Source organism: Rhodococcus sp. GQ147 (assembly GCF_059759155.1).
This window is the reverse complement of sequence record NZ_JCAXDU010000004.1, coordinates 229,262-285,408: the sequence shown is the minus strand read 5'-3', so window position 1 is coordinate 285,408 and position 56,147 is coordinate 229,262. Positions and strand designations below refer to the sequence as shown.

The 56,147-nt window shown below is 68.5% G+C and carries 56 protein-coding genes, 2 tRNA genes and 2 pseudogenes (2 of these 60 running past the window's edge); 35 read left to right on the top strand and 25 right to left on the bottom strand.

All coding sequences use genetic code 11. The features are described 5' to 3' along the window. Positions 1-927, top strand: the 3' portion of a protein-coding gene (locus AC6CID_RS07365; RefSeq protein ID WP_498353732.1) for a DNA internalization-related competence protein ComEC/Rec2. Its footprint begins 1,434 nt before the window's first position; the window shows 927 of its 2,361 coding nt (coding positions 1,435-2,361); the start codon falls outside the window, past its left edge; the stop codon is at positions 925-927. Then, a complete protein-coding gene (gene holA / locus AC6CID_RS07360) occupies positions 924-1,895 on the top strand; it encodes a DNA polymerase III subunit delta (RefSeq protein ID WP_006554506.1) in 972 nt (323 codons plus the stop codon). The genes AC6CID_RS07365 and holA overlap by 4 nt, the downstream gene beginning before the upstream one ends. Positions 1,896-2,031: 136 nt before the next feature. Here holA and rpsT read toward each other — a convergent pair whose 3' ends face one another. After that, the gene (rpsT, locus tag AC6CID_RS07355) at positions 2,032-2,292 is read right to left on the bottom strand and encodes a 30S ribosomal protein S20 (RefSeq protein ID WP_006554505.1); all 261 of its coding nucleotides are present in this window, start codon (positions 2,290-2,292) and stop codon (positions 2,032-2,034) included. A gap of 363 nt (positions 2,293-2,655) precedes the next feature. On the opposite strand from rpsT, the gene AC6CID_RS07350 reads away from it, so the two are divergent. After that, the gene (locus AC6CID_RS07350) at positions 2,656-3,477 is read left to right on the top strand and encodes an aquaporin (protein ID WP_006554504.1); all 822 of its coding nucleotides are present in this window, start codon (positions 2,656-2,658) and stop codon (positions 3,475-3,477) included. Positions 3,478-3,504: 27 nt separating this feature from the next. Here AC6CID_RS07350 and AC6CID_RS07345 read toward each other — a convergent pair whose 3' ends face one another. Next, complete coding sequence (locus AC6CID_RS07345; RefSeq protein ID WP_498353731.1) at positions 3,505-4,173, bottom strand: type II toxin-antitoxin system PemK/MazF family toxin; 669 nt, start codon at positions 4,171-4,173, stop codon at positions 3,505-3,507. 63 nt (positions 4,174-4,236) lie between these two features. On the opposite strand from AC6CID_RS07345, the gene lepA reads away from it, so the two are divergent. Next, positions 4,237-6,132, top strand: coding sequence for a translation elongation factor 4 (gene lepA, locus AC6CID_RS07340; protein WP_259443777.1), 1,896 nt, complete (start codon positions 4,237-4,239; stop codon positions 6,130-6,132). 35 nt (positions 6,133-6,167) lie between these two features. After that, positions 6,168-7,100 (top strand): NAD(P)H-dependent flavin oxidoreductase, encoded by a 933-nt coding sequence (locus AC6CID_RS07335; protein WP_019288359.1) that lies wholly within the window; start codon positions 6,168-6,170, stop codon positions 7,098-7,100. A gap of 391 nt (positions 7,101-7,491) precedes the next feature. Here AC6CID_RS07335 and AC6CID_RS07330 read toward each other — a convergent pair whose 3' ends face one another. After that, positions 7,492-9,438 (bottom strand): glycoside hydrolase family 15 protein, encoded by a 1,947-nt coding sequence (locus AC6CID_RS07330; RefSeq protein WP_200358228.1) that lies wholly within the window; start codon positions 9,436-9,438, stop codon positions 7,492-7,494. 66 nt (positions 9,439-9,504) lie between these two features. On the opposite strand from AC6CID_RS07330, the gene AC6CID_RS07325 reads away from it, so the two are divergent. The 6 genes from AC6CID_RS07325 (at position 9,505) to AC6CID_RS07300 (ending at position 13,864) form a co-directional block, all read left to right on the top strand. Next, positions 9,505-9,711 carry a hypothetical protein gene (locus tag AC6CID_RS07325; protein WP_019288357.1) on the top strand — a complete coding sequence of 69 codons (207 nt, stop codon included), beginning with the start codon at positions 9,505-9,507 and terminating at the stop codon, positions 9,709-9,711. 171 nt (positions 9,712-9,882) lie between these two features. After that, positions 9,883-9,975, top strand: a complete 93-nt coding sequence (locus AC6CID_RS07320; RefSeq protein WP_309568822.1) for an Ms4533A family Cys-rich leader peptide — start codon at positions 9,883-9,885, stop codon at positions 9,973-9,975. 153 nt (positions 9,976-10,128) lie between these two features. Continuing rightward, entirely contained in the window at positions 10,129-11,154 is a 1,026-nt protein-coding gene (locus AC6CID_RS07315) for a sulfate ABC transporter substrate-binding protein (RefSeq protein ID WP_498353730.1), read from the top strand. Between the two features lie 114 nt (positions 11,155-11,268). Next, positions 11,269-12,066 (top strand): sulfate ABC transporter permease subunit CysT, encoded by a 798-nt coding sequence (gene cysT / locus AC6CID_RS07310; RefSeq protein WP_016694104.1) that lies wholly within the window; start codon positions 11,269-11,271, stop codon positions 12,064-12,066. Next, a complete protein-coding gene (gene cysW, locus AC6CID_RS07305) occupies positions 12,063-12,869 on the top strand; it encodes a sulfate ABC transporter permease subunit CysW (protein WP_039585136.1) in 807 nt (268 codons plus the stop codon). Before cysT ends, cysW begins: the two co-directional genes overlap by 4 nt. Next, on the top strand, positions 12,866-13,864 hold the full coding sequence (locus AC6CID_RS07300; protein ID WP_039585137.1) for a sulfate/molybdate ABC transporter ATP-binding protein: 999 nt from the start codon (positions 12,866-12,868) through the stop codon (positions 13,862-13,864). Before cysW ends, AC6CID_RS07300 begins: the two co-directional genes overlap by 4 nt. Positions 13,865-13,898: 34 nt before the next feature. Here AC6CID_RS07300 and AC6CID_RS07295 read toward each other — a convergent pair whose 3' ends face one another. The 7 genes from AC6CID_RS07295 to AC6CID_RS07265 form a co-directional block, all read right to left on the bottom strand. Next, complete coding sequence (locus AC6CID_RS07295) at positions 13,899-14,774, bottom strand: universal stress protein (protein WP_039585139.1); 876 nt, start codon at positions 14,772-14,774, stop codon at positions 13,899-13,901. Positions 14,775-14,870: 96 nt separating this feature from the next. After that, on the bottom strand, positions 14,871-15,761 hold the full coding sequence (ppk2, locus tag AC6CID_RS07290; RefSeq protein WP_006554492.1) for a polyphosphate kinase 2: 891 nt from the start codon (positions 15,759-15,761) through the stop codon (positions 14,871-14,873). Positions 15,762-15,866: 105 nt separating this feature from the next. Further along, positions 15,867-16,610: a sirohydrochlorin chelatase gene (locus AC6CID_RS07285; protein WP_006554491.1), complete on the bottom strand. Its 744-nt coding sequence runs from the start codon at positions 16,608-16,610 to the stop codon at positions 15,867-15,869. Further along, positions 16,607-17,941, bottom strand: coding sequence for a sulfate adenylyltransferase subunit 1 (locus AC6CID_RS07280; protein ID WP_006554490.1), 1,335 nt, complete (start codon positions 17,939-17,941; stop codon positions 16,607-16,609). The genes AC6CID_RS07285 and AC6CID_RS07280 overlap by 4 nt, the downstream gene beginning before the upstream one ends. A gap of 2 nt (positions 17,942-17,943) precedes the next feature. After that, complete coding sequence (gene cysD, locus AC6CID_RS07275) at positions 17,944-18,888, bottom strand: sulfate adenylyltransferase subunit CysD (protein WP_006554489.1); 945 nt, start codon at positions 18,886-18,888, stop codon at positions 17,944-17,946. Next, positions 18,885-19,613 carry a phosphoadenylyl-sulfate reductase gene (locus tag AC6CID_RS07270; protein WP_006554488.1) on the bottom strand — a complete coding sequence of 243 codons (729 nt, stop codon included), beginning with the start codon at positions 19,611-19,613 and terminating at the stop codon, positions 18,885-18,887. Before AC6CID_RS07270 ends, cysD begins: the two co-directional genes overlap by 4 nt. Positions 19,614-19,662: 49 nt before the next feature. Then, the gene (locus tag AC6CID_RS07265) at positions 19,663-21,378 is read right to left on the bottom strand and encodes a nitrite/sulfite reductase (protein ID WP_064061338.1); all 1,716 of its coding nucleotides are present in this window, start codon (positions 21,376-21,378) and stop codon (positions 19,663-19,665) included. A gap of 392 nt (positions 21,379-21,770) precedes the next feature. On the opposite strand from AC6CID_RS07265, the gene hemW reads away from it, so the two are divergent. Then, positions 21,771-22,994: a radical SAM family heme chaperone HemW gene (hemW, locus tag AC6CID_RS07260; protein WP_183079266.1), complete on the top strand. Its 1,224-nt coding sequence runs from the start codon at positions 21,771-21,773 to the stop codon at positions 22,992-22,994. Positions 22,995-23,235: 241 nt separating this feature from the next. Here hemW and AC6CID_RS07255 read toward each other — a convergent pair whose 3' ends face one another. Beyond that, a complete protein-coding gene (locus AC6CID_RS07255; protein ID WP_006554485.1) occupies positions 23,236-23,589 on the bottom strand; it encodes a type II toxin-antitoxin system VapB family antitoxin in 354 nt (117 codons plus the stop codon). Positions 23,590-23,746: 157 nt separating this feature from the next. On the opposite strand from AC6CID_RS07255, the gene hrcA reads away from it, so the two are divergent. The 4 genes from hrcA to AC6CID_RS07235 all read left to right on the top strand — a co-directional run bounded on the left by hrcA (position 23,747) and on the right by AC6CID_RS07235 (position 27,687). Continuing rightward, positions 23,747-24,790, top strand: a complete 1,044-nt coding sequence (gene hrcA / locus AC6CID_RS07250; RefSeq protein ID WP_006554484.1) for a heat-inducible transcriptional repressor HrcA — start codon at positions 23,747-23,749, stop codon at positions 24,788-24,790. Between the two features lie 49 nt (positions 24,791-24,839). Beyond that, positions 24,840-25,991 carry a molecular chaperone DnaJ gene (dnaJ, locus tag AC6CID_RS07245; protein ID WP_121209076.1) on the top strand — a complete coding sequence of 384 codons (1,152 nt, stop codon included), beginning with the start codon at positions 24,840-24,842 and terminating at the stop codon, positions 25,989-25,991. 9 nt (positions 25,992-26,000) lie between these two features. Continuing rightward, positions 26,001-26,759 (top strand): 16S rRNA (uracil(1498)-N(3))-methyltransferase, encoded by a 759-nt coding sequence (locus AC6CID_RS07240; protein ID WP_006554482.1) that lies wholly within the window; start codon positions 26,001-26,003, stop codon positions 26,757-26,759. 115 nt (positions 26,760-26,874) lie between these two features. Beyond that, positions 26,875-27,687: a prolyl oligopeptidase family serine peptidase gene (locus AC6CID_RS07235; RefSeq protein ID WP_121209077.1), complete on the top strand. Its 813-nt coding sequence runs from the start codon at positions 26,875-26,877 to the stop codon at positions 27,685-27,687. Here AC6CID_RS07235 and AC6CID_RS07230 read toward each other — a convergent pair. Further along, positions 27,631-29,244 (bottom strand): MFS transporter, encoded by a 1,614-nt coding sequence (locus tag AC6CID_RS07230; RefSeq protein ID WP_121209078.1) that lies wholly within the window; start codon positions 29,242-29,244, stop codon positions 27,631-27,633. The two genes, AC6CID_RS07235 and AC6CID_RS07230, sit on opposite strands and share 57 nt — an antisense overlap. Positions 29,245-29,425: 181 nt before the next feature. Between AC6CID_RS07230 and AC6CID_RS07225 the strand changes: the two genes are divergently transcribed. The 5 genes from AC6CID_RS07225 to era all read left to right on the top strand — a co-directional run bounded on the left by AC6CID_RS07225 (position 29,426) and on the right by era (position 34,070). Continuing rightward, on the top strand, positions 29,426-30,028 hold the full coding sequence (locus AC6CID_RS07225) for a TetR/AcrR family transcriptional regulator (protein ID WP_170318574.1): 603 nt from the start codon (positions 29,426-29,428) through the stop codon (positions 30,026-30,028). Between the two features lie 102 nt (positions 30,029-30,130). Beyond that, on the top strand, positions 30,131-31,189 hold the full coding sequence (locus AC6CID_RS07220) for a PhoH family protein (protein WP_006554479.1): 1,059 nt from the start codon (positions 30,131-30,133) through the stop codon (positions 31,187-31,189). 49 nt (positions 31,190-31,238) lie between these two features. Then, a complete protein-coding gene (gene ybeY, locus AC6CID_RS07215; RefSeq protein WP_006554478.1) occupies positions 31,239-31,781 on the top strand; it encodes an rRNA maturation RNase YbeY in 543 nt (180 codons plus the stop codon). Between the two features lie 58 nt (positions 31,782-31,839). Next, positions 31,840-33,156 (top strand): hemolysin family protein, encoded by a 1,317-nt coding sequence (locus AC6CID_RS07210; protein WP_006554477.1) that lies wholly within the window; start codon positions 31,840-31,842, stop codon positions 33,154-33,156. After that, on the top strand, positions 33,153-34,070 hold the full coding sequence (era, locus tag AC6CID_RS07205; protein ID WP_024101353.1) for a GTPase Era: 918 nt from the start codon (positions 33,153-33,155) through the stop codon (positions 34,068-34,070). The genes AC6CID_RS07210 and era overlap by 4 nt, the downstream gene beginning before the upstream one ends. Positions 34,071-34,184: 114 nt before the next feature. Here era and AC6CID_RS07200 read toward each other — a convergent pair whose 3' ends face one another. The 3 genes from AC6CID_RS07200 to AC6CID_RS07190 all read right to left on the bottom strand — a co-directional run bounded on the left by AC6CID_RS07200 (position 34,185) and on the right by AC6CID_RS07190 (position 37,123). Further along, complete coding sequence (locus AC6CID_RS07200; protein ID WP_498353729.1) at positions 34,185-34,916, bottom strand: hypothetical protein; 732 nt, start codon at positions 34,914-34,916, stop codon at positions 34,185-34,187. A 231-nt stretch (positions 34,917-35,147) separates the two neighbouring features. Further along, entirely contained in the window at positions 35,148-35,723 is a 576-nt protein-coding gene (locus tag AC6CID_RS07195; RefSeq protein WP_033097766.1) for a TetR/AcrR family transcriptional regulator, read from the bottom strand. After that, entirely contained in the window at positions 35,714-37,123 is a 1,410-nt protein-coding gene (locus AC6CID_RS07190; RefSeq protein WP_121209079.1) for an amidase, read from the bottom strand. Before AC6CID_RS07190 ends, AC6CID_RS07195 begins: the two co-directional genes overlap by 10 nt. A gap of 103 nt (positions 37,124-37,226) precedes the next feature. Between AC6CID_RS07190 and recO the strand changes: the two genes are divergently transcribed. From recO to AC6CID_RS07170, 4 genes are read left to right on the top strand one after another with little or no spacing between them, the layout of a single operon-like run. Continuing rightward, on the top strand, positions 37,227-38,057 hold the full coding sequence (gene recO / locus AC6CID_RS07185; protein ID WP_121209080.1) for a DNA repair protein RecO: 831 nt from the start codon (positions 37,227-37,229) through the stop codon (positions 38,055-38,057). Then, positions 38,014-38,820, top strand: coding sequence for an isoprenyl transferase (locus tag AC6CID_RS07180; protein ID WP_050993415.1), 807 nt, complete (start codon positions 38,014-38,016; stop codon positions 38,818-38,820). The genes recO and AC6CID_RS07180 overlap by 44 nt, the downstream gene beginning before the upstream one ends. After that, a complete protein-coding gene (locus AC6CID_RS07175; protein WP_006554470.1) occupies positions 38,817-39,242 on the top strand; it encodes a hypothetical protein in 426 nt (141 codons plus the stop codon). The genes AC6CID_RS07180 and AC6CID_RS07175 overlap by 4 nt, the downstream gene beginning before the upstream one ends. Then, on the top strand, positions 39,239-39,796 hold the full coding sequence (locus tag AC6CID_RS07170; RefSeq protein ID WP_024101349.1) for a T3SS (YopN, CesT) and YbjN peptide-binding chaperone 1: 558 nt from the start codon (positions 39,239-39,241) through the stop codon (positions 39,794-39,796). The genes AC6CID_RS07175 and AC6CID_RS07170 overlap by 4 nt, the downstream gene beginning before the upstream one ends. A gap of 18 nt (positions 39,797-39,814) precedes the next feature. Here the strand turns inward: AC6CID_RS07170 and AC6CID_RS07165 are convergent, their stop codons facing one another. Both AC6CID_RS07165 and AC6CID_RS07160 read right to left on the bottom strand, forming a co-directional pair. Beyond that, positions 39,815-40,231, bottom strand: coding sequence for a Fur family transcriptional regulator (locus AC6CID_RS07165; RefSeq protein WP_006554468.1), 417 nt, complete (start codon positions 40,229-40,231; stop codon positions 39,815-39,817). Beyond that, positions 40,228-40,611 (bottom strand): ArsR/SmtB family transcription factor, encoded by a 384-nt coding sequence (locus AC6CID_RS07160; RefSeq protein WP_006554467.1) that lies wholly within the window; start codon positions 40,609-40,611, stop codon positions 40,228-40,230. The genes AC6CID_RS07165 and AC6CID_RS07160 overlap by 4 nt, the downstream gene beginning before the upstream one ends. A gap of 176 nt (positions 40,612-40,787) precedes the next feature. On the opposite strand from AC6CID_RS07160, the gene AC6CID_RS07155 reads away from it, so the two are divergent. Beyond that, the gene (locus tag AC6CID_RS07155) at positions 40,788-42,179 is read left to right on the top strand and encodes a glycine--tRNA ligase (protein ID WP_006554466.1); all 1,392 of its coding nucleotides are present in this window, start codon (positions 40,788-40,790) and stop codon (positions 42,177-42,179) included. A gap of 81 nt (positions 42,180-42,260) precedes the next feature. Here AC6CID_RS07155 and AC6CID_RS07150 read toward each other — a convergent pair whose 3' ends face one another. The 3 genes and pseudogenes from AC6CID_RS07150 to AC6CID_RS07140 form a co-directional block, all read right to left on the bottom strand. Next, positions 42,261-42,707 (bottom strand): DUF6670 family protein, encoded by a 447-nt coding sequence (locus AC6CID_RS07150; protein WP_121209081.1) that lies wholly within the window; start codon positions 42,705-42,707, stop codon positions 42,261-42,263. Next, a pseudogene (locus tag AC6CID_RS07145) lies at positions 42,707-42,916 on the bottom strand (DUF6670 family protein); the annotation flags it as partial. The pseudogene AC6CID_RS07145 and the gene AC6CID_RS07150, both read right to left, overlap by 1 nt. Before the next feature lie 15 nt (positions 42,917-42,931). Then, positions 42,932-44,947 carry a TPM domain-containing protein gene (locus AC6CID_RS07140; protein ID WP_121209083.1) on the bottom strand — a complete coding sequence of 672 codons (2,016 nt, stop codon included), beginning with the start codon at positions 44,945-44,947 and terminating at the stop codon, positions 42,932-42,934. A gap of 86 nt (positions 44,948-45,033) precedes the next feature. Between AC6CID_RS07140 and AC6CID_RS07135 the strand changes: the two genes are divergently transcribed. The 3 genes from AC6CID_RS07135 (at position 45,034) to dnaG (ending at position 49,075) form a co-directional block, all read left to right on the top strand. Further along, entirely contained in the window at positions 45,034-45,726 is a 693-nt protein-coding gene (locus AC6CID_RS07135; RefSeq protein ID WP_006554464.1) for a YdcF family protein, read from the top strand. 38 nt (positions 45,727-45,764) lie between these two features. Continuing rightward, a complete protein-coding gene (locus tag AC6CID_RS07130) occupies positions 45,765-47,036 on the top strand; it encodes a deoxyguanosinetriphosphate triphosphohydrolase (RefSeq protein ID WP_247849605.1) in 1,272 nt (423 codons plus the stop codon). 143 nt (positions 47,037-47,179) lie between these two features. Beyond that, positions 47,180-49,075: a DNA primase gene (dnaG, locus tag AC6CID_RS07125; RefSeq protein WP_220666219.1), complete on the top strand. Its 1,896-nt coding sequence runs from the start codon at positions 47,180-47,182 to the stop codon at positions 49,073-49,075. 4 nt (positions 49,076-49,079) lie between these two features. Here the strand turns inward: dnaG and AC6CID_RS07120 are convergent, their stop codons facing one another. Continuing rightward, positions 49,080-49,322, bottom strand: coding sequence for a hypothetical protein (locus AC6CID_RS07120; protein ID WP_006554461.1), 243 nt, complete (start codon positions 49,320-49,322; stop codon positions 49,080-49,082). Positions 49,323-49,472: 150 nt separating this feature from the next. On the opposite strand from AC6CID_RS07120, the gene AC6CID_RS07115 reads away from it, so the two are divergent. From AC6CID_RS07115 to AC6CID_RS07105, 3 genes and pseudogenes are all read left to right on the top strand, one after another. After that, a tRNA-Asn gene (locus AC6CID_RS07115) sits at positions 49,473-49,545 on the top strand. Between the two features lie 190 nt (positions 49,546-49,735). Continuing rightward, positions 49,736-49,809: transfer RNA gene (locus tag AC6CID_RS07110), tRNA-Ile, on the top strand. A 59-nt stretch (positions 49,810-49,868) separates the two neighbouring features. Then, positions 49,869-50,301: pseudogene (locus tag AC6CID_RS07105) on the top strand (hypothetical protein). Here AC6CID_RS07105 and AC6CID_RS07100 read toward each other — a convergent pair. Beyond that, positions 50,298-50,744 (bottom strand): hypothetical protein, encoded by a 447-nt coding sequence (locus AC6CID_RS07100; RefSeq protein ID WP_254583025.1) that lies wholly within the window; start codon positions 50,742-50,744, stop codon positions 50,298-50,300. The pseudogene AC6CID_RS07105 and the gene AC6CID_RS07100 sit on opposite strands and share 4 nt — an antisense overlap. 429 nt (positions 50,745-51,173) lie before the next feature. Between AC6CID_RS07100 and nhaA the strand changes: the two genes are divergently transcribed. Next, positions 51,174-53,027, top strand: coding sequence for a Na+/H+ antiporter NhaA (nhaA, locus tag AC6CID_RS07095; RefSeq protein ID WP_498353745.1), 1,854 nt, complete (start codon positions 51,174-51,176; stop codon positions 53,025-53,027). A gap of 321 nt (positions 53,028-53,348) precedes the next feature. Here nhaA and AC6CID_RS07090 read toward each other — a convergent pair whose 3' ends face one another. Next, entirely contained in the window at positions 53,349-54,095 is a 747-nt protein-coding gene (locus tag AC6CID_RS07090) for a TetR/AcrR family transcriptional regulator (RefSeq protein WP_121209087.1), read from the bottom strand. Between the two features lie 73 nt (positions 54,096-54,168). On the opposite strand from AC6CID_RS07090, the gene AC6CID_RS07085 reads away from it, so the two are divergent. Beyond that, entirely contained in the window at positions 54,169-54,558 is a 390-nt protein-coding gene (locus tag AC6CID_RS07085) for a VOC family protein (RefSeq protein WP_121209088.1), read from the top strand. A gap of 12 nt (positions 54,559-54,570) precedes the next feature. Here AC6CID_RS07085 and AC6CID_RS07080 read toward each other — a convergent pair whose 3' ends face one another. Further along, a complete protein-coding gene (locus tag AC6CID_RS07080; RefSeq protein ID WP_121209089.1) occupies positions 54,571-55,008 on the bottom strand; it encodes a VOC family protein in 438 nt (145 codons plus the stop codon). 1 nt (position 55,009) lies between these two features. Then, a complete protein-coding gene (locus AC6CID_RS07075) occupies positions 55,010-55,582 on the bottom strand; it encodes a DinB family protein (protein WP_498353728.1) in 573 nt (190 codons plus the stop codon). A gap of 61 nt (positions 55,583-55,643) precedes the next feature. Between AC6CID_RS07075 and AC6CID_RS07070 the strand changes: the two genes are divergently transcribed. After that, positions 55,644-56,147, top strand: the 5' portion of a protein-coding gene (locus AC6CID_RS07070) for a helix-turn-helix transcriptional regulator (RefSeq protein WP_064061327.1). 462 nt of this gene lie beyond the right edge of the window; the window shows 504 of its 966 coding nt (coding positions 1-504); it begins with the start codon at positions 55,644-55,646; its stop codon lies off the right edge, out of view.

Sequence of the window (56,147 nt, the reverse complement as noted above, 5' to 3'; positions counted from 1 at the left end):
GACGGGCCGGTGGGGGCAGTGGTCGCGGCGGTGCTGGTCGCGGTGGCGTGGTCGGTGGCTCGTCACCGGCGGGTGCGGATCACGGCTCTCGTGATTGCAGTGGCCGTCGCGGCGGTGTGGCTGCCGGTGCGGATGCTGCGACCGGGCTGGCCCGGAGCCGAATGGGTACTCGTCGCATGCGATGTCGGTCAGGGCGATGCGCTGGTGCTGGCGACGGGGGACGGGCGCGCGGTCGTCGTCGACACCGGACCCGAACCGGAACCCGTCGATCGGTGCCTGCGCCGGTTGAGGATTCGCCGTATCGCACTGCTCGTCGTGTCACACCTGCACGCCGACCACGCGGGTGGGATCCGCGGTGTCCTCACCGGGCGCTCGGTCGAGATGGTCGTGGTCGGGCCGGGTGCTGCCGGTGACGACGCGACGGGTGTGCTCGACGCGGCGACCGGGACCGGTGTCGTGGTGCGGGAAGCGGGTGCCGGTGCGACCCTGCGTGCGGGCGATCTCGACATCCGGGTGCTGGGCCCGGCCGGGCGACGGACAGGCGGTTCCGAGAACGACAACTCGCTCGTCCTGGCGGTCGACACCGTCGTGGGCCGGGTCCTGTTGCCGGGAGACGCGGAGGAGGCCGCGCTCGACGCACTCGTGCGGTCGGGCACCGACGTGCGTGCGGACGTGTTGAAGGTGCCGCACCACGGCTCGCGCACCACACCCGCACGCTTCCTCACCGCTGTGCGGCCGAGCGTCGCCCTCGTCAGCGCCGGGCGAGACAACCTGTTCGGGCATCCCCATCCCGAGATCGTCTCCACCCTGACCGGAATCGGGGCGCGGGTCCTGCGGACCGACCTGCACGGCGACGTTGCAGTGCTCCGTGCCGCCTCCGGGGCGCTCGCGGTGGTGTCGGACGTGCGTGGCACGATCGAACCGTGAGCGACGCGTCCCTGCATCTGATCCTCGGTGAGGAAGAACTGCTCGTCGACCGTGCCGTCGCGAAGATCGTGTCCGATGTCCGCACGCGCAGCGAAACTCCCGGCGATCTCCCCGTCTCCAGGCTCCGCGCCGGCGACGCGGGCGTACCCGAACTCGCCGAGCTGCTGAGTCCGTCGCTGTTCGCGGAAGAACGCATCGTGATCCTCGAATCCACCGCCGACGCCGGGAAGGACGCCGCGGCGCTGATCCTCGATGTCGCGGGCGATCCGCCTCCGGGCGTGACACTGGTGATCCTCCACAGCGGCGGGGGACGCACCAAGGCGATGGTGCCCGCGCTGCGCAAGCGCGGCGCCGAGGAGCACATGTGTGCCGCTCCCGCGAAGGCGGGGGAGAAGGCGGCGTGGGTGCGGACGTTCGTCCACAAGGAGTTCCAGGCTGCGGGGGTGCGAGTCTCGGGCGATGTCGAACAGCTCGTCATCGAGGCGGTGGGTTCCGACCTGCGCGAACTCGCTGCGGCGTGCAGCCAGCTCGTGGCCGACACCGGCGGCAAGATCGATGCTGCGGCCGTGCGACGCTACTACTCGGGCAAGGCCGAGGTGTCGGGATTCGACGTAGCCGAGAAGGCCGTGGCCGGCGATACGGCCGGTGCGCTCGAAGCGCTACGGTGGGCGATGCACCGCGGTGTCGCCCACGTGCTGCTCGCCGATGCTCTCGCCGACGCCGTGCACACGATCGCCCGGGTCGGCTCGGCCGGTCGCGGCGACCCGTTCTCCCTCGCGTCGTCGCTGGGTATGCCGCCGTGGAAGGTGAAGAAGGCGCAGGCGCAGGCGCGCACGTGGGCGCCGGCGTCGATCGGGACCGCACTCACGGTGGTCGCTGCGCTCAACGCCGACGTCAAGGGAGCCGCGGCCGATCCGGACTACGCCCTCGAGCACGCCGTGCGGGTCATCTCCGAGCTGGCGGCCTGAGGCTTCTCCGCCGTGCCCGCGGCCGATTCCGGGCGGGCGGCATCATTTCTGTCGTTCAACGCCACGAAGGCCGTCCCCGGCAGGGGGACGGCCTTCGTGAAGCAGAGCCTGCGTCTACTACCTCGGAGCGATGAACTCAGAGCTTGTTGGCAAGCTTCGCGAGAGCAGACTTCTTGTTGGCAGCCTGGTTGGGGTGGATGACACCCTTGCTGGCAGCCTTGTCGAGCTGACGGCTCGTGGCGACGAGGAGCTCGTTGACCTTGTCCTTGTCGCCAGCGGCCGCAGCCTCGCGGAACGAACGGATCGCCGTACGAAGCGACGACTTCACCGACTGATTCCGGAGTCGGTTGCGCTCGTTGGTGCGAATCCGCTTCACCTGGGACTTGATGTTGGCCACGCGTAAAATCCTGTCGTCTTGCTGGTAGCTGGTAGGAAAGCTCTGGGTGCATCTGAGCACCGATGGACAAGGTTACCAAGAACGGATCGCAAAGCCCAAACCGGCGGTCGAATCACCCTTCTCACCGGCCTGATCGTTTCGGCCAGGACTACGCGCACCTGACTGTTGTTGTTGCGTGCCGCCGCGGGAGGGCATCTACATGGGCGGACACGCCACGGTGCACGATGTCGTTGTCGAGGTCACGGCGCATGCGTAATCTCCCTCACAGCGCGAACGACGAGTTCGCGGCTGCGGTGCATCGACTCGAAGTGTTCTACCACCAGGTTCCGCCTGCGAGCGGGACCGCGAACATCGAGGTGACCCATGGAACCCCCACGCGATCCCGAGTCCCGAATCGACGAAGATCTCGCACGCCAGACCTCCCTGGAAATCAGAGACCCCGGTGAGTTCTCCGACCTGCGGAAGTACGTGGCGGAGGCAATCGGAACCTTCCTCCTGGTGTTCTCCGCGGTGGGTACCGCGGTGTTCGCCGGAACCTATGTCGGTCAGCTCGGCGTCGCACTGGCGTTCGGCCTGACCCTGCTGTTCCTCGTGTACACCATCGGCCCGATCTCCGGGTGTCACGTGAACCCGGCGGTGACGCTCGGGCAGCTCATCGTCGGTCACGTGACGCCGGTGCGCGCCGTGGGTTACTGGATCGCGCAGGTCGTCGGCGGTCTGGTCGCCGGTCTGACGCTCTACGCGGTGGCGTCGTCGTTGCCGAGCTACGACCGTGCCGCCGACGGCCTCGGGGCGAACGGCTGGGGCGCGCACAGCCCCTCGGCGGTGCACGGTCCGCTCGGCGGCGTGCTCGAGAACGGCTACGGCATCGGCGCGATGATCGTCGTCGAGGTCCTGCTCACGGCCGTGCTCGTCTTCGTGGTGCTGGGTGCGACCGATCAGGTGGCCGACGCGCCGATCGCCGGCATCGCCATCGGCTTCACTCTCGCGGTGATCCACCTGATCTCGATCCCGATCGACAACACGTCGGTCAATCCCGCCCGCAGCCTCGCCGTCGCCTTCTACCAGGACGGTGCGCTCGGGCAGCTGTGGGCATTCATCGTGTTCCCGCTCATCGGCGGAGCGCTCGGAGCGCTCGTCTACACCTTCCTCTTCGGGCGGCGGTACGGGCTCCGGGCCTCCTGAGGGCCTGCGGTCAGGGCGCGGCCCGATTCAGCTCCAGCCGAAATCGGTACGGAGCCGGGTCGCGACCTGATCGAATCGTGCGCGGGGGAGGATCGCGCCTTCGCGGCGGATGCCGTCCTCGGGGACGTCGAGCACGCGATCGAGGCGCACCCAGCTCGGGCGGTTCTCCGCGTCCCACGGTCCGGAGCCGATTCCGAGCCAGTCGCGGTGACCGTCGCGGTCGGAGTTCGACGAGAGCATCAGCCCGAGCAGCGTCCTGTCGTCGCGGCCCACGACGAGCACCGGGCGGTCCTTGCCCTCCGTCGGATCTTCTTCATAGGCCACCCAGGTCCACACGATCTCGCCCGGATCGGCGCGACCGTCGAGGTCGGGGGAGCACTCGAGGCGGCGGGCACGCTGCGCCGTGGGCGTGGTGCGCGACGCCACCGGGCGACCGGGGGCCGGACGCTTCGTGCCGGACTGGGTCTTCGCGGCACCTGGCTTCGGCGCCGTGGTCCCGGACGCGCCGGGCTTCGGTGCCGCAGTGGTACCGCTCCCCGAGGTTCCGCTCGCTGCGCCGGTCCGGCCGGCCGCGTTCAACGCGGCGCGCGCCTTGTCGAGCGCCCCGGACTGCTGCAACTGCTGGTAGATCTTCGGACCCTGGTCGACGGCGAGACGCCCCAGCTGCCTGCCCAACTTCTTCCATGTACCGGCCACGGGAACCGAGCTTAACCGGACCTGACCCGGGCGAAATCCCGGCCGTCGCCCGACTTGGATATTCTGCAGGGTGACCGCGGTCTGCTGGCCGCTGCCAGTCCGAGTCAGGAGCACGACATCAGCACCTTCGCCGACACCACGTTCACGGACCCCGCAAAGATCCGGAACTTCTGCATCATCGCGCACATCGACCACGGAAAGTCGACGCTCGCGGACCGGATGCTGCAGCTCACCGGGGTGGTCGAGGAGCGGCAGATGCGCGCCCAGTACCTCGACCGCATGGACATCGAGCGCGAGCGTGGCATCACGATCAAGGCGCAGAACGTACGTCTGCCGTGGAAGCTCGACGGCGAAGACTATGTGATGCACCTGATCGACACCCCGGGCCACGTCGACTTCACCTACGAGGTCTCCCGCGCGCTCGAGGCGTGCGAGGGCGCGGTCCTGCTCGTCGACGCCGCGCAGGGCATCGAGGCGCAGACCCTCGCCAATCTCTACCTTGCGCTCGACAAGGACCTGACGATCATCCCGGTCCTCAACAAGATCGACCTGCCCGCGGCCGATCCCGACCGCTATGCCGGTGAGATCGCGAACATCATCGGCTGTGAGCCGTCCGACGTGCTCCGGGTCTCCGGCAAGACCGGCGAGGGCGTCCCCGAACTCATCGACGCCGTGATCCGCCAGGTGCCGCCGCCGGTCGGTGACGCCGACGCGCCCGCCCGCGCCATGATCTTCGACTCCGTCTACGACACCTACCGCGGCGTCGTGACGTACGTGCGTGTGGTCGACGGCAAGATCGTGCCCCGCGAGAAGATCAAGATGATGTCGACGGGCACGACCCACGAACTGCTCGAAGTCGGCATCGTCTCGCCCGAACCCAAGGCCACCGCCGGTCTCGGCGTCGGCGAGGTGGGCTATCTCATCACCGGCGTGAAGGACGTGCGCCAGTCGAAGGTCGGCGACACCGTCACCACCGCCCGCCACGGTGCGGAGGAGCCGCTCACCGGCTACCGCGAACCGCGCCCGATGGTCTACTCCGGTCTGTACCCGGTCGACGGCTCCGACTACCCGGTGCTGCGCGACGCGCTCGACAAGCTCCAGCTCAACGACGCCGCGCTCACCTACGAGCCCGAGACGTCCGTCGCTCTCGGGTTCGGTTTCCGCTGCGGCTTCCTCGGTCTGCTGCACATGGAGATCACCCGCGAGCGCCTCGAGCGCGAGTTCGGCCTCGACCTGATCTCCACGGCTCCCAACGTCGTCTACCGCGTCGTGCTCGAAGGCGGCCAGGAAGTCGTCGTGACGAACCCGTCCGACTGGCCCGAGGGCAAGGCTCGCGAGATCTACGAACCGATCGTCAAGTGCACCATCATCGCGCCGAGCGAGTTCATCGGTTCGATCATGGAGCTGTGCCAGTCGCGGCGCGGTGAGCTCGGCGGTATGGACTACCTGTCCGAGACCCGCGTCGAGCTGCGGTACACGCTGCCGATGGCCGAGATCATCTTCGACTTCTTCGACTCGCTGAAGTCGCGCACCCGCGGCTACGCCTCGATGGACTACGAGGAGGCCGGAGAGCAGGAGGCCGCGCTGGTCAAGGTCGACATCCTGTTGCAGGGCGAGGCCGTCGACGCATTCAGCGCGATCGTCCACAAGGACGCCGCGGCCGCCTACGGCAACAAGATGACGACCAAGCTCAAGGAACTCATCCCGCGGCAGCAGTTCGAGGTGCCCGTCCAGGCCGCGATCGGCTCGAAGATCATCGCCCGCGAGAACATCCGGGCGATCCGCAAGGACGTTCTCGCCAAGTGCTACGGCGGCGACATCAGCCGTAAGCGCAAGCTGCTCGAGAAGCAGAAGGAAGGCAAGAAGCGGATGAAGACCATCGGCCGCGTCGACGTTCCGCAGGAGGCGTTCGTCGCCGCGTTGTCGTCCGAGGCCTCGTCCGACAAGCCGAAGAAGTAGTCGCTCCTGCTGCGACGCCCACCGGAAGGATTCGCGTGCTCGACACCTGGCTCACCCGTGAACTCGGAATCTCCGTTCCACTGCTGGGTGCGCCCATGGGTGGCCGGGCCGGTGGGCGGCTCGCCGGCGAGGTGACGCGGGCCGGCGGACTCGGCCTGATCGGTGCCGCCCGGTACAACACCGCCGAGTGGATCGAGGGCGAGGTGCGCACCGCCCGCGAGATCGGTGGTGGGGCCGTGGGATTCGGTCTGATGACCTGGGCGCTTGCCGACGACGACAGCCTCCTCACCGCGGTGCTCGAGCACCGCCCGCAACTGGTCACGCTCTCGTTCGGCGATCCCGCTCCCTACATCGAGCGCGTCCACGAGGCCGGGGCCGTCGTCCTCTCGCAGATCAACACGGTCGACGATCTGCGCGTGGTCGAGGCAGCGGGTGTCGACGCGGTGATCGCGCAGGGCCATGAGGCCGGTGGGCACACGGGCCGGATCGGTACCCTCCCGTTGCTGCAGGAGGTGCTCGAGTCGACGTCGCTGCCCGTGCTCGCCGCAGGTGGCATCGCCACGGGTCGCGGTCTGGCAGCGGTGCTCGCAGCCGGTGGGCAGGGCGCCCTGGTCGGGACGGCGCTGCTCGCCAGCCCGGAGACCGTCGGCCCCGACTACGCCCGTGGCCGGCTCGTGGAGGCCGGCAGCGCCGACACCGTCTACACCGACGTCTTCGACAAGGCCCGGCACCAGCCGTGGCCGGCGCGCTGGGGCGGACGCGCCCTGCGCAATGCGTTCACCGAGGAGTGGCACGGCCGGGGCGCCGACGAGGACACCCTCGCCGCGGCGTACACCGGTGACGATCCCGACATCGGGGTGGTCTACGCGGGGGAGGCCGCCGGTCTGGTGCGCTCCGAGCGACCCGCGGGCGAGGTGATCCGGGGTATCGCCGAACAGGCGGAGACTCTGCTGTCCCGCTTCCGTTGAGCACTGCGCCGGCACACGGACGTCCACATTCGAGCTGAGGTGAGCCTCACCTGAAGTGGAGGTCGCCCATGCGCCGAGTCGTTCTCTCCGCGGTAGCGCTCGTACTGTTCGTCGCCCCGACCCTCGTGGCGTGTTCGTCGGACACCGATGACACCGCGACCGCCGGCGGCGAGACCGTCACCGTCGAGCACTCCTACGGCACGACGACGATCGAGGGCAGACCCGAGCGGATCGTCGCGACCTCCAGCCAATGGCTCGACGCTCTCGTCGAACTCGGGGTGCAGCCCGTCGCGTACTACAGCGCCGGCTCGTACGGCGACGAGCGCGGCCTCTATCCGTGGCAGACCGACGTCTCCCCGGATGCGGTGGCGCTGAGTCGCCTGAGACCGGCTCACGGTCCGAGATGCGCGGGCCGGAAGTTGCCCGCTCCGATCTCCCGCTCTGCGCGGATGACATGGACGACGGCATTGATGAGCGCCAGGTGGGTGAACGCCTGCGGGAAGTTCCCCAGATGACGTCCGCTCTCGGTGTCGATCTCCTCGGCATAGAGCTTCAGGGGGCTCGCGTAGTCGAGCAGGCGCTGGCACAGTGCGGCGGCCCGCTCGACCTCGCCGATCTCGACGAGCGCCGAGACCAGCCAGAACGAGCAGATGGTGAACGAGCCCTCCTTGCCCGCGAGCCCGTCGTCGGTGGTCTCCACCCGGTAGCGCAGCACCAGCCCGTCCTCGGTGAGTTCGTCGGCGATCGCCAGCACCGTGGCCCGCACCCGGGGGTCGTCTGCGGGCAGGAAGCGCAACAAGGGGATCAGCAGAGCCGACGCGTCGAGTGACGGGTGGCCGTACCGCTGGGTGAAGACGCCGCGTTCGTCGACGCCGTGTTCGAGGACGTCGGCCTTGATCTCGTCGGCCATCGCCGCCCACTTCCGGGCGTAGTCGGGACGACCCTGCAGTTCGGCGAGTTTCGCGCCGCGATCGAGTGCCACCCAGCACATGACCTTCGACGACACGAAGTGCTGGGGTTCGCCGCGCACCTCCCAGATGCCGCGATCGGGCTTGCGCCAGTTGGCCGCTGCCTCCTCGACCTGCCGGCGCAGGGTGTGCAACAGCGTCTGGGGGAAGTGCCCGCGGGACTTGACGTGCAGGTACACCGAGTCGAGCAGTGTGCCCCAGATGTCGTGTTGCTGTTGGTGATAGGCGTCGTTGCCGATGCGGACCGGGGTGGCGCCGTCGTAGCCGCTCAGATGATCGAGGGTCGACTCCGGCAACTCGCGCTCACCGCCCACCCCGTACATCACCTGGAGCGGATAGCGGACGCCGTCCGCGTCGCGCGAGACGTCGAGGATGAACGAGAAGAAGTCGTCGGCCTCCCGGTCGAACCCGAGGGTGTACAGACCCCACAGTGCGAAGGTCGAATCGCGTACCCACGCGTAACGGTAGTCCCAGTTACGTTCTCCGCCAGGTGTTTCGGGGAGTGAGGTCGTCGACGCTGCGAGCAGCGCCCCGGTCGGGCTGTAGGTCAGTCCCTTGAGCGTCAGAGCGCTGCTCTGCAGGTAGGTGCGCCACGGGTGATCCGGGAAGCGGCCCGTCGTGATCCACTCGCGCCAGTAGTCCTGGGTGGCGGTCATCTTGACGGCGGCCTCGTCGAAGGTGTGCGGCATCGGGCAGTCCGACCACGACAATGCGACGAAGGCCGTGTCGCCCTTGTGGAGTCGACGTCGCGCGCGGACCTCGCGGTCCTCGATTCCGAGGCGCAGATCCGTCGTCATGCGCAGCGTCGGATGTTCGTCCGGCGCGTTCCGGCACACCGCGGTGGCCTCCTCGTAGACCTTGCCGGTATAGCTCCATTCGGTGCGGCCGCGGTGGTAGTCGAAGGCGGGTTCGCAGCTGACGTACAGGTCGACCGTCCCGTTCACGCAGCGCACCGTGCGCAACAGCATGTGCTCGGCCTCCCAGTCGGACGGGGTCCGGCGATGCGTGGTGGAGCGTTCCTCGACGTCGTACCAGGGTGACATGACCAGCGCGTCCCGCACGATCATCCAACCCGTGTCGGTCTGCCAGGTCGTCTCGAGCACCAGACCGCCCGGCAGGTACCGGCGTGCCGCAGGAACGGTGCGGTCGTGCGGCGACAACCGGAAATGTCCCGCGCTGCGGTCCAGCAGCGACCCGAACACACTCGGCGAGTCCGGACGGGGCACGCACATCCACTCCACGGTGCCGTCACGTGCGATCAGGCAGGTGCTCTCGCAATCCGAGAGGAATGCGTAGTCGTCGATCGGCGGGAACGGACTCCGTTGGAAGGGTGCCCCCGACAGCGGTGAGGAGGAGTGGTAGTGGTCCATCCCTCCATGATCACCGCGGGCCGGGCGGATCGCAGCGCGGTTGCCGAACCTACTAGGGTGTAGGCGATGGATCGGGTGGCTTCGTGGTGGGACGGCTTCGAGCTGTGGCTCGCGGGCCTGTCCTTCGTCCCCCAGGTGGCCCTGGTGCTCGCAGTGCTGGTGCCGGCCTGCTCAGGGGTCGCATGGCTGCTCGATCGGGCGATGGCCGGTGTCTTCGGACTGCTCGGCCGCGGAGAGACGGACTCGCCCGCCACGACGACGGAGGATTGCTGACATGCCGCGTTCGCGCGTAACCCTGGCGCTGATCGCGCTGCTGATCATCGTCGTCGTCGCATGGCTCGTCTCCATGTGAGCACGCCGCTCGCGCATCCGGTTCGGTGCTCGACGTCCGGTGTCCGAATCGTCGATTTCGGTCGACCCTCGACCTCTGCTAATCTCTGCCGCGTGTCCGCGACCACTCTGCCCCGCCTCCGCCACGAGTTGGCGTTGATCGCTGTGGGCATGCCATCGGTCGCCGACATCGACTGTTGTCGCTGAATCCTCCTTCTCTCCGCGGTCCCCGTCTTCCGGATCCTCTCGTCCGTCGGTGCCGCATCCTCGCGAATCCCGGCCGGTCCGATTCCGGCAGCCCCTCGTCCGGTGCCGGTCGCGTTCATCCCCCCCTCGAAACAGCCCCTCAGGAGGCTCGTCATGAAACGTTCCAGGTTCGTTGTCGCGGCGTTCGCCGCGGTCACCGCACTCTCCCTCACCGCCTGCTCCGGTGGTTCGAGCGACACCGTCGGAGCCGAGAGCGGCGGCGACGGATCCGGCGGGACGGTCAACCTCTACGCCTACGCCGTGCCCAAGGTCGGATTCGACTCGCTGATCCCCGCCTTCCAGGAGACCGAGGAAGGCGAGGGCGTCGTCTTCCAGCAGTCCTACGGCGCCTCCGGAGACCAGTCCCGCAAGGTGCGCGACGGCGCCGAGGCGAACTTCGTGAACTTCTCCGTCGAGCCCGACATCACCCGTCTCGTCGACGCGGGACTCGTCGACGAGAACTGGAACGAAAACGCCTACAACGGGATACCGTTCGGATCGGTCGTGACCATCGTCGTCCGTGAGGGCAACCCGAAGAACATTCGGGACTGGGACGACCTGCTCCGGCCGGATGTCGAGGTCGTCACCCCCAACCCGTTCAGCTCGGGTTCGGCGAAGTGGAACCTGCTTGCACCGTACGCCGCGAAGAGCAACGGCGGCGCCGACCCGCAGGCCGGCATCGACTACGTCACCGCACTGGTCACCGACCATGTGAAGGTACAGCCGAAGTCCGGTCGCGAGGCCACCGAGACCTTCCTGCAGGGCACCGGCGACGTGCTGCTGAGCTACGAGAACGAGGCACTGTTCATCGAGCGCAACGGCGACCCCGTCGAGCACGTCACCCCGCCCGTCACCTTCAAGATCGAGAACCCTGCGGCGGTACTGAAGAACGCGAAGGACGTCGAGGTCGCGCAGGCGTTCAACGACTTCCTGTACACCCCCGAGGCCCAGCGCCTGTGGGCCGAAGCCGGTTTCCGGCCCGTCGATCCGACCGTCGCCGAGGAATTCGCCGATGAGTTCCCGCAGCCGGAGAAACTGTGGACCGTCGCCGATCTCGGCGGCTGGGAGACCGTGAACGAGGAGCTGTTCGCCGACAGCACCGGCACCATCGCGGTGATCTACGACAACGCAACGAAGTAGAGCACGCGCGTGACCGTTTCGGAACACACCGCCGGGTCGGGAGATTCGTCTCCCGCCCCGGCGGGTTCGCGTCGCCGGCCGTCCGCCACGGCCCCCGCCCGACCACGACGCCGGATGTTCACCGGCGCCGTCGGGCCCCTCGGTATCGGCATCGCCACACTGTGGTTGAGCCTGATCGTCCTGCTTCCCCTCGCGGCCCTGGCCTTCCACTCCGTCTCGGACGGTCTCGGGACGTTCGTCGATGCGATCACCGCTCCGGCCGCCCTGGCGACCCTACGGATCACCGTCGTCGTCTCGCTGGTCGTCGCGGCGATCAACGCGGTGATGGGCACGGTGATCGCCTGGGTGCTCGTCCGCGACGAGTTCCCGGGCAAGAAGTTCGTCAATGCCCTGATCGACCTGCCCTTCGCGCTACCGACGATCGTCGCGAGCATCGTGCTGCTCTCGCTGTACGGGCCGCAGAGCCCGATCGGTGTGCAGCTCAACGCGACCGAGCCGGGACTGGTGGTGGCGCTGGCGTTCGTCACGCTGCCGTTCGTGGTGCGCTCGGTGCAGCCGGTGCTCATCGAGGCCGACCGTGAGGTCGAGGAGGCCGCCGCCTCGCTCGGCGCCGGCAACTTCACGATCTTCCGCACGGTCGTGCTGCCCGTGCTCGCGCCGGCGGTCCTCGGCGGCACCGGCCTGGCATTCGCCCGCGCCATCGGCGAGTACGGCTCGATCGTGCTCATCGGCGGCAACATCCCGTACAAGACCCAGGTCGCGTCGCAGTACATCCAGCAGCAGATCGAGATCGACCGGCCGGTCAACGCCGCCGCGGTCTCCGTCGCGCTGCTGGTGATCGCCTTCGTCGTGCTGTTCGTCCTGCGCCTGGTTGCAAATCGGGGGCTGCGCCGAGAGGAGGACGACCGGTGAAACAGTCCCTCGCATCCCGACTGTCGCTGCGCTTCGTCGCGCTCGCCTACCTGTTCGTACTGTTGCTCGTCCCGATCGGGGTGATCCTCTACCGCACCTTCGAGAACGGCATCGTGGCGTTCGCCGAGTCGATCAGCACCCCGGCGGCGATCTCGGCTCTGAACCTGTCGCTGCTCATCGTCGCGATCGTCGTGCCCGTGAACGTGATCTTCGGCATCGTCGTCGCGCTGGCGCTCGTCCGCGGCAGATTCCCGGGGAGGGGACTGTTGCAGGCCGTCGTCGACTTGCCCTTCGCGGTCTCGCCGATCGTCGTGGGTGTCGCCCTGATCATGTTGTGGGGCGCCAACGGCTGGTTCGGTGCCGTCGAGGATCTCGGCTTCAAGGTGATCTTCGGCCTGCCGGGCATGGTGCTCGCGACGATCTTCGTGACGCTGCCGTTCGTCGTGCGCGAGGTCGAACCGGTGCTGCGCGAGATCGGTGAGGAGCAGGAGCAGGCCGCCGCGACCCTCGGCGCGAACACCTGGCAGACCTTCTGGCGGATCACGTTGCCGGCGATCCGCTGGGGCCTGACCTACGGCATCGTCCTCACCGTCGCGCGGGCCCTCGGCGAGTTCGGCGCCGTCATCATGGTCTCGTCCGGCTTCCCCGGCGTCTCCCAGACCCTGACGCTGCTCGTGCACGCCCGGTACATCGACGACCACAACACCTTCGGCGCCTACAGCGCCGCGACCCTGCTCATGGCCATCGCGGTGATCGTCCTGCTGCTGATGACCCTGCTCGACCGGAAGAGGACCACCGAATGATCGCTGTTACCGGGGCGCGCAAGAACTACGGAGATTTCGCCGCACTCGCCGACGTCGACATCGACATCCCGTCCGGCTCGCTCACCGCCCTGCTCGGACCCTCGGGTTCGGGGAAGTCGACGCTGCTGCGTTCGATCGCCGGCCTCGAGACCCTCGACGCGGGCACCGTCCACATCGCCGGTAAGGACGTCACCGGCGTCACCCCGCAGAAGCGCGACATCGGTTTCGTCTTCCAGCACTACGCCGCGTTCAAGCACATGACCGTGCGCGAGAACGTCGCCTTCGGACTCAAGATCCGCAAGCGGCCCAAGGCCGAGATCACGAAGCGGGTCGACGACCTGCTCGAGATCGTCGGGCTCGGCGGGTTCCAGCGACGCTATCCGGCGCAGTTGTCCGGTGGCCAGCGTCAGCGCATGGCGCTCGCCCGTGCTCTCGCCGTCGACCCGCAGGTGCTGCTGCTCGACGAGCCGTTCGGTGCCCTGGACGCGAAGGTGCGCGCCGACCTGCGGACCTGGCTGCGCCGCCTGCACGACGAGGTGCACGTGACCACCGTGCTCGTCACGCACGACCAGGAGGAGGCGCTCGACGTCGCCGACCGCATCGCGGTGATGAATGCCGGACGTATCGAACAGGTCGGAACGCCGGAGGAACTCTACGATCGCCCGGCGAACAGCTTCGTGATGTCGTTCCTCGGGACGGTGTCCAAGCTCAACGGCGTGCTGGTGCGGCCGCACGACATCCGGCTCGCCCGGCAACCTGCGCTCTCCGACACCTCCGGCGGCTCGGTCGGTGTCACGCGGGCGACCGTCGAGCGTGTGGTCCGGCTGGGCTTCGAGGTGCGCGTCGAACTGCGCAACGACGCGACGGGTGAGCAGTTCACGACGCAGATCACCCGCGGCGAAACCCACGACCTGGGGCTCGTCGCGGGCGACACCGTCTACGCGCACGCTCCGGCCGCGTCGGAGACCGCCCCGCTCGGTACCGCCGCACAGTAACCGAGCGGGGGACTCGAGGGTCACGCGGGTCGGCTCAGTGGGCCTCGGTTTCCGATCGGTGGTGGGCGCGGCAGATCATGACCGGACAGCAACTGTGATGGATGAGTCCCTGACTGCTCGAGCCGACCACCGCAGCGGCCAGCGGGCTCCGGCCGTGGCTGCCGACCACCACGAGCTGGGCACTCTTGGATTCCTCGAGCAGGACGATGTCGGGCTTGCCCCGCTCGACCCGGTAGGAGACCGCGACGTCGGGGAACCGTTCGGTGTGCCAGGAGGTATGCGACTTCATCTCCTCCCTCCGGTGCTCGACGTAGGCCGTCCAGTCCGTGAACCGTGACCCCTCGCCGTAGGTGAGCGTGGACTGCTCCGTCCAGGTGTGGATCGCGACGAGGGGTGCCTCGAGCGCCGCGGCGGTCGCGAACGCATGCTCGACGGCGGACTCGCTGACCTCGGTGCCGTCCACTCCGACGACGACCGGGCGCCCGTCGGGCGGTTGGAATCCGTCGCGGCTGCGCCACGTCACCACCGGGCATTCCGCGTGGTTGGCCACCGACACGACGTCGGAGCGCCGGATCATCGACTCCCACTCCGTGGTGGTCGTGTGGCCGAGGACGATCATCCGTGCCTCGCGCGACAGGTCGGTGAGCACTCGATCCGGCTTGCCCGACGGAGTGGACCGCCGGACCTCGACCCGGTCGACCGCGCCCCGAACTGCCGCTTCCGCGGCGGTCAGAACGGCTTCCTCCGACGGGTCGGTCCCGTCGCCGGAGGTGGGGGGATGAACGTGGACCAGGTCGATCGGTTCGCCGAGACGTCGGGCGACGCAGGCGGCCCACCGGGCCGCATCGAGTGCGCTGTCCGATCCGTCGATGCCGACGACGATTCCGTGACCGACATTGGCTGTGCCCATGCTGCCTCCTCGCGTCACCATCCAGTGTGGTACGGATCGCAGTCTGGGCGCCAGTCCTGCGCACCTCGGCACGCCCGGAGCACGACCTCCCGGCAGCTAGTCGCCGACGGCGTCCTTGCCGCGCTGCACGATCCTCGGGTCGGCCGGGAAGACGATCTGACGGTCCTTGTCGTCGTACTCGAACTGGTTGAGGAAGAACCGCATCGCGTTGACCCGGGCCCGCTTCTTGTCGTTGGACTTGATGGTCGTCCACGGCGCCCAGTCGGTGTCGGTGCGCCGGAACATCTCTTCCTTCGCGTCGGTGTACTGGTCCCACTTGTCGAGCGATTCGAGGTCCATCTCCGACAGCTTCCACCGCCGCACCGGATCGAGCTGGCGGATGGCGAAGCGCGTGCGCTGCTCCCTCCGGGTGACGGAGAACCAGAACTTCGTCAGGGTGATGCCGGCGTCCACGACGAGCTTCTCGAACAACGGGACGTGCTCCATGAAACGTTCGTACTCGTCGTCGCTGCAGAAACCCATGACCCGTTCGACGCCGGCTCGGTTGTACCAGGAGCGGTCGAACAGTACGAGCTCACCGGCGGTGGGGAAGTGCTGGATGTAGCGCTGCATATACCACTGGCCCTGCTCACGGTCGGACGGCTTGTTCAGCGCGACGGTCCGGGCGTGCCGGACGTTGATGTACTCCTGGAACCGCTTGATCGTGCCGCCCTTGCCGGCGGCGTCGCGACCTTCGAACACGATGATGTGCTTGGAGCCGTTGTCCTTGGCCCACGACTGGAACTTCAGCAGTTCGATCTGCAGGAGATACTTCTCGACCTCGTAGGTGGCGCGGTCCATCCGGGTGTCGTACGGATAGTTCTCCCGCCAGGTGTCGACGGCCCGGCCCTCGATGTCGATCAGATCGGGGTCCTCACCGTGGTCGTCGCGCACCGAATAGCCCTCCGTGCGGAGCCGATCGATGTAGCGCCGAAGTTCGTTCTGCACGTGAGGCCCTCCCGGATCACCGATGTCGTCGGACGACGACCGTGACTCCGTTGTAGCGGAGGAATGCAAATCGTGCGTGAACTCGGGTGGAGATCCGGAAGTGACTCAGGCCACGCGCAGTCCGCGCCGCCGGTGCACGGCCTCGGTGTAGCGCTCGGTGATCACCCGCGCGACGGCATCGTGCCGGGTGAGGGTCTGCGCGACCCGCACGTGCCCGAGGCTGTCGGCCTCGGCGCAGGCACGGTCCCACAGCAGCCCGGGGGCGAGGATCCACGGTGTCAGCACGACGGTGCGGGCACCGCGGGAGGTGAGGTCGGCGAGGGTCGTCCCCACGGACGGACCGGTCGTGGCGAAGCACGCCGCGGCCTGCGTCCACGCCGTGCCGACGAGAATGCGGGGCACGACCAGCCCGGTCGCCCGGTTCGCTTCGGGGCGTCGCGATCCCACCGCGCACACTGCGATACCGACGGACGGATCGTCGGCCGACACCCCCGTGGCCGTGATGAGATCGCGAGCCGCGTCGACGAGGAGATCGTCGTCGCCGAGGATCGGCGAGCACAGCACCTCGAGCAGCGGATGACGTTGCTGCGCTTCGTGCAACAGGGCCGGCAGATCGACCCGCGCGTGGAAGGCGCTGCCGAGCAGCAGCGGCACCACCGCGACCTGCCGGTGCCCGTCCGCGGCGAGCGCGTCGAGAGCCTGACCGACCGACGGGGTGTTCAGGTCGAGGAACGCGAGTCGCACGTCCAGACCGGGGTTCTCGGCCCGGACGGTGTCGAGCGCGGCAGCCACGGCCTGCGCCGAACGCGGGTCGCGACTGCCGTGCGCGACGGCGACGAGCGGCATCATGCCGGGACGCGGTCCCCGAGCTCGATGTCGGCGAGTCCGTCGCCCACGAGACCCGCGGCGAGGGTGTTGCCCCCGGCCGGATCGATCAGCAGGAAGCTGCCGCTGCGGCGGTTGATGCGGTAGTCGTCCGCGGCGATCGGCTCGGCCACACGCACCGTGATGCGCGCGATCTCGTTGAGCTCGATGCTCTCCGGGCTCGGGACGGAGGAGAGATCCTGCTCGTCGAACCGCTCGTCGATCGTCCCGACGATGGCCTGCGTGATGCGGGTGCCGTGCTTGAGCAGCAACCGGGCGCCCGGGCGCAACGGCTTCTCGGCGAGCCAGCACACGGTGGCCTCGAACTCCGACAGCGGCTCGGGTGCCGCCTCCGGGGTGGCGATGATGTCGCCGCGGGAGACGTCGACGTCGTCGGCGAGCACGAGGGTCACCGACCGGCCGGCGTGCGCGACATCGAATGCGCCGTCGGCACTGTCGATGCGCTCGACGGTGGTGCGGACACCGGACGGCAGCACGACGACCTCGTCACCGGGGCGCACGGACCCTGCCGCGACCTGACCGGCGTAGCCGCGGTAGTCGGGGAACTCGGCGGTGCGGGGACGGATCACGTACTGCACCGGGAAGCGCAGACCGGTCTCGTGCCGGCCGTGCACATCGGCGTCGACGGGAACCGACTCGAGGTGCTCGATGAGCGTCGGGCCGTCGTAGTAGGGGGTGCTCTCGCTGCGCACGGCCACGTTGTCGCCGTGCAGCGCGGAGACCGGGATCTCCTGCACGTCCTCGGGTGCCCAGCCGAGCGAACTCGTCAGTTCCCCGAACTCGGCGGAGATCTGCGCGAACACCGAGGCCGGATCCTCGACGAGGTCGATCTTGTTGACCGCGAGGACGAGCTTCGGCACACCGAGCAGGGCCAGCACGGCGGCGTGCTTGCGGGTCTGCGAGACGACACCCTTGCGCGCGTCGACGAGCAGGACGACGAGCTGCGCGGTGGACGCACCCGACACCGTGTTGCGGGTGTACTGGACGTGACCCGGGGTGTCCGCGAGGACGAAGCTGCGCTTCGGCGTCGCGAAGTAGCGGTACGCCACGTCGATGGTGATGCCCTGCTCACGCTCGGCGCGAAGGCCGTCGACGAGCAGCGAGAGGTCGGGGGTGTCGAGGCCGCGGTCGACCGACGCGCGGGTGACGGCGTCGATCTGGTCGGCGAGTACGGACTTGGTGTCGTAGAGCAGTCGTCCCACCAGGGTGGACTTGCCGTCGTCGACCGAACCGGCGGTGGCGAGGCGCAGCAGCTGCGTGTCGCTCTGCACGCTCTGCTCGTGAAGGTCGCTCATGATCAGAAATAGCCCTCTCGCTTGCGGTCTTCCATCGCCGCTTCGGAAACCCGGTCGTCGCCGCGGGTGGCGCCGCGCTCGGTCAGTCGTGATGCCGCGACCTCGGCGAGGATCTCCTCGTTCGTGGAGGCCTCGGACAGGATCGCGCCGGTGGTCGATCCGTCGCCGACGGTGCGGTAGCGCACCGAACGCGTCTCGGGCTCTTCGCCCTCGGCCGGACCGCCCCAGACACCCGGGGTCATCCACATGCCGTCGCGGCGGTAGACGGGGCGCTCGTGCGCGTAGTAGATGCTCGCCAGTTCGACGTTCTCGCGGGCAATGTAGCGCCAGATGTCGAGCTCGGTGAAGTTGCTCAGCGGGAAGACACGCACGTGCTCCCCGGGTGCGTGCCGCCCGTTGTACAGATTCCACAACTCCGGACGCTGACGCTTCGGATCCCACTGGCCGAATGCGTTGCGCAGCGAGAAGATCCGCTCCTTGGCGCGCGATCGCTCCTCGTCGCGGCGGCCGCCACCGAAGACGGCGTCGAACCGGTTCTCCGAGATCGCGTCGAGCAGCGGCACGGTCTGCAGCGGGTTGCGGATGCCGTCGGGACGCTCGGTGAGCCGGCCGTCGGCGAGGTAGTCCTCGACACTCGCGACGTGCAGTCGGAGGTTGTACTTTTCGACGACGTGGTCGCGGAACTCGAGGACCTCGGGGAGGTTGTGGCCGGTGTCGACGTGCAGCAGCGCGAAGGGCAGCGGCGCGGGCCAGAACGCTTTGATGGCGAGGTGCAGCAGGACGGTGGAGTCCTTGCCTCCCGAGAACAGGATGACGGGGCGTTCGAACTCGCCCGCGACCTCGCGGAAGACGTGGATCGCTTCCGACTCGAGGGCGTCGAGGGTGTCGAACCGGTTGCCGTCCAGCAGCGTCCGGGTCTCGGTGGGATTCGTATCGGTGAGTGTCATGAGGCGTGCAACCCGCATTCGGTCTTGGCTCGGCCGGCCCAGCGCCCGCTGCGCGGATCGGCTCCGGGAAGTGGTTTGGTGGTGCACGGGGCGCACCCGATGGACGGGTAGCCCTCGTCGACGAGCGGATTGACGAGGATCCCGTGTTCGTCGATGTAGTTCTGCATGTCCTCGTCGGACCATGCCGCGATCGGATTGATCTTCACCAGTCCGAACGCGTCGTCGAACGAGATGAGCGGTGAGTTCGCGCGGGTGGGCGCCTCGACACGGCGGATTCCGGTCACCCAGGCGCGGTAGCCCTTCAGGCTCTCCTTCAGCGGCACCACCTTGCGCAGGCGGCAGCACTCGTTCGGGTCGCGGGCGAACAGATCCTTGCCGAGCAGGGCGTCCTGCTCCGCGACGGACTGCTGCGCCCGGGCGTTGACGATGTTCACGCCGTACACCTGCTCCACCGCATCGCGCGTGCCGAGCGTCTCGGCGAAGTGGTAGCCGGTGTCGAGGAACAGCACGTCCACGCCGGGGCGCTGCTGCGCGGCCAGATGGACCAGGACACCGTCCTGCATGTTCGACGCGACGATGTACCCGCTACGTCCACCGTCGGTGGTGGGGGTACCGAAGGTCTCGTCCGTCCACCGCAGGAGTTCCTGCGCCGACGCACCTTCGAGTTCTGCCGCCCCCTGCGCGGCAATACTCCGGAGCTCGTCGATGTTCGTATCGATCGTCATCGCGTCCCTTCCCGATCCGTCTTCGTGTCGACCGCTGCAGCAGTGCCCGTCATCGCAGGTCTGCCTCCTCGGCGCGGACGACCCATTCGCCGAAGCGCTCGCCGGGCGTGCGCTCCTTGACGAAGGTGCGCACCACCCGCTCGATGTAGTCGCCGAGCTCGGCGCTGGTGACCTTGTGCTGGCGCAGCTTGCGTCCGAACTTCGCGTCGAAGCCCAGCGCACCGCCGAGGTGCACCTGGAAACCTTCGACCTGGTTGCCCTCACCGTCGTCGACGAGTTGACCCTTGAAGCCGATGTCGGCGATCTGGGAGCGCGCACACGAGTTCGGGCAGCCGTTGATGTTGATCGTCACCGGGACGTCGAGCTGCGCGTTGATGTCGGCGAGACGCTCCTCGAGCTCGGGCACGAGGGCTTGCGAACGCTTGCGCGTCTCGACGAAGGACAGCTTGCAGAACTCGATTCCCGTGCACGCCATGAGATTCTTGCGCCACGGCGACGGCGAGGCCGGCAGACCCAGCGCCTCGAGCTCGGTGACGAGCTGCTCGACCTTGTCGTCGGCCACGTCGAGCACGATCAGCTTCTGGTATGGGGTGAACCGGATCCGGTCGGAACCCGCACGTTCGGCGGCGTCGGCGACCTTCGACAGGATCGTGCCCGAGACACGACCGGCGATCGGCGCGACACCCACGGCGTTGAGGCCGTTGCGCAGCTTCTGGATACCGACGTGATCGATGGGACGCTCCGGTGCGGCCGGGGCCGGGCCGTCGATGAGCGGACGCTTCAGGTACTCGGTCTCGAGCACCTCGCGGAACTTCTCGATGCCCCAGTCCTTGATGAGGAACTTCAGGCGTGCCTTGGACCGCAGCCGCCGGTAGCCGTAGTCGCGGAAGATCGCGACGACGCCTTCCCACACATCGGCGACCTCCTCGAGCGGCACCCAGGCGCCGACCCGCTGCGCGAGCATCGGGTTGGTGGACAGGCCGCCGCCGACCCACAGGTCGAAGCCGGGGCCGTGCTCGGGATGCTCGACGCCGATGAAGGCGACGTCGTTGATCTCGTGCACGACGTCCTGCTGGCCGGAGATCGCGGTCTTGAACTTGCGCGGCAGGTTCGAGTACTCGGGGTTGCCGATGTAGCGGCGCACGATCTCGTCGATCGCGGGGGTGCCGTCGATGATCTCGTCGAGGGACTCACCGGCGAGCGGCGAACCGAGCACGACGCGAGGGCAGTCGCCGCACGCCTCGGTGGTCTTCAGGCCGACCGATTCGAGACGACGCCAGATCTCGGGGACGTTCTCGACCTCGATCCAGTGGTACTGGACGTTCTCGCGGTCGGACAGGTCGGCGGTGTCGCGACCGAACTCGGTGGAGATACCGGCGATCGTCCGCAGCTGCGCGAGATTCAGGGCGCCGGCGTCGCAGCGCACCCGCATCATGAAGTACTTCGCCTCGAGCAGGTCGATGTTCTCGTCACCGGTGTAGGTGCCGTCGTAGCCCTGCTCGCGCTGGGTGTACAGACCCCACCAGCGGAAGCGGCCGCGCAGATCGCTCTTGTCGATTCCGTCGAAACCGGTTTGCGCATAGATGTTCTCGATACGCTTGCGGACGTTGAGCGGGTTGTCGTCCTTCTTCGTCTGCTCGTTGGCGTTGAGCGGCTCCCGGTAGCCGAGGGCCCACTGGCCTTCGGCGCGACGCTTGGCGGGACGCGCGCGGCGGGCGGGAGTGGCCGACTCGTCGGCGGGCGTGACGTCGGTGGTCGACGACATACAGGGTCTCCTGATACTCGCTGGAACCGGATCGACGAGCGCAGGAGGGAGCTGACCTCGTGCACGCATGCTTCGACCCGGCGGGATCTGGGATGTGCCGGGGAGTGCCGACTAGAGACAGTCGGCGCAGAGACAAGCGGCGCAAGGCAGACAACAGGATGCGCAGACGCGCTTGAAGTCGACGTGGCGTCGCGCCACGAGTCGCACTCCGTGTCCTGTCATGCGGACCATTGTGCCACGTCACCGGGACGATTCCGAATTGCGGGCGGTATTTCCACCCGATTTTCGGGAAATGTCGAGGTAGGGGCGTCGCGCGCGGAGCCGCCCTTCGGGTCTCTGGAACACTGGAGGGCGTGAACAGCACTGAGATCGGTCGACGCACCGGCACGGAAATCGGTATCGCGGGTCGTCCGGCCGGTCTCGAACTTCCCGCTTCGGCACTCGCAGGAGTGGGGACGCGACCGTTCGGTGTGTACGTGCACGTGCCCTTCTGCGCGACCCGCTGCGGCTACTGCGACTTCAACACCTACACGGCCGGGGAACTCGGCAGCGCGGCGTCGCCGCAGTCCTGGCTGGAGGGTCTGCGCCGCGAACTCGACGCCGGTGCCCGGCTGCTGTCCGAATCCGGACGACGGACTCCCGCTGCCGAGACGGTCTTCGTCGGCGGCGGAACACCCTCGCTGCTCGGCGCGGACGGTCTCGCGCAGGTGCTCGACGCGATCCGCGACTCGTTCGGGCTCGCTCCCGGCGCCGAGGTGACCACCGAATCGAACCCGGAGTCGACCTCCACGGAGTTCTTCTCGTCGATCCGCGAGGCCGGATACACCCGCGTGTCGCTCGGCATGCAGTCCGCGGCGCCCCACGTGCTGGCGGTCCTCGACCGCACCCACACACCCGGGCGTCCCATCGCGGCGGCGAAGGAAGCGCGCGCGGCCGGTTTCGGCCACATCAACCTCGATCTGATCTACGGCACTCCCGGCGAGCGCGACGCCGACCTCGACGCCTCCCTCGACGCCGTGCTCGAAGCGGGGGTCGACCACGTCTCGGCGTACGCGCTCATCGTCGAGGACGGCACCGCCCTCGCTCGCCGTGTCCGTCGCGGCGAGCTGCCGGCTCCGGACGACGACGTGCTCGCATCGCGGTACGAGCGGATCGACGCGCGACTCGCCGACGCCGGGATGACCTGGTACGAGGTGTCCAACTGGGCGAAGGCCGATGATCCGTCGGCGCGCTGCGCCCACAACCTCGGTTACTGGGACGGCGGCGACTGGTGGGGCGCCGGGCCGGGCGCGCACAGCCACGTCGGTGGCGTGCGCTGGTGGAACGTCAAGCATCCCGCCCGTTACGCGTCGACCCTCGCCGACGGAGTCCTGCCCGTCGGGGGCAGCGAACATCTCACGGCCGAGGACCGGCACACCGAACTCGTCATGCTCACCGTCCGGCTGCGCACGGGCCTGCCGTTGTCGGAGCTCGACGACGGTGAGCGCGAGGCAGCAGAGACGGTGGTCGCCGACGGGCTCGCCGTGGAGCGCGACGATCAGCTCGTGCTGACCGACCGGGGCCGGCTGCTCGCCGACGCGGTGGTCCGCACCATCCTGCTCGGCGCGGACGACTGACCGTCCGGTCGCGTCATGCTGCTCCGACCGACCGACCGGTCGCGTCATGCTGCTCCGACCGACCGGTCGCGTCATGCTGCTCCGATGCGCTCCGAGTCGTAGACCGACAGCCGCCCACGGTTCTCGACCACCGACACCTAGTACTTATCCGACTCGGTCCGGCCGTCGACGGTGACGAACGTGAGGGTGACGATGACACTCGACACATCGCGGGGCTCCACGGTATCCACCCCTGATCGGGCTATGCGGGCGACGGGCCCCGAACCTCGGCGCCCGGGTCGGGCACGCCACCGGGAATCAGCACGTCGTACTCGAAGACACGCACGTGCAGCACCGTCCGGTTCCGCAGCGCGGACTGCACGGCACGGTGGAGTCCGTCCTCGAGGTACAGCACGCCCTGCCACTGGACGGCGTGTGGGAACAGATCGCCGTAGAACGTCGAGTCCTCCGACAACAGCCGGTCGAGTTCGAGCACCTTCGTCGTCGTGACGATCTCGTCGAGGCGCACCTGGCGGGGCGGAATCCTCGACCAGTCGCGCAGAGACAGTCCGTGATCGGGATACGGCTTGCCGTCCCGGACGCCCTTGAAGATCATGTGAACACATTACGGGGGGCGCGCCGAAGGCGTCGCTTCCGGTTCGGGGTGGTATCGCACACGTGCCCGACACCTTCGAGGTCGTCGCGCGATTAGACTGGCAGGGTACGGCCCCGAGAGGTGCAGTCCTGCAGGCGGCGGAAACGGAGGTGGCGGGTTGTCGAGTACCGAGGAGCGGAGATTCACGGTCTTGCGCGCCATCGTGGCGGATTACGTGTCCACCAAGGAGCCGATCGGCTCCAAGACTCTCGTCGACCGGCACAATCTCGGAGTGTCCAGCGCCACGGTCCGCAACGACATGGCTGTGCTCGAAGCAGAGGGATACATCACACAGACCCACACGAGCTCGGGACGCGTGCCCACCGACAAGGGCTACCGCCAGTTCGTCGACAGGATCGCGGAGGTCAAACCGCTCTCGTCGGCCGAGCGCCGCGCAATCCTGCAGTTCCTCGAATCGGGCGTCGACCTCGACGACGTGCTGCGCCGCGCGGTGCGGTTGCTCGCGCAGCTCACCCGCCAGGTCGCGGTCGTGCAGTACCCGACGCTCTCCGCGTCGTCCGTGCGACATCTCGAGGTGGTCGGGCTGACACCGGCGCGGCTGCTGCTCGTGCTCATCACCGACTCGGGCCGCGTCGATCAGCGCATCGTCGAACTCGGCGACGTGATCGACGAGGACGGCCTGTCGCGGTTGCGTGAGCTGCTCGGCGGGGCATTGACCGGCAAGCGGCTCGCCGCGGCCTCCGTCGCAGTGACCGAGCTCGCCGACAACGCACCGGACGATCTGCGCGATGCGCTCATCCGGTGCACCACTGTGCTGGTGGAGACCCTCGTCGAGCACCCCGAGGAGCGTCTCGTGCTCGGCGGCACCGCCAATCTCACCCGTAACGCCGCCGACTTCGACGGCCACGGCATGCTGCCGGGCTCGTTGCGTACGGTCCTCGAAGCCCTCGAGGAGCAGGTCGTGGTGCTCAAACTGCTCGCGTCCAGCCAGGACGCAGGCCGGGTCACCGTCCGCATCGGTGAGGAGACCCAGTTCGAGGAGATGCGCACCACCTCGGTCGTGTCCACCGGCTACGGGGCCGCGGGTACGGTCTTCGGTGGTCTGGGAGTGCTCGGCCCCACCCGGATGGACTATCCGGGAACCATCGCATCGGTCGCCACCGTTGCGAGATATATCGGTGAGGTGCTCGGCGAACGCTGAGCACCGTCCATTTTTGCTCTGTAGAACGACGTAAGGACGAGAACCAAACGTGGCACGGGACTACTACGGGACGCTCGGCGTGTCCAAGAACGCGACCGACCAGGAGATCAAACGGGCGTACCGCAAGTTGGCGCGCGAGCACCACCCGGATGTGAACCCAGACGAGTCGGCGCAGAAGCGTTTCCAGGAGATCTCGGCCGCCTACGAGGTGCTGTCGGATCCCGAGAAGCGACGCATCGTCGACCTCGGCGGCGACCCACTCGAATCTGGTGGCGGCGGTGCGGGCGGCTTCGGCGGCGCCGGCTTCGGTGGCGGCCTCGGTGATGTCTTCGAGGCGTTCTTCGGTGGTGGGGCCGGCGGTTCCCGCGGTCCGCGCGGCCGCGTCCAGCCCGGCGCCGACTCGCTGCTCCGCACCCGCCTGACCCTCGAGGAATGCGCTCGCGGCGTCACCAAGACGGTCACGGTCGACACCGCGATCCTGTGCGACGCGTGCACCGGTTCCGGCACCCACGGCGATTCGAAGCCCGTGCGCTGCGAGACCTGCGGTGGCGCCGGTGAGGTCCAGTCCGTCCAGCGTTCCTTCCTCGGCCAGGTCATGACGTCCCGCCCGTGCCCCACCTGCCGCGGTGTCGGCGAGACGATCCCGGATCCCTGCCGCAAGTGCGGTGGTGACGGCCGCGTGCGCGCCCGCCGCGAGGTCACCGTCAAGGTGCCCGCCGGCGTCGGCAACGGGATGCGCATCCGCCTCGCGGCCCAGGGCGAGGTCGGCCCCGGCGGCGGTCCTGCCGGCGATCTCTACGTCGAGGTGCTCGAACAGCAGCACGAGGTTTTCGTGCGCGACGGCGACGACCTGCACTGCACCATCCGCGTGCCCATGGTCGACGCTGCGCTCGGCACCAAGGTGACGATCGAGACCATCCTCGACGGCCCCACCGAGATCACCATCGATCCCGGCACCCAGCCCGGTTCGGTCTCGGTGCTGCGCGGCCACGGCATGCCGAAGCTGCGCTCGGGTACGCGCGGCGACCTGCACGCGCATCTCGAGGTCGTGGTGCCGAGCAAGCTCGATCACAAGCAGACGAAGCTGCTCGAGGACCTGCGCCGGCACAGCGACCGGGAGCATGTCGAGGTCGTGACCACGGGTTCGCAGAACACCGGCGGCCTGTTCTCGCGCCTGCGCGACGCGTTCAGCGCCCGTTAGGTCGCTCGGGTGGCCGCGACACTGTTCTACCTCGACCCGCTGCCCGACGAGGGGCGGACGGCCGTGCTCGACGGCAAGGAGGGCCGGCACGCCGCGACGGTGCGCCGTATCGCGGTAGGCGAGCGGCTCGTGTTGTCCGACGGTGCCGGTGAGGTCGCCGACGTCGAGGTCACGGCGGTCGCGAAGGACCGGCTCGAAGCGCTCGTGCTCGGTCGTCGCGTTGTCGACCCGCCGCGTCCGAGCGTGACCGTCGTGCAGGCGCTGCCGAAGTCCGACCGGTCCGAACTCGCCGTCGAACTGGCCACCGAGGCCGGCGCCGACGAGTTCGTACCGTGGCAGTCGGCGCGCTGTGTCGCCCGGTGGGATGCCAAGGCGGACAAGGGTGTTGCCAAGTGGCAGGCGGTCGCGACGTCCGCGGCGAAGCAGTCGCGGCGCGCGCACGTGCCGACGGTCGCCGGGTTGCACCGCACACCCGAGGTCGTCGCACGGGTCCGCTCGGCCGTCGAGCGCGGCGACGTCGTCGCGGTGCTCCACGAATCCGCCACGATCCCCTTCGCCGATCTGCCCGTGCGCGACGTCGATTCGCTGACGCTGATCGTCGGTCCCGAAGGCGGACTCGACGACGCGGAGGTCGAGACCCTCGTCGACGCGGGCGCGGTGGCCGTCGGTCTCGGCCCCACGGTGCTGCGCACCTCGACCGCCGCGGCCGTCGCACTCGGCGCGATCGGTGTGTTGACCGACCGGTGGCGTACCAGGCCCCTGCACTAGGGATCGCTTGCGGGTCCCGATTCTCTGTGCTGAGGGATCGCTTGCGGGTCCCGATTCTCTGTGCTGAGGGATCGCTTGCGGGTCCCGACCATACGTATCGAAGGAATTTCCTCTCTTGGCTCGTACGAAGATCGCCTACGGCACCCACTCGCAGCAGTTCGGGCACGTCTTCCTACCCGACCCCGCGACGGTGACGGGGCCCGTTCCCGCCGTCATGGTCGTTCACGGCGGTTCGTGGCACGGCCGCTACCAGCTCACCCTCGGTACGGCGCTGTCCGTGGAACTCGCGCGTCGCGGTGTGGTGGCGTGGAACGTCGAGTACCGCCGTCTCGAGGCCGGTGGCGCGTGGGACGAGATGTCCGCCGATGTGGTCGCGGCGTACGAGACGATCTTCACCGAGGTCGTTCCGCACGCGCAGCGCGGCGGTGTCGAGGTCGATCTCGACCGTGTGCGGCTCGTCGGTCACTCTGCGGGAGGCCAGCTGGCGGTGTGGCTCGCGGGTGAGAGCACGTCGGTGCGACCGGAATTCGTGGTTTCGCAGGCGGGTGCGCTCGACCTCGTCACCGCCGGGGAGCGCGGTCGTCGCGTGGAGGCGTTCGAGGCGCTCTTCGGTGCGTCCTACGCGGAGGCACCCGAGTGTTATCGGTCGGCCTCGCCGACGCACCGGCCGCCGATCGGTGTGCCGGTCGCGGTGCTGCACGGCACCGCCGACGAGCAGGTGTCGGTGAGTGTCGCGCACCGTTACGTCGACGCGGCCGGCGCGGCAGGAGATCCGGTGTCGCTGGAGCTGTTCGACGGTGAGGATCACGTCGCCTTCCTGAACCGGAGCACCCGGGCCTGGGCGCGATCGCTCGACCTGCTCACCGTCCGGTCAGTGGCCGATCTCGGCCTCGCTGCCGGTGCGGGTGTGGAGTCCGCGGGGGAGTAGCGCGGTGACCGCCGCGGCGCCGATGAGCAGGACGATGCCGGCGACGAGGCTCGCGGACGAGATCGCCTCGGCGAACGCTGCGGACGACGCGTCGAGCAGCGGTTGTGCGTACGACGCCGCGAATGGGTTCGCCGCGAGTTCCTCCGCGACGATCGCCGCACCGCCCACCGAATCGCCGGCCGCCTCGATCGCCATCGCGGCCTGATCGGCCATCGGACCTGTCAGGTCCGCCAACGGCAATCCGTCGAGGAACCCGGAGATCTCGCGGTGATAGGTGGTCGCGAGGATCGAGCCGAGCACGGCGATGCCCAGCGACCCGCCGAATTCCACTGCGGTGTCGTTCAACCCGCCCGCCGCTCCGAGGTCCGAGTCGGGGAAGCCGCCCATGATCAGGTCGGTGGACGGGGATGTGGCCAGGCCGATGCCCAATCCGAGCAGCAACAACGAGATCAGAAAGGGCGTGAAGCCGGAGGCGCCGGCCGTGACGGTCAAGGTGAGGATGCCTGCCGCAGCGGCGACCATGCCCGTGCCCACGAGGGCCCGCGCACCGAGTCGGGGCGCGAGCCGGCCGCTCAGCGCCGCGCCGAGCGAGACCGTCACCGCGAGGGGAAGCAGACGCAGACCGGTCTCGAGCGGGCCGTAACCGAGCACGAACTGGAACTGCTGCGCGACGAAGTAGATGGCGCCGAAGGCGACGAGGAAGAGCAGTAACACCGACACGCACGCACCGCCGACGGTCCGGTCCGCGACCCGACGCACGTCCAGCAACGGCCGGGGGTGGCGAAGTTCCCACACCACGAAGAGCACCGCGGCGATCACCGAGCCGATCGAGGTGGCGATCACCCCGGTGCCCCAACCGAAGTGGAACCCCTCGATGATCGCGTAGACGATTCCGCCGAGAGCAGCGACCGACAGGGCGCCGCCGACCCAGTCGGTGCGGGTGAGATCGTCCGCCTTCGAGGCCGGCACGAGGATCAGGGCCGCGATCGCCGCGAATGCCGCGATCGGCACGTTGATGAGGAAGGTCGAACCCCACGAGTTCGATTCGAGGAGCCATCCGGCGAGCAGGGGACCGAGCGCAATGGCGAGTCCGGACGTGGCGGCCCAGGCTGCGATCGCGCGGGCACGCTCGTGCACGGGGAACATCGCGACGAGCAGCGACAGTGTCGCAGGCATGATCACGGCGGCGCCCACCCCCATGACGATGCGCGCGACGATCACGTCGCCGGCGCTGTCGGCGAACGATCCGTAGACCGCGCCGGCGGCAAAGACGACCAGGCCCGCCAGCAACGCGCGACGTCGTCCGTATCGATCGCCGAGCACGCCGAACAGCAGCATCAGCGCGGCATAGGGGACGGTGTAGCCGTCGATGATCCACTGCATGTCGGCGCTGGTGAGCTGCAGTTCGCGCAGCATGCCGGGTGCGGCGACGATGAGCGAGGTGTTGGCCATCACGACGATGAGCAGGCTCAGGCACAGCACCGCCAGTCCGGCCCAGCGCAGCCGGTAGGGTTCCTTCGCTGCGGTCCCTCCTGCGAGGGTCACGGCAGTGGGCATGGGCTCTCCTCGGGTGCGACACGGGCCGGGACCTGAGCCCCGATCTACACGGTGGTGTGCAAGTTACGCAGCTGCACATCCGTGTGCAACTAAAATGAAAGACAGATCACAGTCAGCGGAAGAGGGCGAGAACGTGGAGAACTCGGTCACACGACCGCGAACCCGATTCAATGCGAACCGCATGCGCATACTCGACGCTGCGGTGATGTGCTTTGCGGCCGACTCCGACGCGAGCATGGACGATGTCGCCAAAGCCGCGGGTGTCGTCCGCCGCACCGTCTATGCGCACTTCCCCAACCGGGAAGCCCTCGTCGAGGGGATCGTCGACGACGCCTCGACCGCACTCGCCGAGGCTCTCGACCACCCCGAGCCGGACGATCCCGCGGTCGCGCTCGCGGTCGTGGCGTTGCGGACCTGGCCCATCGGCGACCGCTACCGCGTGCTGCTCTCCTTCGCCCGCAAGGAGATGGGAGAGCAGCGCATCGCCGAGCTGGTCTCCCCGGTGCGCTCACGTGTCCTCGGGCACGTCGAACGCGGCCTCGCGCAGAGCCAGCTCTCCGACTACCTCCCGGCGCCCGTGCTCGTAGGGATGATGGAGGGCCTGACGATGGCCACACTCGAGCAGGCCAATCTCGGGCTGGTGGACGACTCGGGCGACACGATCGTCCTGGGCAATCTCGTGCTCGGTGGGGTCTCACCCGACCGGGCACCCGGGATCCTCGCCGAGGCACGGCGGTGGCTCGCGGAGGCGGGTTCTGGTGAAGGCGGAATCCAACCCCGCTGAAACTCCCTGTTGCGGGAGGGTGCGCTTCGTCCGGCGCTAGACTGGCACGAACACGACGACCGTCGTGCAGGAGCCGAACCGAAAGCAGGACGTACCGTCCACGTGAGTGAACCAGACCGACCCCACGAGCCCCCCGAATTCGAGCCGACCACGGTCAAATCGAGCCTCGACCTCCCCTCGGAGGCCGCAGCGCCCCTGCTCGGAGCCGCGGACGAGAATCTGATCGCCCTCGAAGCCCTCCTGGCGGCGGACATCCACGTGCGGGGCAACACCGTCACGCTGACCGGAGCGCCCGCCGACGTCGCCCTCGCGGAACGTGCGCTCGCCGAACTCGTCACCATCGTCCGTCGCGGACAATCGCTCGCGCCCGACGCCGTGCGTCGCACCGTGGGCATGCTCACCCAGGGGCTCTCCGAGTCGCCGGCCGACGTGCTCAGCCTCGACATTCTGTCGCGGCGCGGGAAGACGATCCGGCCCAAGACCCTGAACCAGAAGCGGTACGTCGACGCGATCGATGCCCACACCATCGTTTTCGGTGTCGGGCCGGCTGGTACGGGCAAGACCTATCTCGCCATGGCAAAGGCCGTGCAGGCGCTGCAGACCAAGCAGGTCAACCGCATCATCCTCACGCGTCCCGCCGTCGAGGCAGGGGAGCGGCTCGGCTTCCTGCCGGGCACCCTGCACGAGAAGATCGACCCGTATCTGCGTCCACTGCACGACGCGCTGCACGACATGATGGATCCCGAGGCGATCCCGAAGCTCATGCAGGCCGGGGTCATCGAGGTCGCACCCCTGGCGTACATGCGTGGCCGCACCCTGAACGATGCGTTCATCATCCTCGACGAGGCGCAGAACACCACCGCCGAACAGATGAAGATGTTCCTCACGCGTCTGGGCTTCAATTCCAAGATCGTCGTGACGGGCGACATCACGCAGATCGACCTGCCCGGCGGCGCCCGTTCGGGTCTCGCCGCCGCCACCGAGATCCTCGACGGCATCGACGACATCCACATCGCGCGACTCGACAGCAGCGACGTCGTGCGGCACCGGCTCGTCTCCGACATCGTCGACGCCTACAGCCGTTTCGAGGCCACCCGCGACGGCGACGGGATCCCCGGCAACCGTGCTCAACGTCGCGCGCAGCGGGTGCAGCGTCGATGAACACCCTTGTAGATCAACCGAATACCGTCGTGCAGAAGGAACTCCAGTCATGAGCATCGAGATCTCGAACGAATCGGGAATGGACGTCTCGGAGGAGGAGCTCCTCGACGTCGCCCGTTTCGTGATCGCCCGGATGGATGTGCATCCGGCGGCGGAGTTGTCGATGGTGCTCGTGGACCTCGACACCATGGCCGATCTGCACGTGCGGTGGATGGACCTTCCCGGCCCCACCGACGTGATGTCGTTCCCCATGGACGAACTCGAGCCCGGGGGGCGTCCGGACGCTCCCGAACCGGGACCGTCGATGCTCGGCGACATCGTGCTGTGTCCGCAGTTCGCCGCCGACCAGGCGGCGAAGGCCGGTCACCCGGTGGCCCACGAACTCGCCCTGCTCACCGTGCACGGCATGCTCCACCTCCTCGGCTACGACCACGCCGAACCGGAGGAGGAGAAGGAGATGTTCGGCCTGCAGAACCAGCTCCTCGCCGAGTGGTACGAGGAGATCCGCCGCGCCGAGCACGAGGCGCGGCTCGCCGCCCGCGACCGGAAGTTGCTGGGCAAGGCCGGTTTCGTCGACACCCCCGAATCATGAGCGGCGACAGTGCGAGCCATCGTGATCGGACGGCACCGATCGAGGGAGTGACGATCGCGTGAGTACCGTGCCCCTCGTCGTCCTGGCGGTCGTCCTGGTGGTGCTCGGCGGCCTGTTCGCCGCTGTCGATTCCGCGCTCAACACCGTATCCGCGGCGCGCGCCGAGGAACTCGCGAAGGAGGGCCGCCCCAGTGCGCGCCGCCTGCTCGGTCTGCTCGACGATCGGCCCCGCTACGTCAATCTGACGGTGCTGCTGCGCATCCTCTGCGAGATCACCGCCACCGTCGTGCTCGTCGGTGCATTGCTCGCCGTGCTCGACCGCACATGGGCGCTCGTCGTGGGCGCTGCGGTGATGGTGATCGTCGACTACGTCGTGATCGGGGTCAGCCCGCGCACGCTCGGACGCCAGCACGCGTACCCGATCGCGCTCGCCGCCACCGGACCGCTGCGGGTACTCGGTGTCCTGCTCGGTCCGATCAGCCGAATCCTCATCAGCGTAGGCAATGCGGTCACACCCGGTCGCGGTTTCAGGAACGGCCCGTTCTCCAACGAGATCGAGCTGCGCGAACTGGTCGATCTCGCTCAGGAGAGCGGGGTCGTGGCCGACGAGGAACGCCGGATGATCCAGTCGGTGTTCGACTTCGGCGACACCACCGCTCGCGAGATCATGGTTCCACGCCCCGAGATGGTGTGGATCGAGGAGACCAAGACGGCCGGTCAGGCCACCTCGCTCGCCGTCCGCAGCGGGCACTCGCGGATCCCGGTGATCGGTGAGAACGTCGACGACATCCGCGGTGTCGTCTACCTCAAGGATCTCGTCCAGCAGACCTACTACCACCGCGACGGCGGACGCAGCGTCTCCGTCGCCGACGTCATGCGACCGGCGGTCTTCGTGCCGGATTCGAAGCGCCTCGACGATCTGCTCGCCGACATGCAGCGCGACCGCAACCACATGGCGATCCTCGTCGACGAATACGGCGGCATCGCCGGTCTCGTGACGATCGAGGACGTCATCGAGGAGATCGTCGGCGAGATCGCCGACGAGTACGACACCGGGGAGATCCCCGACGTCGAGGAACTCGGCGACGACACCTACCGCGTTTCCGCGCGACTTCCCGTCGAGGACCTCGGCGAACTGTTCGACATCGACATCGAGGACGACGAGGTCGACACCGTCGGCGGACTCCTCGGCTACGAACTCGGCCGGGTTCCTCTGCCGGGTGCGGAGGTACGGACCCACGGCCTGCTGCTCCGCGGCGAGGGCGGACCGGACGTCCGCGGGCGGGTGCGTGTGAGCACCGTCTTCGTGCAGCGCGTCAGCCCCGAAGAAGAACCCACCGATACCGATACGGCCACCACCGAGGAGCATGCATGACCGACACCGACTTCCGTTCCGGCTTCATCTGTTTCGTCGGCCGGCCCAACACCGGGAAGTCGACGCTCACGAATGCGCTCGTCGGCAGCAAGATCGCGATCACCTCGTCGCGCCCGCAGACCACCCGCCACACCATCCGCGGCATCGTCCACCGCGACAACGCCCAGCTCATCCTCGTGGACACCCCGGGACTGCACCGCCCGCGCACCCTGCTCGGCCAGCGGCTCAACGACCTGGTGCAGGACACCTACTCCGAGGTCGACGCGATCGGCATGTGCTTCCCCGCCGACGAGAAGATCGGCCCCGGCGACCGCTGGATCCTCGAGCAGGTGCGCCACATGGCGCCGAAGACCCCGGTCATCGGCATTGTCACGAAGATCGACAAGGTGGGCAAACAGCAGGTCGCCGCGCAGTTGCTCGCCGTGTCGAAGCTCCTCGGCGAGAACTGCGAGGTCGTGCCGGTCTCCGCGGCCTCGGGTGAGCAGGTCGAGGTCCTCGTCGACGTCCTCGTCTCGCACATGGAACCCGGACCGGCCTTCTATCCCGACGGCGAGCTCACCGACGAGCCGGAAGAGACCCTGATGGCCGAGCTCATCCGCGAGGCCGCCCTCGAAGGTCTCGGCGACGAGCTGCCCCACTCGCTCGCCGTCGTGATCGAGGAGATCACCGAACGCGAGGGTCGCACCGAGAAGCAGGGCGAGATGCTCGACGTGCACGCCCTGCTCTACGTCGAACGGCCGAGCCAGAAGGGCATCGTCATCGGCAAGGGGGGCGCGCGGCTGCGCGAAGTGGGCACCGCCGCACGCACCCAGATCGAGAAGCTCCTCGGCGTGAAGATCTACCTCGACCTGCACGTGAAGGTCGCGAAGGACTGGCAGCGAGACCCCAAACAGCTGGGCCGTCTGGGATTCTGACGCCGAGCCCTACGGGGTGGACGCGGTGATCGGCCGGGCGACCCACATCGACGCGAGGTAGGTCGGTGCCGACGAACGCGCTGAAGCGGTCGATCAGTTCCGCCGGCCGCGGTGTCATGGCGACGGCGGCGGAGACGTCGAAGCGGCGACAGCGGCGACGAGCAATCCGCTCACCACCGGGATCGCGAGTCGTCGCACGAGATCACCGACCGGGACGCGGCAGAAGCCCGCGACCACGATCAGCGACGACCAGATGACGCGGGTGCCGCCGCCGGTCCAGGTCGCGGCGTTCTGCGCAAGGGCGGCAAGCGTTGCGGTGTCCGTTCCGGCCTGCGGGGCGAGCGCGGCGGCGATACCACCGGTAAGCGGCAGACCGGCCCAGCCGGAGCCGTCCAGACCGATGAGCATGCCGATCAGGATCATGCTGAACGCGGCGAAGAGACCGTTGTCGGGAATGCGGGTCTGGATGCTCTCGACGGCGTCGAACAGGAAGGCCGGCCCGGTGCCGTCCTCGAGTCCCAGGATCGAACCGGAGTCGTCGGGGATGCCGGGGTACACGAATCCGGACACCGGCAGGATGATTCCCATGGCCTTGAACGCGTGGACCAAGCCGTCGACGAAATGGGTGGCGCAATGTTCGAGTGCCACGCCCTGTCCGGAAATCGCGAGGGCGATCAAGGCCGAGCGGCGGCAGCCCGGCCTTGATCGCCGCCGGGAGCAGCCCGGCACCGATGATCGCGAGAGCAGGTGTGGGCAGAAGAACAACGACAGCAGATAGGTGACGACGAACAGCACGACGTAGGCGATACGGCCGTTGATCATCCAGCGCCCGAAGGGACGCACCATGAGTTCGTCGGCGCCGATGGTGCAGCATCGCCGCGAGCATCGATGGGCGGCATCGCCGTCGTCGGCCGGAACATGTCGATCTCGAAGAGTCGGACAGGACTCGGCAATCGGCCGACAAACCACTCGCGACGCGAAAGTATTGTGCACACGGCATAATTCGTGACGGTGGTGTTTCGTCGCGGACGCGGATGTGAACGCGTCGTCACGCCGGGGCCGGTGACCGAAGGGAACTCAGCGACGCGTGGCCGCCGCGCCGTGCAGCAGCAGCAGAACGGCCTCCGACAGATCCGGCTCCGTACCCGTCGACAGGCGGCGCAGTTGCAGCCCGGTGATGGTCGCGACGACCGTCGGGGCGATCGTCTCCGGATCCGGCACTCCCAGCGCGGAAAGGACGGAGGCAGTCAACGCGTCGTAGGCACGCCAGCAGCGTTCGGCGACCCGCCGCAGTTCCTCGTCGCGCCCCGCCTGCACATAGAGCTCGAAGGGGGCGATGCGTTCGGCCGTGAAGGTCAGGTCGTGGGCGACGCGTTCGGTGAGTTCGGCGGCCTCCGTCAGCGACAGGGCCCGGGATCGATACTGCTCGGCGAGTTCTCGCAGCCGCTCGGTCTCCTCGTCGACGAAGAACTCGAGCGCGGCGCGCAGCAGGTCGGCCTGGGTGGGGAAATGGTAGGTGATCGAACCGAGCGACACTTCGGCGCGCGCCGCGATGCGCCGGTTCGTCACCCCGGCGACCCCGTCGGTGCCGACGAGATACAGGGTGGCGTGGACGATCCGCGAGCGGGCGTCGTCGCGCGTGGTCACCACCATCGCTCCGGGGTGTGTTCGTGCCAGCGCAGCACCGATTCGAGTTGGGAGGCGAGGGACACCAGCAGCGGTTCGGAGTTCGCCGGGCCGAGCAGCTGGGCACCCACCGGCAGTCGCTCCTCGGTGAAACCCGCGGGGACGTTGATCGCGGGCCAGCCCAGCACGTTCCACGGCCACGCGTAGGGGCATGCGCCGGTGATGACCTTGTCGGTCGCCCAGCCGCCGATGCCGTCGATCGCCGTCACCGGCAGCGGCGGTGTGGCAGTGGTGGGGGCGAGTACGACGTCGAACCGATCGAAGATGCGGCCGACCCGACGGTGCAGCCGCGGTTCGACCGCGCGCGCCGCCCGCAACGGATAACCGCGCAGGAACCGGCCGGTGCGGGCGTTGGCGCGGGTGCGCACGTCGGCGAGGGACGGGTCGGGCAGGCGGTACAACCAATCCTCGATACCGGCCATGGATCGAGGGAGGAAGGTGAGACCGAACGTCATTCCGTAGTCGGGATCGGCGAGGGTCACCTCGTGGCCGAGATCGCGCAGTACCGCGGCGAGTGCGGCGATGCGGGTGCGGACACGGGCGTCGAGGCTGGTGGGTGTCGCGGTGAACGGGATCTTCAGCGACAGAGCGATGTTCAGCCTGCCGGGATCTCGTCCCACGGCGTCGGAGACGGTCAGCGGCGCGCACGCGTGCCGGTCGCCGGGGTGGTTCCCGGACACGACGTCGAGGAGCAGGGCCGCGTCGGCGACCGTGCGGGCGAGTGGGCCGTGCGTGGTGAGTCCGTTGAAGGATTCGGCGTCGGGCCACATGGAGATCCGGCCGCGTTGGGGCTTGATGCCGACGAGATTGGACCACGAGGCGGGGATGCGGACCGATCCGGCGCCGTCGGATCCCAGGGCGGCCGGCACGAGTCCCGCCGCGACGGCCGCGGCGCTGCCACCCGACGAGCCGCCGGGGGTGTGGTCGCGCGACCACGCGCTGCGGGTGTGCCCGAAGGCGTCGCCGCCGGTGAGCGGCCACTGGCCGAGTTCGGGGGAGTGGGTCTTGCCGACGATCACCGCGCCGGCGGCCCGCAGGCGACGCACCACCTCGGCGTCGGTGTCCTTCGGGGCGAAGGTGCCGGCGCAGCCGAACATCGTCGTCTCGCCGACGATGTCGGTGTCGTCCTTGATCGCGATGGGGACACCCAGCAGGGGGAGGCGTTCGCCGTTCGCGCGGCGCCGGTCGGCCTCGCGGGCCTCGTCGAGTGCGGTGGTGCGGCGCACGACGCGGAAGGCGTTCAGGTGCGGTTGCGATTCGTCGATCCGGTCGAGGCTCGCACGGACGAGGTCCGTGGAGGTGGTCTCGCCGCGGTCGAGTGCCTCGACGGTCGCCTTCAGGTCGCGCAGGTCGGTTCGAGCGTCCATTCGTTCCCCCGTTCGTTCGAACGAACAATAACGCGTTCCCGTTCGGGGTGTCGAGTCCCTTCGTGGACCGTCCCGTGTCACCGCGACATGACAGACTCGGGGAGTGAGGCTTTATCGGGACAACGCGGTGGTGCTGCGCCAGCACAAGCTGGGCGAGGCCGACCGCATCGTCACCCTGCTGACGCGTCGGCACGGTCTCGTGCGGGCCGTCGCGAAGGGCGTGCGCCGGACACGCTCCAAGTTCGGCGCACGGCTCGAACCGTTCGCCCACATCGACGTCCAGCTCCACCCGGGCCGCAGTCTCGACGTCATCACCCAGGTGCAGACCCTCGACGCCTTCGCGGTGGGTATCGTCGACGACTACCCCCGCTACACCACCGCGTGCGCGATCCTCGAGACCGCCGAACGCCTCGCCGGTGAGGAACGCGCGCCCGTGCCGCGCCTGCACGCACTCACCGTCGGCGCCCTCCGCGCGGTGTGCGACCGCACCCGGCCACCCGAACTCGTACTCGACGCCTATCTGCTGCGGGCCATGGCCTACGCGGGATGGGCGCCGGCGATCACCCACTGCGCGCGCTGCGACCGTCCCGGCCCGCACACCGCCTTCCACGTCGCCGCCGGTGGTGCGGTGTGCGTGCACTGCCGTCCGCCGGGGGCGGCCACCCCGGCCCCGGGTGTGTTGGCGCTGCTCGACGCGCTCAACCACGGACGCTGGGCCGACACCGAGGCCGCCGACACGGCGGTGCGTCGCCAGGCCAGCGGGCTCGTCGCCGCGCACCTGCAGTGGCATCTCGAACGGCAACTGCGTTCGCTGCCCCTCGTCGAGCGCGGTCGCACCGACCCTGCGACGGGGAACCGGGTTGATGACGTCGCCCGGGGTGTCCGGCAGGATGGGGACCGTGATTCGACGACGTACCACGCCCCCATCGCCTGAGCGGGTGATCCGGCCGCCCGACCCGCATCCGTCGGGCGCGCGACCTCCCGTGCTGCAACCCGAGCTGATTCCCCAGCACGTGGCGCTCGTGATGGACGGCAACGGTCGCTGGGCGCAGGAGCGCGGTCTGCCGCGCACCGCCGGCCACGAACGCGGCGAGGCCGTGCTGATGGACACGGTGTGCGGATGTATCGAGATGGGCGTCGAGTGGCTCTCGGCCTACGCCTTCTCCACCGAGAACTGGAAGCGCAGCCCCGACGAGGTCCGCTTCCTCATGGGCTTCAACCGCGACGTGATCCGCCGCCGCCGCGACGAGATGCACGAGATGGGGGTGCGCGTCCGGTGGGCCGGTCGCCGTCCCCGCCTGTGGCGCAGCGTGATCAAGGAACTCGAGATCGCCGAGGAACTGACGAAGGACAACGACGTCATGACTCTCACGATGTGCGTCAACTACGGCGGTCGCGCCGAGATCGCCGACGCCGCACGGGAGATCGCCCGTCGGGTCGCGGCAGGGGAACTCGATCCCGAACGGATCACGGAGTCGACGATCGCGCGGTATCTCGACGAGCCCGACATGCCCGACGTCGACCTGTTTCTGCGGCCCTCGGGCGAGCAGCGCACCTCGAACTTCCTGCTGTGGCAGTCGGCCTACGCCGAACTCGTCTTCCAGGACACGATGTTCCCCGATTTCGACCGGCGCGATCTGTGGGCGGCGTGCGTCGAATACGCCTCCCGCGACCGGCGGTTCGGTGGTGTGAAGTGACCTCGCTGCGCGAGCGGATCGCGGGCGCGCTGACGCCCTTCGTCGACGTCCGCACCCCGTCGTCCGCCGCCGACGGCGACGGCTCGTTCGGATTCGACTACGGCGCCGTGCCCTTCGCGCTGCAGGTCGTCACGCTCACCGAAGGACTCGACGTGGTCTCCGTCACCGGAGTGCTCGCGTGGGATCTTCCGCTCGACGACGCCGTGCGCGGTCGGGTCGCGGCCGCCGCCGACGCCCTGCAGTTCGGCTCGGTCCACCTCATCGAACGCGAGACCGACGCCGACGTCGTGCTGCGGTACTCGTTCCCCGCGACCGGGCTCGACGACACGGCGCTGACCACCATGCTGTTGCTCGTGCTCGACGGTGCCGCCGACGCGCGTGGCGCCGTGGCAGGCACCCCCGATCCCAAGGAGAATTCGTGACCACCACCGACATCGACGCCGAGACCACCACCGAGGAGGTCGTCGCCGCCGACGGGACGCACGCCGTCGCGATCCCCACCGAGGACGACGACATGCTGCGCGCCGCTGTGGTGGAGACGCTGTCCGAGATTCTCGAGGAAGCGCCCGAGCCCGACGAGGACGGCGAGATCCCGATCTGGATCGACGACGTGCTCACCTACGCGACCGTCGACGCCGAGGGCGGCTTCGTGCTGCTCACCACCTACCTGGTCGAGGGCATCACGGGCCGCACCCGCGCCGCCGAGGTCCTCGGCGACCTGCAGGTCGAGTTCCCCGAAGTCAAGTTCGTCCTCGACAAGGACCGAGTCACCGTCGAACTGCGGGTCGCAGCGTCGCCGCTCGTCCCGATCCATCTCGTGCGGGCCGTCGCGTCGCTCGTGCCGGTCGTCGAGCAGGCACGCGCATTGGCGCAGCGTCTCGGCGGAGAAGCGTCGGTCTTCGACGGTGAGGCCGAGGACGACGAGGAGAACCTGCTCGCCGACGGCTGCGGCTGTGATGACTGCGATTGCGGCTGACGGCCGCGGGCCGTCGGTTCAGCCCTGAGCGAGGGCGCACTCGCGGCAGTTGCCGAAGATCTCCACGGTGTGGCTGACGTCGACGAAGCCGTTCGACTCGGCCACCTCGTGCGACCAGCGTTCGACCTCCGGGCCGTCCACCTCGACCGTGAAGCCGCAGTGGCGGCACACGAGATGGTGGTGGTGCCCGGAGGAACACCGCCGGAACAGCGACTCGCCGCTGTCGGTGCGCAGCACGTCGACGCTGCCGACCTCGGCGAGCGACTGCAGGGTGCGGTAGACGGTCGTCAGGCCGATGCCCTCGCCGCGCTTGCGCAGCTCGTCGTGCAGGTCCTGGGCGGACCGGAACTCCTCGGTGTTGTCGAGCAGGTCGACGATGGCGCTGCGTTGACGGGTCGAGCGGACCCCCACGAGAGGTTTGCGGGCGGAGGTCACTGCGATCGTCCTTCCTGGGCGTGAGCGACGGCGTCGACGACGATGCGGGCGAGATGGTCGTCGGCCAGGTGGTAGAGCACTTCGCGTCCCGAGCGTTCGCCGCGCACGACGCCGGCGGTCTTGAGCACGCGGAGATGCTGGCTGATGAGCGGCTGGGTGACGCCGAGGGCGCCGACGAGCTCGTGCACGCAGCGGGCCGACTCGCGCAGTTCGAGCACGATCGAGATGCGGACGGGTGCCGACAGTGCGCGCAGCAGCTCACCGGCCGCGATCAGGGCGCCGGGGGAGACATCGACCGGGGACGGCAGGGCGTCGCTGCCGATCGGGCCGCGGGCGCGCTCGCCCGTGCTGCACTCGCGTGGATCGGCGTCGATGCTCACGGGGCTCCTCGGGGCAGGGGCGGCCGCCGGTCGGCGGGCCTTATTGCAAATCAATTCCATTTTGATATGCACGGTTGTGCATGTCAACCGGCGCGAATTCGAGCTGCGAACGAGGAGCGATAGGCTTACAGATCGACGCATGCTGCGAAAACCCGCATCGAAGATGGAGAAACCGAGTGGCACCCAAATCCAAGATCGATACCGTCGCCAACCTCGCCAAGCGCCGGGGCCTGGTCTATCCCTGCGGTGAGATCTACGGCGGCACCAGGTCCGCGTGGGATTACGGGCCGCTCGGCGTGGAGCTCAAGGACAACATCAAGAAGCAGTGGTGGCGCAACATGGTCACCAGCCGCGAGGACGTCGTCGGCCTCGACTCGTCCGTGATCCTGCCGCGTCAGGTCTGGGTCGCCTCCGGCCACGTCGGTGTCTTCAACGACCCGCTCGTCGAGTGCCTGAGCTGTCACAAGCGTCACCGGCAGGACCACCTGCAGGAGGCCTACGCCGAGAAGAACAAGCTCGACGACCCCGACGCCGTGCCGATGACCGAGATCGTCTGCCCGGACTGCGGCACCAAGGGTCAGTGGACCGAGCCCCGCGACTTCAACATGATGCTCAAGACCTTCCTCGGCCCGATCGAGAGCGAGGAAGGCCTGCACTACCTGCGCCCCGAGACGGCGCAGGGCATCTTCGTGAACTTCGCGAACGTGCTCACCACCTCGCGCAAGAAGCCGCCCTTCGGCATCGGCCAGATCGGCAAGAGCTTCCGCAACGAGATCACGCCCGGCAACTTCATCTTCCGCACCCGCGAGTTCGAGCAGATGGAGATGGAGTTCTTCGTCAAGCCCGGCGAAGACGAGCAGTGGCACCAGTACTGGATCGACTACCGGATGAACTGGTACACCGATCTGGGCATCAACAAGGACAACCTGCGCCTCTACGAGCACCCGCTCGAGAAGCTGTCGCACTACTCGAAGCGCACCGTCGACATCGAGTACCGCTTCCACTTCCAGGGCAGCGAATGGGGTGAGCTCGAGGGCGTCGCGAACCGCACCGACTTCGACCTGTCGACGCACTCGAAGCACTCCGGCACCGACCTGAGCTTCTTCGATCAGGCCACCAATGAGCGCTACACGCCCTACGTGATCGAGCCGGCGGCCGGCCTGACCCGTTCGCTCATGGCCTTCCTCGTCGACGCCTACACCGAGGACGAGGCACCCAACGCCAAGGGTGGCGTCGACAAGCGCACCGTGCTGCGCCTCGACCGTCGTCTCGCGCCGGTCAAGGCCGCCGTGCTGCCGCTCAGCCGCAACGCCGACCTGAGCCCGAAGGCCAAGGACCTCGCCGCGAAGCTGCGCCAGAACTGGAACATCGAGTTCGACGACGCCGGCGCCATCGGCCGCCGCTACCGTCGCCAGGACGAGATCGGCACCCCGTTCTGCATCACAGTCGACTTCGACACCCTCGAGGACCAGGCCGTCACGATCCGTGAGCGCGACACCATGGCGCAGGAGCGTGTGAGCCTCGACCAGGTCGAGGGCTACCTCGCGCAGCGCCTGATCGGCTGCTGACCGATCCGATCGACGCAGATGCCCTCCGGTCCCGACGGACCGGAGGGCATCTGTCGCTTCGTAGCCGGGTGCTCGTAGCGGTCACCTCGTCGAGCGCCGATCGATGTACTCGAAATATCGGCGGCCGGAGATCTCCTCACCCCGCCAGATCGCCGACCATGCGAAACCGGTGACGAATCCGGTGCTCAGCCCGTGGGTGAAGGGGGTGTCCATGATCCCTTCGAAATCCAGCCAGGGACGACCGCGGGTGTCCTTCACCAGGAACCGGGTCCGGCGCGGCACCTGCATCGGGATGCCGTAGGGAGTCGACTCGGACTGGTCGCGCAGTTCAACCATCTCGAAATCCACGTCCCGGCAACGGGTTCCGTCACCGCTGCGGGTACGCAGGATCGCCGTCGTCATGAACGGTCGGTCACCGATCGCGTAGCGGCTCAACAGGATCTGCGTGTCGGCGTCGAGATCGACGATCTGGTAGACGAAATGGTCGAGCGGAGCCTTCGCCGCGGGCGGCAGAGGAGTGGACCGCATCAGATACGGCTCGGTATCGCCCCGTACTCGAACGAGCACAGACCGTCGGCCGTGACGCTGCGACCCTGGTGGGTGAAGGTGCCCTCGTATTCGGTGAGCAACCCGAAGTGCTTGTAGAGCGGGCTGCGGAAGAACCATGAGACCGTGTCCGTGTCGGTCGGTGTCAGCGCGACGTCGACCGTTCCGAGGCGTCCCATGAGTTCGTAGTGGGGGTAGCGTCCGGTCTAGAAGCGTCCTCCACTCGATCCGCCGAAGCCGCCGCCCCCGAAACCGCCCCCACCGAAACCGCCACCGAAGCCACCGCCGCGGCCGCTGTTGAGCACGCTGTTGATGAGGATGCCGCCGAGCACGGCACCGGCGACGTTGCCGCCCGACGAACCACCGCGGGGCGGACGGTGCTGGTTGTTCCAGCGCTGCACGTCGTTCTGGGCGCTGCGCAGTGCCTGCGCGGCCAGCGACGCGGCGGACCGCGCGTACTGGATGGCGGCCGCCGGATCGGACTCGGCTGCCTGCTGCGCGGCCTGCAGGTGCCGCTGCGCCTCCGACAGGCGGGTGCGTGCCTGGGCGCCCACGACGCCGCGGCGGGTCCCGATGAAGTCGGCCGCGGCGGTGACCTGCGCTTGCGCTGCGCTCAGATCCTGTTCGAGGCGGCGCCGCATCTCCTCGGCTTGCTGCTTCGCCTGCCGCGTCCGGGCACGCAACTCGTCGAGACGCGCATCGGCCTCGACGACCCGCGTGAAACTGCCCAGCGGGTCGGTGTGCTGCTCGGCCCGGGCGTGGTCGAGGGCTTCCTGCACGGCCTTCAGGGCGTCGACGAGTTCCGGGCCGCCCGCGTCGAGGAGTTGCTTCGCGTCGGCGACACCCTGTTCGGCGTCCTCCACCGCGGCGGGAAGCGTCGCGATCGCGCGCCGGATGTCCTCCGCCGCATGGTCGAGCGCGTCGAGCAGCGTCGCGGCATGCCCCAGTGCGCGTTCGGCCTCGCGGATCGCGCGCACGGCGTCGCCCTGCTCACCGACCGGTCGCGCCACCGCCGTGCGGCCCTGGTCGATCGCGTTCTCGGCGAACGAGATCTCCTCCCGCGCCAGCGAGACGTTGTCGACCACCGGAGTCAGGGCGCCCGCCGGGAACTCCGAGTGCAGCTGCCCCAGAATCCGCTCGGCCTCGGGGATGCGGGCCTGCAGCGCGATCGCGCGCTGCGTGAGGCCGTCCAGACGGGCCGGGGCATCGAGCAGCAGGTTGCGCATCTTGTCGAACGCCTCGACCTGCGCATCGAGTTCGCGGTTCGCCTGCCCGCACGAGGAGACGAGTTGCACGAGCATGTCGCGCTGCTGTTCGGGCGTCTCGGGGATGTCGTCGTCGAGGCGCTGACGGATCTCGAAGGCGTTCGCCAACGCGACCTGTGCCTGCCGGTGTGCGCGGTCGAAAGGAGCCACCGCGGAGTCCCCGAACTCACCCCGGGCGAGCTCGAGCGCTTCGGCGCTGGACCGCACCGCGTTGTCGGTGTCCACCAGGAGGGTCTGTGCATACTGGTCTAGACCCTCGACCGGCAGACCGCGCAGAGCGGTCGTGTCGGCCGGATCGACCTGCGCGGCCTGCGCGGCACCGGCGTCGGCGCGCTTCCTCTTCGACCGCCGGTTGTAGGCGTAGAGCCCGGCACCACCGGCCGCGATGACACCGCCGCCGACGAGCAGCGTCGTCACCGGAGCAGCCGACGGCGTAAGGGCGTTGCTCAACCCGTCGGCCGCGCCCACGGCGGCGCCCGCCCAATCGCTGTTGCGCAGGGCCGGCACGACGCCGGACGAGCTGATCCGGTCGCGCTCGCTCTCGGAGATCTCCGAACCCGTCGGTGTCCACAGCGCGAACTCGCGGTCGTCGGTCGCCACCGCCAGCAGCGCGGTGTCGGGACCGAAATTGCTTGCCTGCGCGGTGGCCTGCGCCCAACTGTTGTAGTCGCGTCCGTCGAAGCTCGACACGTAGGTCACCCACAACTGCAGGCCGTGCTCGTCGTAGAGGGTGTTCGTCGCTTCCTGGATGCGTGCGACGTCGGCGTCGTCGAGCACGCCCGCGGTGTCGGTGATCGGCTGGGGGAGCCGCGAGGGTGGCTCCGCGGAGGCCGCCGCGGGAAGGAGCAGCCACGCGGTCACTGCCAGCAGGGCGGGGACGAATGCGAGCGCGGACCGTGCAGGTCGCCGGAGCGGTGCTGCAGGTCGCCGGAGCGGTGCGGCCGATACGTGTGCCATGGAATCGAATCTAGTGGTTGCGAGGTGAGGACGGGGTCGGCGCGTCGTCCGGTCGACGCGTTCTCGTTCGCTGGCAGAATCAGGGGGTGAGCACCGCATCCCGCCGCACCGGCACCACCGCGACGTACACCGGGGACGACCTCGGGGTCGGCGCGCGCATCGCGCGCTGGCTCCGGCGACTGATCATCGGGGTGCTGCTCGCCGCCGTCCTCGTCGTCGGCGGCACGGCGCTGCGGGTGTGGCAGGTCGCGCGGATCGACGACCGCACCCCCGCCGACGCCATCGTCGTGCTCGGGGCCGCGCAGTATTCGGGCACACCGTCGTCGGTTTTCGAGGCCCGCCTCGAGCAGGCCCTCAAGCTCTACGAAGCGGGAGTGTCGCCGCGGATCGTCACCGTCGGCGGCAAGCAGGAGGGCGACCTGTTCACCGAGGCCGCGGCGGGCAAGAACTATCTCGTCTCGCGCGGGGTGCCCGCCGAGTCGATCGTCGCCGTCGAAGAGGGCTCGGACACACTGCTCAGCGTCGAGGCCGTCAGCCGCGAGATGTCGGAGCTGGGCCTGTCGTCGGTCGTGCTCGTCAGCGACCCGTGGCATTCGTTGCGTACCCGGACCATGGCGCGCGACGCCGGTCTCGACGCCTGGACCGCTCCCACCCGCCAGGGTCCGGCGGTGTTCACCCGCGAGTCGCAGCTGCACGGCATCGCCCGCGAGACCGGCGCGTTGATCTGGTACCAGATCACCCACTTCTCCGCCGATTTCCCGTACACGGCGCAGCAGTGAGGCGGAACGTAGGGTCTTCGGTGACGGAAGGCAGTGTGATGCAGGGCTACAGCGAACACGATCTCGAACGGCGCGTCGCAGAGCCGCGCAAGACCTCGGCGCTCGCCGGGTCCGAGGGAGCGGCGTCCGAGCGGACCGCCTTCGCACGCGACCGTGCGCGCGTGCAGCACTGCGCGGCCCTGCGCCGCCTGGCCGACAAGACACAGGTCGTCGGCCCCCGTGACGGCGACACCCCGCGCACCCGTCTGACGCACTCGATGGAGGTCGCGCAGATCGGCCGCAGCATCGGCGAAGGGCTCGGCGCCGACCCCGATCTCGTCGACCTGGCCGGCCTCGCCCACGACATCGGGCACCCGCCCTACGGGCACAACGGCGAGCGGGCACTCGACGCGGTCGCGGAGTCCTGCGGCGGATTCGAAGGCAACGCGCAGAACCTGCGCATCCTCACCTGCCTCGAACCGAAGATCCTCTATCCGGACGGCTCGAGCGCCGGTCTCAACCTCACCCGCGCCTCGCTCGACGCGACGCTCAAGTACCCCTGGACGCGTCCGCGCCCGGGCGCGAAGTTCGGCTCGTACGACGACGACGCCGAGATCCTCCACTGGATCCGCGAAGGCGCACCCGAGCGCCGCAAGTGCCTCGAGGCGCAGATCATGGACTGGTCCGACGACGTCGCGTACTCGGTGCACGACCTCGAGGACGGTGTGATCGACGGTCGCATCGACCTGCGGATGCTCGACGATCCCGACGATGTCGCCGGACTCATCGAGGTGGGCATGCGCGAATTCTCGGGTCTCGACCCGGCCGAGCTCACCGAGGCGGCGAAGCGGTTGTCCACCATGCCGGTGGTCCGCGCCGTCGGCACCTTCGACGGCACCCTCGCCTGCTCGGTCGCGCTCAAGAAGCTGACCAGCGAGCTGGTGGGCCGCTTCGCCAACGCAGCGATCCTCGGGACCCGGGAGGCGACGGAAGGCCGACGCGTCACCCGGTACGACGCCGACCTCGTGGTCCCGCCGATCGTGGTCTCGGAGGTCGCGTTGCTCAAGACGATGGCGCTGCAGTTCGTCATGTCCGACCGCGCCCACCGCACCCGCCAGGAATCGCAACGCGAACGCATCCACCGCGTCGCCGAGTGGCTACTGCGCACCGCGCCGGTCGGTCTCGACCCGTTCTTCGTCGCCGCCTGGAAGGCCGCGCCCGACGATGCTGCGAAGGTACGGGTCGTGGTCGATCAGATCGCGTCGTGCACCGAATCGCGCCTCGAACGGATCGACCGGGACAGCCTCGCCGCGCAGGCGAGCTGGGGCTGACACCGACGTTTGCGCCCTTCGCGGACACAAGCACGAGTCCGGCGCCGTGCATCTGTCCGGAGGGACGCGCTTACGCGCTCGCGGGTGTGGGTTGCGCCGGACCGTCGTGCCGGGCAGTCTGCCCGGCGGCTTAGACTCGTCTCGTGGCCGGCCGTATTTCAGACAGAGACATCGCGGCCATTCGCGACCGCGTGCGCATCGAGGACATCGTCGGCGAGTACGTCGCACTCAAGCGCGGAGGCGCCGACTCGCTCAAGGGCCTGTGTCCCTTCCACGACGAGAAGTCCCCGTCTTTCCACGTGCGGCCCAATCACGGGCACTACCACTGCTTCGGCTGCGGTGAGGGCGGCGACGTCTACTCGTTCCTGCAGAAGATCGAACACGTCAGCTTCGTCGAAGCCGTCGAGCAGCTCGCCGAGCGTGTCGGCTACACGCTGAACTACGAAGGCGGCGGTCCGTCCGTCCAACGCGACCGGGGCACGCGTGCCCGGCTGGTCGCGGCGAACGCGGCCGCCCAGCAGTTCTACGCCGAGCAACTGCGCGCGCCCGACGCCCAGGCCGCCCGCGACTACCTGACCGAACGCAACTTCGACCAGGCAGCCGCCGAGACGTTCGGCTGCGGCTACGCACCCGCCGGCTGGGACGCGCTCACCAAGCACCTCCTCGGCCGGGGATTCGAATTCTCCGAACTCGAGGCCGCAGGACTGTCCCGGCAGGGACGCCGCGGTCCGATCGACCGCTTCCACCGTCGACTGCTGTGGCCCATCCGCAATCTCGCGGGCGACGTCATCGGCTTCGGTGCCCGCCGTCTGTACGACGACGACCAGATCACCGCCAAGTACATGAACACACCGGAAACGGTGCTGTACAAGAAGTCCCAGGTGTTGTTCGGCCTCGACCTCGCCAAGCGCGAGATCGCCAAGTCGCATCAGGCCGTGATCGTCGAGGGATACACCGACGTCATGGCCATGCACCTGGCCGGCGTGAAGACCGCGGTCGCCGCGTGCGGCACCGCCTTCGGTGACGAACATCTCGCGCTGCTGCGTCGCCTGCTCATGGACGACAGCTTCTTCCGCGGGGAGGTCATCTACACCTTCGACGGCGACGACGCCGGTCGCGCGGCGGCGATGAAGGCGTTCGAGGGCGATCAGAAAACCGCCGCGAAGACCTACGTCGCGATCGCCCCCAAGGGCATGGACCCGTGCGAGTTGCGGCAGCAGTCGGGCGACGGTGCGGTGCGCGACCTCGTGGCCCGCCGCACCCCGATGTTCGAGTTCGTCGTGAAATCGATTCTCGCCGAACACGACCTCGACACCGTCGAAGGTCGCGTCGAGGCCCTGCGCCGATGTGTCCCCGTTGTGGGCCGCATCAAGGACCGCACGATCCGCGACAACTACGCGGTGCAACTCGCGCACTGGACGGGATGGGACGACATCCCCACCGTGCGTCGGCGTGTGCAGGAGGAGGCACGGCGAGGAGTTCGTGCACCGGAAGCCAAGGCGCGGCCCGCGACGGCCACGGCGCAGTCCGTGTCGGCCCTGCGCCGCCCTCGGCCGAATGATCCGACGCTGTGGCCGCAGCGCGACGCGCTGAAGGCCGCGCTGCAGTATCCGGGTATCGCCGGGACCGTCTTCGACTCCCTGCCGCCGGAGACCTTCACCGACCCTGCGTACGCGGCCGTGCGGCAGGCCGTCGCCGACGCCGGCGGAACCGCAGCGGGCCTCGGGGGAGCCGAGTGGGTCGACGCCGTCGGCAGGGCAGCGACCGATCCCGTCGCGCACTCGCTCGTGATGGAACTCGCCGTCGAACCCGTCCCCGCCGAAGAGGACCGGCTGCCGCGCTACATCGGTGGCGTGCTGGCCCGGCTGCAGGAGGTCTGGGTCGGCGAGCAGGTGGCCGAACTGAAGTCCAAACTGCAGCGGATTTCCCCGGCCACCGAGTCCGAGGAGTTCCACGCCCTGCTCGGCGACCTCATGGCGCTCGAACAGTACCGGCGGAGCCTGCTCGACCAGGCCATCGGTGACGGCCTGGCCGGCTGACCGTCTACTTCTTCAACTGGTCCCGCGGGATCATGATCGTGGTCGTCTCGTCGATGGGCTTCATCGGCTCGAGCTTGGGCTGAGGACTGAGCGAGTCGGCGAGCTTCTGCCGGCCCACCTCGATCGCCTTCTTCGTGACGGGGCTCGCGGCCACCGCCTTGGCCGTCTTGCTGATCTGTTCGTACCTCGCGCGACCCGCTCGGGTGCCGAGTACGTATCCCGCAGCGACCCCGACCAGCAAACCCATCAATGTGTTGTCCTTCCACCTGTGACTGCGTCGTCCCCATCCTGCCCGATGACCCCGCAGCATGCCCACAAGCAGGCGATTTGGTGCTGCGGCGGGTGGGACGCTATGGTTTTTCACGCACCGGGGAAACCGCGGAGCACCGCAGGACAATCCCCTGTAGCTCAATTGGCAGAGCATTCGACTGTTAATCGAACGGTTGCTGGTTCGAGTCCAGCCGGGGGAGCGCCTACAGAATCCTCCCACCCGTCACGGGTGGGAGGATTCTGTGTATCCGGGGGTGCCTATGCGGCAGAACATTCACCGATGTGATCTCTGTTACTTCGTACCCGGTAGAGTGTTGCCCGCTGTGTCCGGGTAGCATTCGATCGCGCCGTGCGAGCAGTGCGGCACTGTGCGACGCATGTCGTCGCGACGGGGCGGTAGCTCAGTCGGTTAGAGCCGCGGACTCATAATCCGCTGGTCGCGGGTTCGAGCCCCGCCCGCCCCACATCCTTCGCTCATGGCCGCGAGATGTTCCTGCTTGTCGGAACGGTAGCGTTCGACCCCATGAGCACCCTTCGAGAAGTCGGTGAGCGCGAGGCGTGGCGTTGCTGGTTGTGCGACGAGCCCGTGGACCCCGACATGTCCGCGCGGTCCGAGCATCGACAGCATCAACACCGCCAAGAAGGGTGGCAAGGGAAAGGGCGGAGTCGAGCGGCTCGCGCACCGCGCCTGCAACACCAAGAAGGGTGCCGTCAAACCCGTCGTGCCGTGGTCCGACCGGCTGTTCGTCGTCGACCCGGCGCCCATCATCGGCGTCGTCGAGCAGCTCACGCGCAAGGGTGGTCGCGTCGCCGTTGCCCGGTGTCCCGAGAAGTCGGACGCGGAGGACGCCTCCGAATGGCTCCTCGACCGCTTGTCGCGACTCGAGCCGGGAGTGCGGTTCGATACCAGGATCGAGCAGGCCGGCGGCGGCCACCTCCTCGTGCTGACGACCTAACCGGGAGCCAACACCAGTCCGGAATGATCCGATGACTCGGCGGAGACCTCGACCTCGGTGAGCACCGTTCCGTCGTCCCCCCGCAGCGTGTAGCGACCCGGCATGAGACCGGTGAACAGGAACCAACCGTCGTTCGTCGTGACGATGGTGCGGTCGATGTACTGCTCGCACACGTCCAGGCCGGTCAGTCGAATCGTGGTGGACGGATGGAAGACGCCTCCGATCCGCCCGCTCGCCACCGCTCCGATCGCAGCCGGTGGATCCGGGTGGTCGCCGAGCTCGTCCGGACGCCAGACAGGCGCACCGTCCGGCGGTGCGCACACCGAGACCGAGGAGTGCGACGACCGGGCATGCGCGACCGTCGGGTCGGCCCGGACCACAGAGTCGGGCTGGTGCGTCGTCGCCGCGACGAGCACCCCTGCTCCCAGTGCGGTGATCAACATCCATCGGGCTCTTCGGATCGTCCTCGTGTGCAGCAACGGATCCACCTCCTCTCCGTAAGAGAACTTAGGAAAGTTGTTCTCACCGAGGGTTATTCGGAACCGATGCTTCGGTGGATCGTGACGATACCCGGGGCGGACGCGCAGGGCTATCCTCCGTCGAGGCGACAGGTAGCGGCGGAATGTAACGGTCGGGCTGTCGAAACGCCGAAATCGGTTGTTGGCACAACGATTCGGTCTAGTTTCGGATGAGGTCGGTAGTCGGAGGGGTGCATTCCGCCTCCTGTACGGCGGAACCGGTTGCATTGTTGTGTTCGGACAATGCAGGTTCGAACGGCCGATACCGGAAATAATCGCCCGGCGTTGTGCGATGTCGTCGGTGTACTCACCGGCACCGAGTTGCTCGGAGCGGATTGCGGAACGAGGGAGCACATGACGGTCGACGAGAACCCGACGACGCTCCGCCGGGCGTCCGACCTTCTGGCAGGGGTCCGCGACGGCACGGACGACGACACGCTCGCGGCAGGCGTCGTACTCGCGGCGACCCTGATCGCTCTGGTCTGGGCCAACCTGGGCGACTCGTACGAGGCGTTCTGGCACACACCTCTCAGCATCAGCATCGGCGACTACGGCATCGATCTCGACCTCGAGCACTGGGTCAACGACGCCGTCATGACGCTGTTCTTCTTCGTCGTCGGCCTCGAGGTCAAACGCGAGCTCACCATGGGAGAGCTCACCGACCGGACGCGCGCCGCGGTCCCGCTCGTGGCGGCAATCGCGGGGCTCGCGCTACCTGCGGGACTGTTTCTGCTGCTCAACCCCAGCGGGGAGGCCGCAGGAGCGTGGGGTGTGGTCGTGTCCACCGACACCGCCTTCGTGCTCGGTGCGCTCGCGCTGGTCGGACCCCGCTGCCCGGCCCGCCTGCGCGTGTTCATCCTCACGCTGGCCGTGGCCGACGACATCGGCGCCCTCGCCATCATCGCCTTCGTCTACACCGACGATCTGCAGCCGGTCTACCTGATACCTGCCGCGATCGGACTGTTGCTGATCCTGCAGTTCCGCCGGCTCGAGGTGTGGCGGGGCGTCGTCTACTTCGTCGTCGCGGCAGGGACGTGGGTGGCGTTCTACGAATCCGGTGTGCACCCGACCCTCGCCGGTGTACTGATCGCGTTGATCCTTCCCGTCTATCCGCCGCGCCGCAGCGAGGTGGAGCGCGCCGGCGAACTCACGCGGGCGTTCCGCCAGTCGCCCAACTCCGACTACGCGCGCGCCGCGCAACTCGGGGTGCTCCGCGCCGTGTCCGTGAACGAGCGGCTGCTACGGCTTTACCAGCCGTACACGGCGTTCCTCGTCGTGCCGATCTTCGCCCTCGCCAACGCGGGTGTGGTGATCTCCGCCGAGACCGTCGGCACTGCGATCCGGTCGCCGATCACGTGGGGCGTCGTCCTCGGTCTCGTGGTGGGCAAACTCGTGGGCATCACCGCGGCCACTGCCGTCTTCTCGCGCCTGCGTCCGGGCAGCCTGCCGCCGGGACTCACCCTCTCGCACGTCGGTGGGGGTGCCGCGCTCGCCGGCATCGGGTTCACGATCTCACTGTTCATCGTGGATCTGGCGATCGAATCTCCCGAAGCGGCCAACGACGCCCGAATCGGCGTCCTTCTCGCGGCTGTTCTCGCCACGGCGCTGGGCTGGGCTTTGTTCCGGCTGTCCGACCGCCTGAATCCGCCGCAGGGATCTGCCGGGCTCGTGCTGCTGCGTCCGGTGGATCCGAACCGCGACCACATACGGGGACCGGTCGACGCTCCGCTCACACTCGTCGAGTACGGAGACTTCGAGTGCCCGTTCTGCAGCAAGGCCACCGGCAGCATCCGCGACGTGCGCGAGCACTTCGGCGACGACCTGCGGTACGTCTTCCGGCACCTTCCCCTCGATGAACACCACCCGCACGCCCGGTTCGCCGCCGAAGCGGCCGAGGCTGCGGCGGCGCAGGGACGATTCTGGGACATGCACGACCACCTGTTCGCCCACAGCGACGCTCTGTCCCGCGACGAGATCTACGAACACGCCCAGCAGTTGGGTCTCGATATGGACAGGTTCGACGAGGACCTTCGCCTGGGGCGGTATCGTCACCGTGTCGAGGACGACGATCTCGACGCCGAGACCAGCGACGTCTTCGGAACGCCCACCTTCTACCTCGGCGCCACCGGATCGGACCTCGCCCGGCACACCGGCCCGTTCGACGCGGCGACATTGATCCGCAGGCTCGAAGAGGTGCGCGAGAGGTGATGCGATTCGGGTGGATCCGACCCCGGAAAGCGGGGGCGGATCCACCCAAGTCGTGACGGCTTCTACCGGATGGTGGGTCCGGCCTCCGCGGATCCGGTCGGTAACAGGCCGGCCAAGCTGGCGAGGAGCGTTTCCCAGCGGCATTCCGCGGAGATCGACGCGAAGCGGCACCCGGAGTAGTCCTCCGTGGGGAGCGTAGGTGTGCCGGGATCTGCGTACGCCGTGGCCGGCACTGCAAAGGCGATTGCGGCACAACCGAGCACGCCCGCGGCGAATCGCTTCATGAAATCCTCGAATCTCTCGTACGAACCTTCGGGGAAATCATTCCCCGGTGGGTCGCACCCCGCCATTCGAGACGAGCGGTTCGAGCCCGTCGAGGACGCGCTGCAGCCCGAACTCCCATGCGTGGTGCGGGCTGTAGGCGGCGTTCATCTCTGCTCCGGCCGCCGCTCCCACCCGCTGTGCGAGGGGATGGTCGTCACCGAGATAGTGCGCGAGTCGCTCGTTCCATCGCGCCCAGGCCTCGCCCATGTCGGCGGCGTGCGGATCAGGTCGTCGGGCTCGGGCCGCACCCCGCACGAAGTCCGCGACGAACGTGAGCGCGGCGTCGCGATCGATGTCGCCGAGGGGCGTGCCGTCGAAGGCGTGGAGTTCGTGGTCGTACTTCGCGATCGTGCCGGGGCCGAGGGCCGTGCGCTGATCGTCGACGTCCAGCAGCCACCAGTGTGCGGCGTAGTGCTCGAGTTCGGATTCGGCGACCTGCCGTACCCGATCCCGCCACGACGGGGACTGGTAGGGCGGCCGGGGTTGCCGGGCGTGGACCCGATCGACCATGAGGACGAGGAGGTCGTCGCGCGACCCGACATGGGTGTAGAGGGCCATGGCGGAGACGCCCAGATCGGTCGCGAGGCGACGGATCGTCACCGCGTCGAGGCCCACCGCGTCGGCGACGGTTACCGCAGCGTCCACCGCGGATGTGGTGGTGATCTTGGCTTTCGGCCCGCGGGAACCACCGGTCGGCGCGTCGGGATGCTCGCGCCACAGCAGGTCGATCAGATCGCGCGCCATAAATGCCTCCCGAAAACTCGCTCTCGGGAGTACTCTATACGCCGTACAAGGTTTCTACTCTGGGGGAGGTCCTATGAAAATCAAGTCCACAGCACTGTCGCTCAACGTCGCCGACACTGCCGCATCGGCAGATTTCGCGATCCGGCACTTCGGTTTCACCGAGGAGATGTCGGCGGACGGATTCGTCTCGTTGACTCACCCGGACGCAGGATTCAACATCGTGTTCCTGCGTACCGGGCTGTTGACCTTCAAGCCGGAATCCGTCGCCGGCCCGGCCGGTCAGGGCATGCTCATCGCCTTCGTCGTCGACGACGTCGACACCGAGTTCGCGCGCATCGCGGAAGCCGGTGCGACGGTCGTGACCAAGCCGGAGACCGAGCCGTGGGGTGAACGGTACTGCCAGTTCGCCGATCCGAACGGGATCATCTGGCAACTCGTCCACTGGGTCTCGGAACCGGCCTGACCATGCGAAGTCTCAGTCGAGGCAGAATTCGTTGCCCTCGGGGTCGGCCATGACGATGTGGCCGGCCCCGAACGGCGGCGCCGGGTCGTGACGCTCCAGGCGCGTGGCCCCGCGTGCGACGAGCCGTTCGGCCGCGGCTTCCAGGGCGGCCATGCGCTCGGCGCCGTCGAGTCCGGGCGCGGCACGCACGTCCAGATGCATCCGGTTCTTGGCCTGCTTGCCCTCGGGCACCTTCTGGAAGAACAGTCGGGGCCCTGCCTCGTCCGGGTCGACGATGCCCGACGCGTCGTTGCGTCGTTCGAGTGGCACCCCCATCGCGTCGAGCGCGTCGTCCCACGACACGAAATTGCCGGGCGGCTTCTGGAGTTCGTAGCCGAGGGCGTCCGCCCAGAAGTCCGCGAGAGCCGCGGGATCGGCGCAGTCGAACGTGATCTGGATGTCGCGGGCCATGTCAGCTCGCCTCCTGTCGGGCGCGGGTACGGGTGTGCAGGTAGTGGTCCCTCAGAAGACAGACCTCGGACAGATGATGGATGAGTTCGCGGTGGATGTGCAGGACCAGCGCGCCCATCGGGTACTCGGCGTACGGTCCTTCGGCTTCACCGCACGGTCGGGCGAGTCCGTCTTCCCCGAGGGACTCGACGCCCGCAATCCACGTGGCGAGTTCGGCATCGAGCTGGGCGAGGGCCTCGTCCGCGGTCGCTGCGTACTCGAACGACATGTAGTCGGTGGCTGTGCGTCCGAAATGGCTCGCGTTGCGCATCGCCAGCACGCCGACGATCACATGCCCGAGCCGCCACGCAATCGTCGTGATGGGTGGCGGATCCGGTTCGGGGAACGCGAAATCGATGGTCATCGCCCCGGCGCCTCCCAGTAGGGGAGCGGTGCCCGTCCCGCGCGGCCGAACACTCCAGCAGTCGAGTGCGGGCTCGAAGAAGTACTCGTCGTCGGTGAGGCCGTCGAGGCGACGGCGAACCGGATAGTCGAGTTGCTGTCGCAGTAGGTGATTCCAGTCGAGTTCTGTCATGGCTCCAGGTTGACGCATATTCCGGACAGGTTCGGTCCGTGATCCGTGCGACTATCGTCGTGTGACCGTCGAGTCGACCACCGAACGGGTTCTGAGGGTGCTTGCGCTGTTGCAGAGTCGCCCCTCGTGGACCGCTGACGAACTGGCTGCGGAACTCGGCGTGACCGATCGCTCGGTGCGCCGCGACGTCGATCGGCTGCGCGCCCTCGGCTATCCCGTCCGCGCGACCCCCGGTGTCGGCGGTGGTTATCAGCTCGGTGCCGGCACGAGACTGCCGCCGCTGCTCCTGCACGACGACGAAGCGATCGCCACGGCGGTGTCGCTGCGACTGGCGTCGGGCAGCACCATCGCCGGTGCCGCCGAGGCGGCCCTGCGCGCACTGGCAAAGCTCGATCAGGTGATGCCGCCGCGTCTGCGCGAGGAGGTGCGGGCGATCTACGGCGCCACCGAAACCGTCGTCGGCGCGGGCACCGAGATCGACGCCGACACGCTGCTGGCGTTGGCCCGCGCGTGCCGCGACGCGACCCGTGTGCGATTCCGGTACACCACCCGGCAGGAGGCGGAC

Excerpts from the sequence above, each read along its gene's own strand:
- AC6CID_RS07350 (WP_006554504.1), top strand. The coding sequence starts at position 2,656 with ATGGAACCCCCACGCGATCCCGAGTCCCGAATCGACGAAGATCTCGCA.
- AC6CID_RS07330 (WP_200358228.1), bottom strand. The coding sequence starts at position 9,438 with ATGGACCACTACCACTCCTCCTCACCGCTGTCGGGGGCACCCTTCCAA.
- AC6CID_RS07325 (WP_019288357.1), top strand. The coding sequence starts at position 9,505 with ATGGATCGGGTGGCTTCGTGGTGGGACGGCTTCGAGCTGTGGCTCGCG.
- AC6CID_RS07315 (WP_498353730.1), top strand. The coding sequence starts at position 10,129 with ATGAAACGTTCCAGGTTCGTTGTCGCGGCGTTCGCCGCGGTCACCGCA.
- cysT (WP_016694104.1), top strand. The coding sequence starts at position 11,269 with ATGTTCACCGGCGCCGTCGGGCCCCTCGGTATCGGCATCGCCACACTG.
- AC6CID_RS07300 (WP_039585137.1), top strand. The coding sequence starts at position 12,866 with ATGATCGCTGTTACCGGGGCGCGCAAGAACTACGGAGATTTCGCCGCA.
- AC6CID_RS07295 (WP_039585139.1), bottom strand. The coding sequence starts at position 14,774 with ATGGGCACAGCCAATGTCGGTCACGGAATCGTCGTCGGCATCGACGGA.
- AC6CID_RS07285 (WP_006554491.1), bottom strand. The coding sequence starts at position 16,610 with ATGATGCCGCTCGTCGCCGTCGCGCACGGCAGTCGCGACCCGCGTTCG.
- AC6CID_RS07280 (WP_006554490.1), bottom strand. The coding sequence starts at position 17,941 with ATGAGCGACCTTCACGAGCAGAGCGTGCAGAGCGACACGCAGCTGCTG.
- cysD (WP_006554489.1), bottom strand. The coding sequence starts at position 18,888 with ATGACACTCACCGATACGAATCCCACCGAGACCCGGACGCTGCTGGAC.
- AC6CID_RS07270 (WP_006554488.1), bottom strand. The coding sequence starts at position 19,613 with ATGACGATCGATACGAACATCGACGAGCTCCGGAGTATTGCCGCGCAG.
- AC6CID_RS07265 (WP_064061338.1), bottom strand. The coding sequence starts at position 21,378 with ATGTCGTCGACCACCGACGTCACGCCCGCCGACGAGTCGGCCACTCCC.
- AC6CID_RS07255 (WP_006554485.1), bottom strand. The coding sequence starts at position 23,589 with ATGATCTTCAAGGGCGTCCGGGACGGCAAGCCGTATCCCGATCACGGA.
- AC6CID_RS07230 (WP_121209078.1), bottom strand. The coding sequence starts at position 29,244 with ATGCCCACTGCCGTGACCCTCGCAGGAGGGACCGCAGCGAAGGAACCC.
- AC6CID_RS07225 (WP_170318574.1), top strand. The coding sequence starts at position 29,426 with ATGCGCATACTCGACGCTGCGGTGATGTGCTTTGCGGCCGACTCCGAC.
- ybeY (WP_006554478.1), top strand. The coding sequence starts at position 31,239 with ATGAGCATCGAGATCTCGAACGAATCGGGAATGGACGTCTCGGAGGAG.
- era (WP_024101353.1), top strand. The coding sequence starts at position 33,153 with ATGACCGACACCGACTTCCGTTCCGGCTTCATCTGTTTCGTCGGCCGG.
- AC6CID_RS07200 (WP_498353729.1), bottom strand. The coding sequence starts at position 34,916 with ATGGTGCGTCCCTTCGGGCGCTGGATGATCAACGGCCGTATCGCCTAC.
- AC6CID_RS07195 (WP_033097766.1), bottom strand. The coding sequence starts at position 35,723 with ATGGTGGTGACCACGCGCGACGACGCCCGCTCGCGGATCGTCCACGCC.
- AC6CID_RS07190 (WP_121209079.1), bottom strand. The coding sequence starts at position 37,123 with ATGGACGCTCGAACCGACCTGCGCGACCTGAAGGCGACCGTCGAGGCA.
- AC6CID_RS07180 (WP_050993415.1), top strand. The coding sequence starts at position 38,014 with ATGGGGACCGTGATTCGACGACGTACCACGCCCCCATCGCCTGAGCGG.
- AC6CID_RS07150 (WP_121209081.1), bottom strand. The coding sequence starts at position 42,707 with ATGCGGTCCACTCCTCTGCCGCCCGCGGCGAAGGCTCCGCTCGACCAT.
- AC6CID_RS07140 (WP_121209083.1), bottom strand. The coding sequence starts at position 44,947 with ATGGCACACGTATCGGCCGCACCGCTCCGGCGACCTGCAGCACCGCTC.
- AC6CID_RS07130 (WP_247849605.1), top strand. The coding sequence starts at position 45,765 with ATGCAGGGCTACAGCGAACACGATCTCGAACGGCGCGTCGCAGAGCCG.
- AC6CID_RS07120 (WP_006554461.1), bottom strand. The coding sequence starts at position 49,322 with ATGGGTTTGCTGGTCGGGGTCGCTGCGGGATACGTACTCGGCACCCGA.
- AC6CID_RS07100 (WP_254583025.1), bottom strand. The coding sequence starts at position 50,744 with ATGTTGATCACCGCACTGGGAGCAGGGGTGCTCGTCGCGGCGACGACG.
- nhaA (WP_498353745.1), top strand. The coding sequence starts at position 51,174 with ATGACGGTCGACGAGAACCCGACGACGCTCCGCCGGGCGTCCGACCTT.
- AC6CID_RS07090 (WP_121209087.1), bottom strand. The coding sequence starts at position 54,095 with ATGGCGCGCGATCTGATCGACCTGCTGTGGCGCGAGCATCCCGACGCG.
- AC6CID_RS07085 (WP_121209088.1), top strand. The coding sequence starts at position 54,169 with ATGAAAATCAAGTCCACAGCACTGTCGCTCAACGTCGCCGACACTGCC.
- AC6CID_RS07080 (WP_121209089.1), bottom strand. The coding sequence starts at position 55,008 with ATGGCCCGCGACATCCAGATCACGTTCGACTGCGCCGATCCCGCGGCT.
- AC6CID_RS07075 (WP_498353728.1), bottom strand. The coding sequence starts at position 55,582 with ATGACAGAACTCGACTGGAATCACCTACTGCGACAGCAACTCGACTAT.